The organism is Kribbella sp. NPDC004536 (assembly GCF_042873835.1).
In the GTDB taxonomy this organism is placed as follows: Bacteria; Actinomycetota; Actinomycetes; order Propionibacteriales; family Kribbellaceae; genus Kribbella.
In genome coordinates this window covers 283,918-340,086 of record NZ_JBIALY010000003.1, presented here as the reverse complement: position 1 = coordinate 340,086, position 56,169 = coordinate 283,918, and the positions used below count along the sequence as shown (strand labels likewise).

Annotated in this window: 56 protein-coding genes (2 of these 56 cut by a window edge); 25 read left to right on the top strand and 31 right to left on the bottom strand. The window is 68.7% G+C overall.

All coding sequences use genetic code 11. The features are described 5' to 3' along the window. The 3 genes from ACFYRU_RS26785 to ACFYRU_RS26775 all read right to left on the bottom strand — a co-directional run. A protein-coding gene (locus ACFYRU_RS26785; RefSeq protein WP_387663327.1) for a carbohydrate ABC transporter permease crosses the window boundary here: on the bottom strand, positions 1-195 show its beginning. The gene continues 651 nt to the left of window position 1, outside the view; 195 of the gene's 846 nt are visible here — the first part of the coding sequence; the start codon lies at positions 193-195; the stop codon falls past the left edge of the window. Beyond that, entirely contained in the window at positions 192-1,145 is a 954-nt protein-coding gene (locus ACFYRU_RS26780; protein ID WP_387663326.1) for a carbohydrate ABC transporter permease, read from the bottom strand. Before ACFYRU_RS26780 ends, ACFYRU_RS26785 begins: the two co-directional genes overlap by 4 nt. An 87-nt stretch (positions 1,146-1,232) precedes the next feature. Continuing rightward, complete coding sequence (locus tag ACFYRU_RS26775) at positions 1,233-2,597, bottom strand: ABC transporter substrate-binding protein (RefSeq protein WP_387663325.1); 1,365 nt, start codon at positions 2,595-2,597, stop codon at positions 1,233-1,235. Positions 2,598-2,737: 140 nt separating this feature from the next. Here ACFYRU_RS26775 and ACFYRU_RS26770 point away from each other — a divergent pair, with 140 nt between their 5' ends. Both ACFYRU_RS26770 and ACFYRU_RS26765 read left to right on the top strand, forming a co-directional pair. After that, positions 2,738-3,685: a sugar-binding transcriptional regulator gene (locus ACFYRU_RS26770; protein WP_387663324.1), complete on the top strand. Its 948-nt coding sequence runs from the start codon at positions 2,738-2,740 to the stop codon at positions 3,683-3,685. Between the two features lie 6 nt (positions 3,686-3,691). Continuing rightward, positions 3,692-4,477 (top strand): phosphotransferase, encoded by a 786-nt coding sequence (locus tag ACFYRU_RS26765; protein ID WP_387663323.1) that lies wholly within the window; start codon positions 3,692-3,694, stop codon positions 4,475-4,477. Here ACFYRU_RS26765 and ACFYRU_RS26760 read toward each other — a convergent pair. Then, the gene (locus ACFYRU_RS26760) at positions 4,437-4,889 is read right to left on the bottom strand and encodes a hypothetical protein (RefSeq protein WP_387663322.1); all 453 of its coding nucleotides are present in this window, start codon (positions 4,887-4,889) and stop codon (positions 4,437-4,439) included. The genes ACFYRU_RS26765 and ACFYRU_RS26760 overlap by 41 nt on opposite strands. Before the next feature lie 69 nt (positions 4,890-4,958). On the opposite strand from ACFYRU_RS26760, the gene ACFYRU_RS26755 reads away from it, so the two are divergent. Next, positions 4,959-5,543, top strand: a complete 585-nt coding sequence (locus ACFYRU_RS26755; RefSeq protein ID WP_387663321.1) for a uridine kinase — start codon at positions 4,959-4,961, stop codon at positions 5,541-5,543. Between the two features lie 30 nt (positions 5,544-5,573). Further along, the gene (locus ACFYRU_RS26750; RefSeq protein ID WP_387663320.1) at positions 5,574-6,236 is read left to right on the top strand and encodes a hypothetical protein; all 663 of its coding nucleotides are present in this window, start codon (positions 5,574-5,576) and stop codon (positions 6,234-6,236) included. Positions 6,237-6,240: 4 nt separating this feature from the next. Here ACFYRU_RS26750 and ACFYRU_RS26745 read toward each other — a convergent pair whose 3' ends face one another. From ACFYRU_RS26745 to ACFYRU_RS26720, 6 genes are all read right to left on the bottom strand, one after another. After that, on the bottom strand, positions 6,241-7,515 hold the full coding sequence (locus ACFYRU_RS26745) for a thymidine phosphorylase (protein WP_387663319.1): 1,275 nt from the start codon (positions 7,513-7,515) through the stop codon (positions 6,241-6,243). Continuing rightward, on the bottom strand, positions 7,515-7,922 hold the full coding sequence (locus ACFYRU_RS26740) for a cytidine deaminase (RefSeq protein ID WP_387663318.1): 408 nt from the start codon (positions 7,920-7,922) through the stop codon (positions 7,515-7,517). The genes ACFYRU_RS26745 and ACFYRU_RS26740 overlap by 1 nt, the downstream gene beginning before the upstream one ends. Next, positions 7,900-9,201, bottom strand: coding sequence for an ABC transporter permease (locus tag ACFYRU_RS26735; protein WP_387663317.1), 1,302 nt, complete (start codon positions 9,199-9,201; stop codon positions 7,900-7,902). The genes ACFYRU_RS26740 and ACFYRU_RS26735 overlap by 23 nt, the downstream gene beginning before the upstream one ends. Next, positions 9,198-10,394: an ABC transporter permease gene (locus ACFYRU_RS26730; protein ID WP_387663316.1), complete on the bottom strand. Its 1,197-nt coding sequence runs from the start codon at positions 10,392-10,394 to the stop codon at positions 9,198-9,200. Before ACFYRU_RS26730 ends, ACFYRU_RS26735 begins: the two co-directional genes overlap by 4 nt. 14 nt (positions 10,395-10,408) lie before the next feature. Next, positions 10,409-11,959, bottom strand: coding sequence for an ABC transporter ATP-binding protein (locus ACFYRU_RS26725; protein WP_387663315.1), 1,551 nt, complete (start codon positions 11,957-11,959; stop codon positions 10,409-10,411). A 94-nt stretch (positions 11,960-12,053) separates the two neighbouring features. Continuing rightward, positions 12,054-13,133, bottom strand: coding sequence for a BMP family protein (locus ACFYRU_RS26720; protein WP_387663314.1), 1,080 nt, complete (start codon positions 13,131-13,133; stop codon positions 12,054-12,056). A gap of 263 nt (positions 13,134-13,396) precedes the next feature. Here ACFYRU_RS26720 and ACFYRU_RS26715 point away from each other — a divergent pair, with 263 nt between their 5' ends. After that, entirely contained in the window at positions 13,397-14,578 is a 1,182-nt protein-coding gene (locus ACFYRU_RS26715) for an amidohydrolase (RefSeq protein WP_387663313.1), read from the top strand. Here the strand turns inward: ACFYRU_RS26715 and ACFYRU_RS26710 are convergent, their stop codons facing one another. Next, complete coding sequence (locus ACFYRU_RS26710; protein WP_387663312.1) at positions 14,579-16,153, bottom strand: methylmalonyl-CoA mutase; 1,575 nt, start codon at positions 16,151-16,153, stop codon at positions 14,579-14,581. It abuts the gene before it with no gap. Between the two features lie 234 nt (positions 16,154-16,387). On the opposite strand from ACFYRU_RS26710, the gene ACFYRU_RS26705 reads away from it, so the two are divergent. Further along, positions 16,388-17,512, top strand: coding sequence for a glycosyltransferase family 4 protein (locus ACFYRU_RS26705; RefSeq protein WP_387663311.1), 1,125 nt, complete (start codon positions 16,388-16,390; stop codon positions 17,510-17,512). Continuing rightward, complete coding sequence (locus ACFYRU_RS26700; RefSeq protein WP_387663310.1) at positions 17,509-18,717, top strand: glycosyltransferase; 1,209 nt, start codon at positions 17,509-17,511, stop codon at positions 18,715-18,717. The genes ACFYRU_RS26705 and ACFYRU_RS26700 overlap by 4 nt, the downstream gene beginning before the upstream one ends. A 109-nt stretch (positions 18,718-18,826) precedes the next feature. Here ACFYRU_RS26700 and ACFYRU_RS26695 read toward each other — a convergent pair whose 3' ends face one another. Beyond that, a complete protein-coding gene (locus tag ACFYRU_RS26695; RefSeq protein ID WP_387663309.1) occupies positions 18,827-19,660 on the bottom strand; it encodes an MBL fold metallo-hydrolase in 834 nt (277 codons plus the stop codon). A 189-nt stretch (positions 19,661-19,849) separates the two neighbouring features. Between ACFYRU_RS26695 and sdhC the strand changes: the two genes are divergently transcribed. From sdhC to ACFYRU_RS26670, 5 genes are all read left to right on the top strand, one after another. Further along, on the top strand, positions 19,850-20,227 hold the full coding sequence (gene sdhC, locus ACFYRU_RS26690) for a succinate dehydrogenase, cytochrome b556 subunit (RefSeq protein WP_387663308.1): 378 nt from the start codon (positions 19,850-19,852) through the stop codon (positions 20,225-20,227). A 1-nt stretch (position 20,228) separates the two neighbouring features. Next, on the top strand, positions 20,229-20,651 hold the full coding sequence (locus ACFYRU_RS26685; RefSeq protein ID WP_387663307.1) for a succinate dehydrogenase hydrophobic membrane anchor subunit: 423 nt from the start codon (positions 20,229-20,231) through the stop codon (positions 20,649-20,651). Between the two features lie 9 nt (positions 20,652-20,660). Then, positions 20,661-22,403: a succinate dehydrogenase flavoprotein subunit gene (gene sdhA / locus ACFYRU_RS26680; protein WP_387663306.1), complete on the top strand. Its 1,743-nt coding sequence runs from the start codon at positions 20,661-20,663 to the stop codon at positions 22,401-22,403. Then, entirely contained in the window at positions 22,403-23,107 is a 705-nt protein-coding gene (locus tag ACFYRU_RS26675; RefSeq protein ID WP_387663305.1) for a succinate dehydrogenase iron-sulfur subunit, read from the top strand. The genes sdhA and ACFYRU_RS26675 overlap by 1 nt, the downstream gene beginning before the upstream one ends. 131 nt (positions 23,108-23,238) lie before the next feature. After that, positions 23,239-24,351, top strand: a complete 1,113-nt coding sequence (locus tag ACFYRU_RS26670) for a hypothetical protein (protein WP_387663304.1) — start codon at positions 23,239-23,241, stop codon at positions 24,349-24,351. Here the strand turns inward: ACFYRU_RS26670 and ACFYRU_RS26665 are convergent. Continuing rightward, a complete protein-coding gene (locus ACFYRU_RS26665; RefSeq protein WP_387663303.1) occupies positions 24,348-25,481 on the bottom strand; it encodes a CdaR family transcriptional regulator in 1,134 nt (377 codons plus the stop codon). The genes ACFYRU_RS26670 and ACFYRU_RS26665 overlap by 4 nt on opposite strands. Positions 25,482-25,608: 127 nt before the next feature. Here ACFYRU_RS26665 and ACFYRU_RS26660 point away from each other — a divergent pair, with 127 nt between their 5' ends. From ACFYRU_RS26660 to ACFYRU_RS26645, 4 genes are read left to right on the top strand one after another with little or no spacing between them, the layout of a single operon-like run. Then, positions 25,609-26,523: a transporter substrate-binding domain-containing protein gene (locus ACFYRU_RS26660; protein ID WP_387663302.1), complete on the top strand. Its 915-nt coding sequence runs from the start codon at positions 25,609-25,611 to the stop codon at positions 26,521-26,523. 10 nt (positions 26,524-26,533) lie between these two features. After that, positions 26,534-27,250, top strand: coding sequence for an amino acid ABC transporter permease (locus ACFYRU_RS26655; protein ID WP_387663301.1), 717 nt, complete (start codon positions 26,534-26,536; stop codon positions 27,248-27,250). After that, positions 27,247-28,014 carry an amino acid ABC transporter ATP-binding protein gene (locus tag ACFYRU_RS26650; RefSeq protein WP_387663300.1) on the top strand — a complete coding sequence of 256 codons (768 nt, stop codon included), beginning with the start codon at positions 27,247-27,249 and terminating at the stop codon, positions 28,012-28,014. Before ACFYRU_RS26655 ends, ACFYRU_RS26650 begins: the two co-directional genes overlap by 4 nt. Positions 28,015-28,017: 3 nt before the next feature. Continuing rightward, positions 28,018-29,265 carry an NAD(P)/FAD-dependent oxidoreductase gene (locus ACFYRU_RS26645; protein WP_387663299.1) on the top strand — a complete coding sequence of 416 codons (1,248 nt, stop codon included), beginning with the start codon at positions 28,018-28,020 and terminating at the stop codon, positions 29,263-29,265. On the opposite strand, the gene ACFYRU_RS26640 is transcribed toward ACFYRU_RS26645, so the two are convergent. Continuing rightward, positions 29,240-29,653, bottom strand: a complete 414-nt coding sequence (locus ACFYRU_RS26640; protein ID WP_387663298.1) for a DUF2000 family protein — start codon at positions 29,651-29,653, stop codon at positions 29,240-29,242. The genes ACFYRU_RS26645 and ACFYRU_RS26640 overlap by 26 nt on opposite strands. A 45-nt stretch (positions 29,654-29,698) precedes the next feature. After that, a complete protein-coding gene (locus tag ACFYRU_RS26635) occupies positions 29,699-30,520 on the bottom strand; it encodes a M55 family metallopeptidase (protein WP_387663297.1) in 822 nt (273 codons plus the stop codon). A 23-nt stretch (positions 30,521-30,543) separates the two neighbouring features. On the opposite strand from ACFYRU_RS26635, the gene ACFYRU_RS26630 reads away from it, so the two are divergent. Further along, positions 30,544-31,335: an AraC family transcriptional regulator gene (locus ACFYRU_RS26630; protein WP_387663296.1), complete on the top strand. Its 792-nt coding sequence runs from the start codon at positions 30,544-30,546 to the stop codon at positions 31,333-31,335. On the opposite strand, the gene ACFYRU_RS26625 is transcribed toward ACFYRU_RS26630, so the two are convergent. From ACFYRU_RS26625 to ACFYRU_RS26590, 8 genes are all read right to left on the bottom strand, one after another. Further along, a complete protein-coding gene (locus ACFYRU_RS26625) occupies positions 31,307-31,537 on the bottom strand; it encodes an SCO4848 family membrane protein (protein WP_387663295.1) in 231 nt (76 codons plus the stop codon). The two genes, ACFYRU_RS26630 and ACFYRU_RS26625, sit on opposite strands and share 29 nt — an antisense overlap. Continuing rightward, complete coding sequence (locus ACFYRU_RS26620; protein ID WP_387663294.1) at positions 31,538-34,300, bottom strand: AAA family ATPase; 2,763 nt, start codon at positions 34,298-34,300, stop codon at positions 31,538-31,540. Positions 34,301-34,483: 183 nt separating this feature from the next. Then, on the bottom strand, positions 34,484-36,016 hold the full coding sequence (locus tag ACFYRU_RS26615; protein ID WP_387663293.1) for an amino acid permease: 1,533 nt from the start codon (positions 36,014-36,016) through the stop codon (positions 34,484-34,486). Between the two features lie 87 nt (positions 36,017-36,103). Beyond that, positions 36,104-36,823 carry a FadR/GntR family transcriptional regulator gene (locus ACFYRU_RS26610; RefSeq protein ID WP_387663292.1) on the bottom strand — a complete coding sequence of 240 codons (720 nt, stop codon included), beginning with the start codon at positions 36,821-36,823 and terminating at the stop codon, positions 36,104-36,106. Positions 36,824-36,832: 9 nt separating this feature from the next. Further along, positions 36,833-37,609 (bottom strand): 3-oxoacyl-ACP reductase, encoded by a 777-nt coding sequence (locus ACFYRU_RS26605; RefSeq protein ID WP_387663291.1) that lies wholly within the window; start codon positions 37,607-37,609, stop codon positions 36,833-36,835. Position 37,610: 1 nt separating this feature from the next. Further along, positions 37,611-38,957 carry an aldehyde dehydrogenase family protein gene (locus ACFYRU_RS26600; protein ID WP_387663290.1) on the bottom strand — a complete coding sequence of 449 codons (1,347 nt, stop codon included), beginning with the start codon at positions 38,955-38,957 and terminating at the stop codon, positions 37,611-37,613. Beyond that, positions 38,954-39,661, bottom strand: a complete 708-nt coding sequence (locus tag ACFYRU_RS26595; RefSeq protein WP_387663289.1) for a gamma-glutamyl-gamma-aminobutyrate hydrolase family protein — start codon at positions 39,659-39,661, stop codon at positions 38,954-38,956. Before ACFYRU_RS26595 ends, ACFYRU_RS26600 begins: the two co-directional genes overlap by 4 nt. Next, entirely contained in the window at positions 39,642-40,994 is a 1,353-nt protein-coding gene (locus ACFYRU_RS26590; RefSeq protein WP_387663288.1) for a glutamine synthetase family protein, read from the bottom strand. The genes ACFYRU_RS26595 and ACFYRU_RS26590 overlap by 20 nt, the downstream gene beginning before the upstream one ends. 198 nt (positions 40,995-41,192) lie before the next feature. Between ACFYRU_RS26590 and ACFYRU_RS26585 the strand changes: the two genes are divergently transcribed. The 3 genes from ACFYRU_RS26585 (at position 41,193) to ACFYRU_RS26575 (ending at position 44,547) form a co-directional block, all read left to right on the top strand. After that, positions 41,193-42,137: a zinc metalloprotease gene (locus tag ACFYRU_RS26585; protein WP_387663287.1), complete on the top strand. Its 945-nt coding sequence runs from the start codon at positions 41,193-41,195 to the stop codon at positions 42,135-42,137. Positions 42,138-42,221: 84 nt separating this feature from the next. After that, on the top strand, positions 42,222-43,355 hold the full coding sequence (locus tag ACFYRU_RS26580) for an FG-GAP repeat domain-containing protein (protein WP_387663286.1): 1,134 nt from the start codon (positions 42,222-42,224) through the stop codon (positions 43,353-43,355). A gap of 58 nt (positions 43,356-43,413) precedes the next feature. After that, positions 43,414-44,547, top strand: coding sequence for a D-alanyl-D-alanine carboxypeptidase family protein (locus ACFYRU_RS26575; protein WP_387663285.1), 1,134 nt, complete (start codon positions 43,414-43,416; stop codon positions 44,545-44,547). Between the two features lie 4 nt (positions 44,548-44,551). Here ACFYRU_RS26575 and ACFYRU_RS26570 read toward each other — a convergent pair whose 3' ends face one another. The 6 genes from ACFYRU_RS26570 to ACFYRU_RS26545 all read right to left on the bottom strand — a co-directional run bounded on the left by ACFYRU_RS26570 (position 44,552) and on the right by ACFYRU_RS26545 (position 49,998). Next, the gene (locus ACFYRU_RS26570; protein WP_387663284.1) at positions 44,552-45,598 is read right to left on the bottom strand and encodes a YihY/virulence factor BrkB family protein; all 1,047 of its coding nucleotides are present in this window, start codon (positions 45,596-45,598) and stop codon (positions 44,552-44,554) included. Positions 45,599-45,626: 28 nt separating this feature from the next. Next, on the bottom strand, positions 45,627-46,139 hold the full coding sequence (locus tag ACFYRU_RS26565; protein ID WP_387663283.1) for a 2'-5' RNA ligase family protein: 513 nt from the start codon (positions 46,137-46,139) through the stop codon (positions 45,627-45,629). A 115-nt stretch (positions 46,140-46,254) separates the two neighbouring features. Beyond that, complete coding sequence (gene trpS, locus ACFYRU_RS26560) at positions 46,255-47,307, bottom strand: tryptophan--tRNA ligase (RefSeq protein WP_387663282.1); 1,053 nt, start codon at positions 47,305-47,307, stop codon at positions 46,255-46,257. Between the two features lie 88 nt (positions 47,308-47,395). Next, positions 47,396-47,800, bottom strand: coding sequence for a hypothetical protein (locus ACFYRU_RS26555; protein ID WP_387663281.1), 405 nt, complete (start codon positions 47,798-47,800; stop codon positions 47,396-47,398). A 54-nt stretch (positions 47,801-47,854) separates the two neighbouring features. Continuing rightward, positions 47,855-49,198, bottom strand: coding sequence for an N-acetylglucosamine/diacetylchitobiose ABC transporter substrate-binding protein (ngcE, locus tag ACFYRU_RS26550; protein ID WP_387663280.1), 1,344 nt, complete (start codon positions 49,196-49,198; stop codon positions 47,855-47,857). Between the two features lie 20 nt (positions 49,199-49,218). Continuing rightward, on the bottom strand, positions 49,219-49,998 hold the full coding sequence (locus ACFYRU_RS26545; protein ID WP_387663279.1) for a sugar isomerase domain-containing protein: 780 nt from the start codon (positions 49,996-49,998) through the stop codon (positions 49,219-49,221). A gap of 169 nt (positions 49,999-50,167) precedes the next feature. On the opposite strand from ACFYRU_RS26545, the gene ACFYRU_RS26540 reads away from it, so the two are divergent. Beyond that, a complete protein-coding gene (locus ACFYRU_RS26540; protein WP_387663278.1) occupies positions 50,168-51,139 on the top strand; it encodes an N-acetylglucosamine kinase in 972 nt (323 codons plus the stop codon). A 2-nt stretch (positions 51,140-51,141) separates the two neighbouring features. On the opposite strand, the gene ACFYRU_RS26535 is transcribed toward ACFYRU_RS26540, so the two are convergent. Continuing rightward, a complete protein-coding gene (locus ACFYRU_RS26535; RefSeq protein ID WP_387663277.1) occupies positions 51,142-51,525 on the bottom strand; it encodes a YciI family protein in 384 nt (127 codons plus the stop codon). 96 nt (positions 51,526-51,621) lie between these two features. Here ACFYRU_RS26535 and ACFYRU_RS26530 point away from each other — a divergent pair, with 96 nt between their 5' ends. The 4 genes from ACFYRU_RS26530 to ACFYRU_RS26515 are packed head-to-tail and all read left to right on the top strand — an operon-like array spanning position 51,622 to position 55,490. Continuing rightward, positions 51,622-52,443: an alpha/beta fold hydrolase gene (locus ACFYRU_RS26530; protein WP_387663276.1), complete on the top strand. Its 822-nt coding sequence runs from the start codon at positions 51,622-51,624 to the stop codon at positions 52,441-52,443. Positions 52,444-52,475: 32 nt separating this feature from the next. After that, complete coding sequence (locus ACFYRU_RS26525; protein WP_387663275.1) at positions 52,476-53,591, top strand: serine/threonine-protein kinase; 1,116 nt, start codon at positions 52,476-52,478, stop codon at positions 53,589-53,591. A 51-nt stretch (positions 53,592-53,642) separates the two neighbouring features. Beyond that, positions 53,643-54,233, top strand: coding sequence for a helix-turn-helix domain-containing protein (locus tag ACFYRU_RS26520; protein ID WP_387663274.1), 591 nt, complete (start codon positions 53,643-53,645; stop codon positions 54,231-54,233). Positions 54,234-54,236: 3 nt separating this feature from the next. After that, positions 54,237-55,490, top strand: coding sequence for an MFS transporter (locus ACFYRU_RS26515; protein WP_387663273.1), 1,254 nt, complete (start codon positions 54,237-54,239; stop codon positions 55,488-55,490). Here the strand turns inward: ACFYRU_RS26515 and ACFYRU_RS26510 are convergent. Beyond that, positions 55,441-56,169: the 3' portion of a hemolysin family protein gene (locus ACFYRU_RS26510; protein ID WP_387663272.1), read on the bottom strand. Its footprint extends 591 nt past the window's final position; 729 of the gene's 1,320 nt are visible here — the last part of the coding sequence; its start codon lies off the right edge, out of view — the gene reads right to left on this strand; the stop codon is at positions 55,441-55,443. The two genes, ACFYRU_RS26515 and ACFYRU_RS26510, sit on opposite strands and share 50 nt — an antisense overlap.

Genomic DNA, 56,169 nt, shown 5'->3' with positions numbered 1-56,169 from the left:
GTACCCGTCGAGCGTCAGCGGCGCGGCGATGTCCGGCGGGTTCTTCGCCGCGTTCGGCTCGGAGTGGAACGAAGTCAACAGCATCCACAGCACCGGCAGGACGAACAGGATGCCGACGATCCACGCCAGCCCGCTCAGAGCCCACCCACCACTGCGGCGGTTGTGCCCCTTGACGATTGTCACCTGCCCGCTCATCGCCCGGTCTCCTCTCGGAACAGTGTCGACACCGAGCGCAGCGCGAAGGTCGCGATCGCGATCGTGCCGATCACCACGATCACGCCGGCTGCGGACGCCCGCCCGTAGTCGTGCGCGGTGTAGAACGTCTGGTAGATCGTGTACGGGAGGTTCGCCGTACCGAGGCCGCCGGAGGTGATCGTGAAGACCGCGTCGAAGTTCTGGACGACGTAGATCGACCCGAGCAGCGCGGACAGTTCCAGGTACTGCCGCAGGTGCGGGAGCGTCATGTAGCGGAAGATCTCCCACTGGTTCGCGCCGTCGATGCCGGCCGCCTCGATCACGTCCAGCGGACGGCTCTGCAGTCCGGCCAGCAGGATCAGCATCATGAACGGCGTCCACTGCCACACCAGGGCGAAGATGATCGACCACAACGGCTGGTTGCTGATCCAGTCCGGCTGCGGCGCGTTGGCACCGAAGATCCACTTCAGCACGCCGTTGAACAGGCCGTACGTCGGGTTGTACAGCGCGTGCTTCCACAGCAGCGCCGCCGCGACCGGTACCACCAGGAACGGCGTGATCATCATCGTCCGGACGGCACCGCGGCCGCGGAACTTCCGGTCCAGCAGCAGCGCGATCAGCAACCCGAGGACCAGGCTGATCAGCACCACACCCGCGGTCAGCAGGATCGTCACCCAGATCGCGTGCCGGGTGTTCGCGTCGGTCAGCACCCGGCGGAAGTTCGCGAACCCGGCGAACCCGCGCTCGTCGGGGTAGTACGCGTTCCAGTCCATGAACGACACGACGATCGTCACCACGAACGGCAGCTGGGTCACGATGATCATGAAGATCAGGGCCGGCAGCAACGGTCCGCGCCGGGCCCAGTCGCCCGCCCTGCGCATCATCGTTCCCTCGGAGTTCGAGCGCTCCGCCGCATGACGACCGGGTCGTGCCTCGGTTTCAGTACTCATCGACGTCCTCGCTTCGCTCCGGGCGCCGATGAGGCACGAGTACGCTGTGCTTGATGATGAACTCGCTTCGCTCGTTCATTACGCCCCTCACTTCGCCAGCCGCGAGCGGTACCGCTCGGCGACGTCGTCGGCGAGCTCCTGCCCGCGTTTCAGCGCCTTGTCGACGCTCGTCTTCCCGGCGATCGCCGAGCTCACGTCCTGACTGACCTGGGTGCCGAGGTCCGGGAACTCCGGGATGTCGACGAACTGGATCCCCGGCGCCGGCCGCGGCTGGGTGCCCGGGTTGTTCGGGTCCGCGTTCTCGATCGCGTTCTTGGTCGGTTCCGCGAATGCCTCGGCTTCCTTCAGGTACTGCGGGTTCTCGTACGTCGACGCCCGCTTGCCGGCCGGAACGTTGGACCAGCCAACCTTCTGGCCGACCAGGTTCTCGTAGTCCTTGCCGGAGGCCCAGGAGATGAACTTCCAGGCGTTGTCCTTCTTCTTCGAGGCTTCCTGGATACCCCAGGCCCAGGCGTACAGCCAGCCGGAGCTGTCGGTCTTCACGACCGGTGCCGGCGCGTAGCCCATCTTGCCCTTCACCGGCGAGTTCGGCGCCTCGAGCGAACCGGCCGCCGACGTCGCGTCGTACCACATCGCGACGTTGCCCTGGATGGTGTTGTTCAAGCACTCGGTGAAACCGGCCTGCGGCGCGCCCGCCTCACCGTGCGCGCGGACCAGGTCGACGTAGAACTTGGTCGCCTCGGTGAACTCCGGCGCGTTCACCTGCGGCTGCCAGTCCTTGGTGAACCAGGTGCCGCCGAACGTGTTCACGACCGTGGTGAGCGGCGCGAACAGCTGGCCCCAGCCAGGCTGGCCGCGCAGGCAGATGCCACGCATCCCCGGCTGCGCGTTGTCCACCTTCGCGGCGATGTCGGCGACCTGCTGCCAGGTCGGTTTGGCCGGCATCTCGATGCCCTTGGACGCCAGCACGTCCTTGCGGTACATCAGGAACGACGACTCACCGTAGAACGGTTCGCCGTAGATCTTGCCGTCGTCCGCGGTCATCGACTGGGTCATCGGCTTCAGGATGTCGTCCTGGTCGAACGAGGGATCCTTCGCGATGTAGTCCGACAGCGGCGCGATCCACTTGGACTTCGCGTAGATCGGGATCTCGAAGTTGCTCACCGACGCGACGTCGTACTGACCGGCCTGGCTGGAGAACTCCTGGCTGATCTTGTCCCGGACGTCGTTCTCCGGCAGCACGGTGAAGTTCACCTTGATACCGGTCTGCTTGGTGAAGTTGGCCGCGGTCAGCTTCTGCAGATCGACCATCTGTGGGTTGTTCACCATCAGCACGTTGATGCTGTCGGAACCGCCACCGCCGGCTCCGCCTCCCCAGCCTGCACAGCCGCTGACCGCACTCACCAGGACTGCGACCCCGACCGCTCCGATGCGTTTGCGCCTACCCAGCACAGCTGCCTCCGCTCATTTGAGCACACCTCCGCTCACACCATGAGTAGACCGGTAGGGGGCTTGACCTGTCAAGGGTCTGTGCAACACTTGGGTTCGGTGGTGCTCATATGAGCGGCCAGGGGATCGTGGAGGGTTTTGGGATGGAGTCCTTCGGGCCGGCGCAGCTGGTGCTGACGGCGTCGATCGCGCGCCGGTACTACGTCGACGGACGGTCGAAGGTGGAGATCGCCGACGAGTTCCAGCTCAGCCGGTTCAAGGTCGCGCGGCTGCTCGACCAGGCGCGGAGCAGCGGGTTGGTACGGATCGAGATCAGCCATCCGGGTGCGATCGACATCGACCTGTCCGCGCGTCTGCAGGAGGGGCTCGGTCTGCGCCGGGCGATCGTCGTCGACACGCCTGAGGAGGACGAGGCAGCGCTTCGTACGCAGCTCGGGAAGGCGGCCGCGGACCTGCTGACCGAGATCGTCACGCCCGAGGACGTACTCGGGCTGGCGTGGGCGCGAGCCGTCACCGCGATGACCGAGCAGCTCACGTCGCTCGCGCCCGTGCCCGTCGTACAGCTGACCGGTGCGCTGACCCGGCCCGACGTCGAGGCGAACTCGGTCGAGCTCGTACGGCACACCGCACGTCTGTCGGGCGGTCCGGCGTACCTGTTCTACGCGCCACTCGTCGTACCGGACGCCGCGACCGCGCGGGCGTTGCGGCAGCAGCCCGAGGTGGCCGAGGCGATCAGCCACTTCGACTCGGTGTCCAAGGCGGTCGTCGGGCTCGGGTCGTGGGCGAGCGGGCAGTCGACGCTGTACGACGCGATGGACGCGAACGCCTGCGAACAGTTGCTTCGGCAAGGCGTGGTGGCCGACATCTCGGGCGTGTTCGTGGACGCCGACGGCGCGCCGGTACAGAGCCGGGTGACCGACCGGGTGATCGCGATCAACGCCGAGCAGATGAACAAGATCGACGAGGTGATCGCGATCCCGTACGGCCTCGCCAAGGTCGACGCGGTCCGCGCCGCCGTTCGCAGCGGCCTGGTGAACGCGATCGTTACCCACGCACCCCTGGCGAAAGCGCTGCTGGACGAGACAAACTGACCCGCGATGCCTGCTGCTGAGGTCGAGTTGGTCGGAGGTACGGCGAACCGCGGGTTGGTGGTGCGGGTCGGGGATACCGTCCGGCGGCCGCTGCGCGCCAGTGGTACGGCTACGCATGCGCTGCTGCAACACCTGGAAAGCGTGGGATTCAAGGGGGCGCCGGCGTTCCTCGGTGTCGACTCGCGGGGGCGGGAAGTGCTCTCGTACCTCCCTGGGGAGACCGTCACGCCGCCGTACCCTTCCTGGTCGATGACGGACGAGGCGCTCGACAGTGTGGCGGTGCTGTTGCGCGAGTACCACCAGGCGGTGGCGGACTTCCGGCCCGTCGGGCTGGAGTGGGCCGAGCCGGTGCCTTCGTCGTACGTGACCGGGCTGATCAGCCACAACGACCCGAACCTCGACAACGTGGTGTTCCGGGACGGGGTCGCGGTCGCGCTGATCGACTTCGACCTTGCGGGTCCTGGTTCGGCGTTGTGGGACGTGGCGACGGCGGTGCGGTTGTGGGCGCCGTTACGGCCGGAGGCGGACGTGCACGACGTACGACGTGGCCGGTCGCTGGGGCGGTTGCGCCGGTTCGCGGACACGTACGGGCTGACCGAGGCGGACCGCGCGCGCCTGGTGGACGCGGCTGCGGACAACCACGTCTGGTGCATGGACTACGTACGCCGGGGTGCCGAGACGGGCCATCCCTGGTTCCACCAACGCTGGACCACCGGCGAAGCCGAACTCACCGACCGAACCAACACCTGGTTCAGGACCCACCACGAGGCCCTTCACCAGGCTCTCCTTTGACCCCCGCCGCATTCCGCCGCCGAACCGCCTCGACCTCGGCCTCGACCCGCCCTTCCTGATACTTCTCCCGCAAACGCCGGATCCAATGCGGGATGAACACCGCCGAAGCCGTGGAAAACGGCGCTCCCCAGTCCGAGTCACCCAGGAACCACACCACGAGCCCAGCACCTACCAGGGCAATCACCAGGATCCACCCCTGGCGGCAGATTCGCGGCCCGTCGTCGGACGCCAGCCCGCGCCGGGTGACCGCGCCGATGCCGAACAGCACTCCGGTGAGCAACAGCAATGCGGAGATCGCAAGCTGGTACCACCGGTCGGCAGCGGCGTAGGAACCGTAGCCCAGGTAGACAGCCCCGGCAGAGACGATCCAACCAATCGCGGCCAGCCCGTAGACCACGGCCCCCAGCTTCATCTTCGGCACACCTGGTTATCGGCCGGGCCGGATTGGCTGTTACTGCAGGAAGTGGAAGAGAATGTGCCGGTGCGTTCACGGGTGGTGCTGCTGGCGGGACCTTCGGGAGCGGGGAAGTCGCGGCTGGCGGAGCAGGTCGGGTTGCCCGTCGTACGGCTGGACGACTTCTACCGCGCCGGCGACGACGAGGCGATGCCGCGGTCGCCGCTCGGCATCGTCGATTGGGACGACCCGCGATCCTGGGACGGCGAACGCGCGGTCGCGGCGCTGGAGCAGTTGTGTACGACCGGGTCCGCGGACCTGCCGATCTACGACATCGCCGCCGACGGCACCGTCGGGCACCGGCCGGTCAGTACCGGCGGGTCTCCGCTGATCGTTGCCGAGGGCATCTTCGCGGACCAGATCGCCGGCGCGCTGCGGGACAGCGACCTGCTGGCGGTCGCGATCTGCGTGTACCACCATCGGGTCGTCACGTTCGCGCGGCGCTTCCAGCGGGACCTCCGTGAGCACCGCAAACCCCCGCTGACACTGCTCCGGCGCGGCCTGCTGCTGCTCCGTGACGATCCGCAGGTCGTCCAACGATGTGTCGCCGCCGGCTGCGAACCCCTGCATCCAAAGGCCGCCCGTGCCCGGATCGAGAGATTGTTAGCCTGAAGTTAACCAACTTCTGTTGGTATCTGTCCCGTGAAGCGGAATGCTGCAGGCGTTGCCGTTCTGGTAACCGGGCTGCTGCTGGCTGTTACCGCCTGCGGGAACGAGGACGGTAGCTCGGCGAGTGCTGCCCAGAACCCGGCCGCGAAGCACTCAGAACTCAACGGTACGGCGGACAAGTCGCCGAAGAGCACCCTCGCCGCGCTGGTCGCGCTCCCCCGCGGGTACGTCGCCGACACCCGCAACGGCACCGGACCTTTCACCGCGACGTCGTACCTGAATACCTGGTCCGCCGACCCTGCTTTGGACCGCGCCCTCCTGCTGAACGCGAGCTTCGTCGAGGGCTACCGGGCCACCCGCCTGAGCCCCGACAAGAAGAAGCGCTTCACCATTCAACTCTTCAAGGTCGGTTCGGCCGCGAAGGCTCAAACCCTCCAGAACGGCCTGTGGACCCAGGACGACCACAGCAACCCGTTCAACCTCCCGGGCGCCCTCGCCGACGCCCGGGTCGAATACGACGGCAGCACCGACCAATCTGTGGCCACAGCCGAAGCCAGCCTCGCGATCGGCCCGGTAGTCGTAGAACTCTCCGTCCGCGAGGCCGCATCGGTGGGCACGACGCTCACCCCCGACGCAACCCTCATCACCGCCCTGGCCAAGGAACAGCGCACCCGGCTGACCGCGACCGCCAACTAGCCGACTAGCCGATCCGGTCGATGACCAGCGGACCGGGCTGGTAGGAATCCGCGACCGCCACGGCGTCGGTGAGGGACTCGAGAGCGCGCTCGATCCGTGCTGGGTCATCCGTGTGCAGGGTGAGGAGCGGTTGGCCTTCGTGGATCTGGTCGCCTGGCTTGGCGTGCAGCTGTACGCCTGCCACCGCCGACACCGGGTCCTCCTTGCGGGCGCGGCCGGCGCCGAGGCGCCAAGCGGCTACGCCTACTGCCAGGGCGTCGAGCTTTGCGAGCACGCCGGAGGCAGGGGCCGGTACCACGTGTTGCTCGGGGGCTGTCGGTAGTTCGGCGGTGGGGTCGCCGCCCTGGGCGGAGATCATCGCGCGCCACGCGTCCATCGCCGTACCGTCGCGGAGCTTCTCGGCCGGGTCGACGCCGGTGACGCCGGCCGCGGTGAGCATCTCGTTGGCCAGAGCAACGGTCAGTTCGACGACGTCGGCGGGGCCGCCACCGGCCAGCACCTCCACGGATTCGCGTACCTCGAGGGCGTTTCCGGCGGTCAGGCCCAGCGGCACCGACATGTCGGTGAGCAGGGCAACGGTTTTCACACCGGCATCTGTGCCCAGGGCAACCATTGTCTCGGCGAGTTCGCGGGCGTCGGCGAGGTCCTTCATGAACGCGCCGGAGCCGACCTTCACGTCCAGTACCAGCGCACCGGTGCCCTCGGCGATCTTCTTGCTCATGATCGAGCTGGCGATCAGCGGGATCGCCTCGACGGTACCGGTCACGTCACGCAGCGCGTACAGCTTCTTGTCCGCGGGTGCCAGGCCGTCGCCGGCCGCGCAGATCACCGCGCCGACGTCCTCCAGCTGCTGCATCATTTCGTCGTTCGACAGGGCGGCGCGCCAGCCGGGGATCGACTCGAGCTTGTCCAGGGTGCCGCCGGTGTGGCCGAGGCCGCGGCCGGACAGCTGCGGTACGGCGACGCCGCAGGCCGCGACCAACGGTGCCAACGGCAACGTGATCTTGTCTCCGACGCCGCCGGTCGAGTGCTTGTCGGCGGTCGGGCGGGACAGCTTGCCGAAGTCCATCCGTTCGCCGGACGCGATCATCGCCGCGGTCCAGCGGGCGATCTCGCGCCGGTTCATCCCGTTCAGCAGGATCGCCATCGCCAGCGCGGACATCTGCTCGTCGGCGACGTCGCCCTTGGTGTACGCGTCGATCACCCAGTCGATCGCGCCGTCGCTCAGCTCGCCCCGGTCCCGCTTGGTCCGGATCACATCCACCGCGTCGAAACTCATTACTCCTCCAGAAACTCAGGTCCGAACGCGTCCGGCAGCAGTTCGCGCAGCGGCCGGATCCCGGTCGCCGTCTCCACCAGCAGCCCCGGCCCACCGTTCTCGTGCAACAACTGCCGGCATCGCCCACACGGCGTCAACAGATGCCCGTGCCGATCCACACACGTGAACGCCACCAGCCGCCCACCACCGGTCCGGTGCAACTCCGACACCAGCCCACACTCCGCACACAACGTCAACCCGTACGAAGCATTCTCCACGTTGCACCCAGCAACAACCCGCCCATCGTCAACATACGCCGCCGCCCCCACAGCAAACCCGGAGTACGGCGCGTACGCCCGATGCATCACGTCCACCGCGACCGCTCGGAGCGCGGCCCAGTCGACCTCATTCGGTGACGTAGGGTTCACCGTCGGCCTTGGGGGCTCTTACTCGGCCTACCAGGCCGGCTACCGCGATGATCGTGGCGAGGTAGGGGGCCATCAGCAGGAGTTGGCCCGGGATCGGGGTCTGGATGATCTGGAGCTGCGACTGCAACTGGGTCGCGAAGCCGAAGAACAGCGCGGCGACGGTTGCCCCGATCGGGTGCCAGCGGCCCATGATCAGCGCGGCCAGGGCGATGAAGCCGTTGCCGGCGGTCATCTCCTTGCTGAACGAACCCGCGTACCCGACCGTGAAGAACGCACCACCGAGACCGGCGAGGATGCCGGCCGTGAGCACCGCGGAGTACCGGATCCGCTTGACCCTGATACCGACCGTGTCGGCCGCCTTCGGGTGTTCGCCGACCGCGCGGATCCGCAGGCCCCACCGGGTCTGGAACAGCACGAACGTGACCACCGCGACCGCGAGGTACATCAGATAGACGAGGATCGTCTGCCGGAACAGGATCGGCCCGATGAACGGGATGTCGCCGAGACCGGGGATCTTGATCGCCGACAGCACCGCCGGATTGTTCAGCTTGTCCGCCTTCGGCTGCATGAACTGGTCGAAGAGGAAGCCGGTGATCCCGGTCGCGAACACCACGAGTACGACACCGAGGACGACCTGGTTGACCAGGTACTTGATCGAGAACACCGCCAGCAGCGCGGCCATCACGACACCGCTCGCGGCCGCCGCGATCAGCGCCGCGGCCCCGCTGTGCGTCGTACTCGACACGATCGCCGCGGTGAACGCACCGACCAGGAACTGGCCCTCGATCGCGATGTTGATGACGCCGGCCCGCTCGCACATCACACCGGCCAGCGCGCCGAGGATCAGCGGGGTCGCGAAGCTCAGCGTGCCCTGGAACTGGTTGGCCAGCGGGAACGTCTTGCCCGCCGACGCCCAGCACAGGAACGCGCCGATGAAGCAGATCCCGAGCCCGGCGGCCAGCCAGCCCGCGTACCGCCGCGGGACCAGCCGGCGCACCGACGGGACGACGTACGCGACCGCTGCCGCCAGACCGACGATCCCGAGGAACAGCCCGACCGGCTGCGCGGGCAGCCCGAGCAGGTTGTGCTGCAGGTCGCCGCTGACCAGCTGGAACGTCGCCTTGCCGGACTTGGTGAAGATCGCCAGCCCGAGCCCGATCAGCGCGAACACGACCATCACGCCACCGACGCGCAACCGCCGCGTCCGCTCCGCCGGCCCCTCGATGACCTGCGGCTTCGGCGCCGCGGCCGGAACCGCGTCCGGAGTTGTCTCGCTCATCCGTTCCACCCTTTCGCGAGGACCGCGCCGGCGCCGCGTTCCTTCGGCAGGAACCGGAAGACCGAGCGCACCAGTGCCGGGGCCGCGACGAACAGCACGATCACGGCCTGCAGGACAGTGGTCAGGGTCAACGGCGTCTGGGTGATCAGCTGCATCTGCAGACCGCCCGCATTCAGCGCGCCGAAGAGCAGGCCGGCCAGTACGGTGCCGAGCGGCGTACCGCGACCGAGCAGCGCGACCGTGATCGCGTCGAACCCGACCGAGGCCGCGACCCCGTCGGTCAGCGGTAGGTCGGTACCGAGCACCTGCTGCGTACCGGCCAGACCGGCGAGCGCACCCGCGACGACCATCGCGATCACGTATGCCTTGCCCACCGACATGCCGGCCGTCCGGGACGCGTCCGCGTTCGCGCCGACGGCACGCAGCTCGAACCCGATCGTCGACCGGTTCAGCAGCCACCAGACGAACACCGCGGCCACCAGCGCGAACAGGAACCCGAGGTGCAGGCGGGTGTCGCCGAACTTCGGGAACTGCGCGTTCTTGTCGACGATCGGCGAGATCGGGTCGGTACGCCCGGGCCGCCGGAACGCCGACGTGGTCAGCAGCCAGGACAGCAAGTAGAGCGCGACGTAGTTCAGCATGATCGTCACGATCACCTCGTGCGCCCCGGTCCGCGCCTTCAGCAGACCGACCACGCCGCCCCAGATCGCGCCGCCGAGCAGGCCGGCGGCCAGTGCCACGATCAGATGCAGGACCGGCGGCAGGTGCCAGGCGAACCCGACGTACCCGGCCAGGATCGCGCCGGCGATCAGCTGGCCCTGGGCGCCGATGTTGAACAACCCGGTCCGGAACGCCAGCGACACCGCGAGCCCGCCGCAGATCAGTGGCGTTGCCTGGGTCAACGACTCCGAGATCGGCGTGATGCCGCCGAACGCGCCGACCGCGAGCGCCTTGTACGCCTCGCCGACCGCGTTCACGGCGGCGGAGAAGGTGTCACCCGGCGCGGCGCCGAAGTACCCGACCGCCTTCTGCACCTGGTCGTCGCCGACGATGATCAGGATCGCCCCGACCACCAGCGCCAGCAGGATCGCGCTCAGCGAGACCAGGCCCTGGACGGCCCAGGACGGGAGCCCGGAGCGCTGTGGTTGTTTCGCGGGCGCGGGAGCCGGCGCCACTTCGGTCTCAGTGCTCATGTTTTCGGGGCTCATCAGATGGTTCCCAACGTGGTCGGGTGTTCGATCGCCTCGTCGTGCGCCTCGGACTTCGAGGCGCCGGCCATCATCAGGCCCAGTTCGTCCCGCGGCGTGCCGGCCGGTACGACGCCGACCACCTTGCCCCGGTACATCACCGCGATCCGGTCCGCCAGCGCGGCGATCTCGTCGAGTTCGGTGGACACGATCAGTACCGCCGTACCCTGGTCGCGCTCCTGCACGATCCGGCCGTGCAGGAACTCGATCGAGCCGACGTCCACGCCACGGGTCGGCTGGGACGCGACCAGCAGCTTCAGCGGCCGGGACAACTCGCGGGCCAGGACGACCTTCTGCTGGTTGCCGCCGGACAGCGACGACACGGTCAGGTCGATGCTCTGGGTACGGATGTCGAACTCCTCCACCCGGGCGGTCGCGTTCTTCTCGATCTCGTCGGTCCGCAGCGCCAGGCCGTTGCCGAACGGCGCCTTCCGGAACAGGTCGAGGACCAGGTTCTCCGCGACCGTGAACGAGCCGACGAAGCCGTCGTGGGCGCGGTCCTCCGGTACGTACCCGATGCCGGCCTCGAGCCGGTGCCGGGTCGACCTCGCGGTCAGGTCCTGCCCGTCGAGGCTGATCGACCCGGCCGCGATCGGGGTCAGCCCGAGCAGCGCCTCGGCGAGTTCGGTCTGGCCGTTGCCCTGGACACCGGCGACCGCGAGGATCTCGCCGGCCCGGACCTCCAGGTCGACGTCGTCGACGGCGGTGAAGCCGCGCTCGTCGATCACCGTCAGCCCTTGGACCCGCAGCACCGCGTCCTTCGGCTGGGCCGGCTCCTTGTCCACCACCAGGTCGACCGCGCGGCCGACCATCATCTCGGCCAGCCCCTCCTCGGTCTCCGACGGCTCGGCCTGGCCGACCACCTTGCCGCGGCGGATCACGGTGATCTTGTCCGCGATCGCCTTGACCTCTTTGAGCTTGTGGGTGATGAAGACGATCGACGTACCGTTCTCCTTGAGCTGGCGCATCACGCCGATCAGCTCGTCGATCTCGGCCGGGGTGAGCACCGCGGTCGGCTCGTCCAGGATCAGCACGCTGGCGTCGTTGGCCAGCGCCTTGATGATCTCCACCCGCTGCTGGACGCCGACCGGGATGTCCTCGACCAGCGCCTCCGGGTCGACCTCGAACCCGTACCGGTCGGACAGCTCGGTGACCAGGCTGTGCGCCTTCTTCCGGTCCAGGACGCCGCCGGCGCGGGTGTTCTCCCGGCCGAGCATGATGTTCTCGGCGACGGTGAACACCGGGACCAGCATGAAGTGCTGGTGCACCATGCCGATGCCGTGCCGGATCGCGTCGCTCGGCGAGGTGATCCGGACCTTCTCGCCGTCGATCACGATCTCGCCCGAGTCGGGCTGCAGCAGCCCGTAGAGCATGTTCATCAAGGTGCTCTTGCCGGCCCCGTTCTCACCGAGCAGGCAATGGATCTCGCCCGGTTCGATCACCAGGTCGATGTGGTCGTTGGCGACCAGCGAGCCGAAACTCTTGGTCAGCCCGGAGAGCTCGAGATGCATGCGCAGCCTTCCCTTCAGACGGCGAGCCAGGCAGGCACCGACCTTGTGGGTCTGCCTACCTGGCTCGCACCGTACTACGCAACAGCGTGGCGGATCAGGACGCCTTGGGCTGAACCTTCGACTCGATGGTGATCTTGCCGCTGATGATGTCGGCCTTGATCGTGTCCAGCTCGGACTTCACGTCCGCCGGGATCTTGCTGTCGAAGTCGTGGAACGGCGCGATCGCCGTACCGCCGTTCTGCAGCGTGCCGGTGAACTGGGTGTTGTCGAACTTGTTGTCGACGACCGACTCGACCGCGTCCTTCACGGCCACGTCCATGCCCTTCTCGACGCTGCTCAGCAGGCTCGAGCAGTACTCCTCGGCGCTCACGCAGCCGTCGGTGTCGACCCAGATCGCGTTGACCTTGCCATTGCTGGCCTTGGCCGCCTGCAGACCGCCCAGACCCGACGGGCCGGCCACCGGGAACAGGATGTCCGCGCCCTGGGTGATCAGGTTCTGCGCGTTGTTCTGGCCCTTGGCCTTGTCCTCGAAGTCGCCCGTGAACAGGCCCTTCTGCTTCTGGTCGTCCCAGCCGAGCACCTGGACGTTCTTGCTCTTCTGCGTGTTGTAGTACCGCACGCCCTGGGCGAAGCCGTCCATGAAGATCGTCACGGTCGGGATCTGCAGACCACCGAACGTACCGACCTTGCCGGACTGGGTCATCGCGGCGGCCAGGTAGCCGGCCTGGAAGCTGGACTGCGCGGTGTTGAACAGCAGCGGCTTCAGGTTGGCGATCGGGGCCTTCGGCGCCGAGTCGACGATCGCGAACTTGATGTCCGGGTTCGCCTTGGCGGCGGCCTCGGTGGCGTCCTCGAGCTTGAAGCCGACGGCGACGATGACGTTGCACTTGGCACTGACCATCGCGGTCATGTTGGTCGTGTAGTCGTTGTCGGACTTCGACTCGGCCTTGACCTCGGTGAGGCCCTTCTCCTTGACGGCGTCCTGCAGACCCTTGTACGAGGTCTGGTTGAACGACTTGTCGTCGAAGCCCCCAGAGTCGGAGACCATGCAGGCCTTGAAGTTCTTGTTGGCGCTGCCGCCGCTCGAGCTGTTGTCGGTCGGCTTGCTGCCACAAGCGGCGACGGCGAGCGTCAGTACGCCCACGATCGCCGTTCCCCGCACGTACTTCTTCACCGGACGTCTCCTTCGTCGACCAGAATCCTTAAATCGGCACGCCTTCCCCCACGTGCCATCCGCAGACTATAGGGCGCGGCCCGTCTTTCTTTGAACGTCGAGCAGGCCTCGATACCGGAAAGTGACCGGCGTTTCCGTCACATTTCGACAACTTCTCCGGCACGGTCACCGGCTGCGCTGTCCGGGTCACGGTGTGCACGCTCCGTGGTTGCCTTCACCGTGCGTGGTCGGTGCCTCAGATCAAGGGATGACACAATCGCCGGATGAGTCATCAGTTGCTGGTCGCCGACGTTCTCGCGCGGGTCGAGGCCGTGCGCGAGGACATGGTCGCCGTACGCCGTGACCTGCACGCGCACCCCGAGCTCGGGTGGCACGAGGTACGGACGACCGAGCTGCTCGAGAAGCAACTGGTGCAGGCGGGACTGTCTCCGCGGGTACTGCCGACCGGGACCGGGCTGATCTGCGACATCGGCTCGGGCGACACCTGCGTCGCGCTGCGAGCCGACATCGACGCGCTGCCGGTGCCGGACGGCGTCGACGCCGTGTGGCGGTCGACGATCGACGGCGTGGCGCACGCATGCGGTCACGACGTACACACGTCTGCCCTGCTCGGCGCCGCCCTGGTGCTCGCCGGGATGGCGCGCGACGGCCAGCTCGATCGCCGGGTCCGGGTGATCTTCCAGCCGGCCGAGGAGGTCATGCCCGGCGGCGCGCTCGGCGTCATCGCGGCGGGCGGCCTGGACGGCGTACGGCGCATCTACGGGCTGCACTGCGACCCGCGGCTCCAGGTAGGCCAGGTCGGACTGCGGGTCGGCGCCCTGACCGCAGCCGCCGACCGGCTGCTCGTACGCCTCACCGGACCGGGCGGCCACACGTCCCGCCCGCACCTCACCGCCGACCTGGTCTACGCGCTCGCGACGCTCGTCTCCCAGCTGCCCGCCGCCCTGTCCCGCCGCGTCGACCCGCGCGCCGGCATGTCGCTGGTCTGGGGCCGGATCACCTCCGGCTCGGCCGCCAACGCGATCCCGTCCCGCGGCGAGGCCGAAGGTACCTTGCGCTGCCTCGACGTGAACGCCTGGCGCCTCGCCGCCGAACTCATCCCCGACCTCGCCGCGCAGATCGTCCGCCCGTACGGCGTCGAGGTCGACACCGAGGTGACACACGGCGTACCTCCGGTGATGAACGACGCGACCGCGATCAGCGTCCTGCAGAACGCAGTACACCAGACCCTCGGCTCCAGCGCCGTCGCCCCGACCGACCAGAGCCTCGGCGGCGAGGACTTCGCCTGGTACCTCGAGCACGTCCCCGGCGCCATGGCCCGCCTCGGCGTCCGCCCACCCACCCAGGAGTCGGCCGCCGACCTCCACACCCCCGGCTTCGCTCCCTCCGAAGAAGCCATCACCCTAGGCACTACGATCCTCGCCTCGACCGCCCTGCTGGACTGATCAGAAGGTGTCGGCGGGGACGTAGGTGCCCCAGACTTCTCTCAGGGTGTTGCAGACCTCGCCTACGGTGGCTTGGGCTTTCAGGGCTGCTTTCATGGGGTACAGGCAGTTTTCGTTGCCTTGGGCGGCTTTTTTGAGGGCGGTCAGGGTTTCGTCCACCAGGGCCTGGTCGCGGGTGGCGCGGAGGGCGGTGAGGCGGGCCACCTGCTGGGCTTCGATGGCGGGGTCCACGCGGAGGGGTTCGTACGGTTCCTCTTCGGCGATCTTGAACTTGTTCATGCCGACGACGACCCGTTCGGCGGAGTCGATCTGCTGGGCGATCTGGTAGGCCGAGCGTTCGATCTCCTGTTTCTGGAAGCCCTGCTCGATCGCGGCGACCGCGCCGCCGTACTCCTCGACCTGGTCCATCAACTCGACCGCGGCGGCCTCGACCTCGTCGGTGAGGGACTCGACGACGTACGAGCCGGCGAACGGGTCGACCGTCGCGGTGACGTCGGTCTCGTACGCCAGCACCTGCTGCGTACGGAGTGCGAGGCGGGCGGCCTTCTCGGTGGGGAGGGCGATCGCTTCGTCGTACGAGTTCGTGTGCAGGGACTGGGTGCCGCCGAGGACAGCGGCGAGGCCCTGGACGGCGACCCGGACGAGGTTGACCTCGGGCTGCTGGGCGGTGAGCTGGACGCCGGCTGTCTGGGTGTGGAAGCGCAGCATCAGCGACTTGGGGTTGCGTGCGCCGAAGACGTCCCGCATCACCCGCGCCCAGATCCGCCGCGCCGCCCGGAACTTCGCGACCTCTTCGAGCAGCGTCGTCCGCGCGACGAAGAAGAACGACAACCGCGGCGCGAACTCGTCCACGTCGAGGCCGGAGTCGATCGCCGCCCGGACGTACGCGATCCCGTTCGCCAGCGTGAAGGCGATCTCCTGCGCGGGCGTCGCGCCGGCCTCGGCCATGTGGTAGCCAGAGATCGAGATCGTGTTCCAGCGCGGCAGTTCGGCCTTGCAGTACCCGAAGATGTCGCTGATCAGCCGCAGCGACTCCTTCGGCGGGTAGATGTAGGTGCCGCGGGCGATGTACTCCTTCAGTACGTCGTTCTGGATCGTCCCGGTGAGCTTGTCGCCGGACACGCCCTGCTCCTCGGCGACCAGTTGGTACAGCAGGAGCAGCACCGAACCCGGCGCGTTGATCGTCATCGAGGTGGACACCTGGTCCAGCGGGATCTTGTCGAACAGCACCCGCATGTCGTCGATCGAGTCGATCGCCACCCCGACCTTCCCGACCTCGCCGTGTGCGATCGGCGCGTCGGAGTCGTACCCCATCTGGGTCGGCAGGTCGAACGCCACCGACAGGCCCATCGTGCCGTGGTCGATCAGCTGGTGGTACCGCTGGTTCGACTCGGCCGCGGTGCCGAACCCGGCGTACTGCCGCATCGTCCACGGGCGCTGGGTGTACATGGTCGGGTACACGCCCCGGGTGTACGGGTACTGCCCCGGCTCCCCGAGCTTCGCCGCCGGGTCGAACCCGTCCAGCGGCCCGTACACCGGCGAGAACTCGAACCCCGACTCGCTGCGATGACTCATCCCCCCACGGTATTCCGAACCACCACCCCACTGGTATGCACCAGCGCACGTCCCCGATGTGTGCTCGGGCACACGCCGCCCGGTCGATGACGCACTTGTTCACTACCCCGTAACTGGGGAAGTCCTGTCGACACCTGAAGGACACTTCAAATCCCTGTAGGTGTCGACAGGGCATCGACGCCCTGTCACGAGAGTGTCGCCCAGGGTTCATGAGCGGTGAGGAACCTTCGAAGTGTGCGAATCGTGATGGTGGCCGAGACCTTCCTGCCGCAGATCAATGGCGTGGCGAACACGGCTCGGCACGTCGCCGACCGGCTGCGCGCCCGCGGGCACGACCTGCTGATCATCGCCCCCGGACCGGGCCCGGACACGTACGGCGACGTACCGGTCCTGCGCGCCCGCAGCTTCCGGACGCCCGGCTACAAGGAGTACCCGGTCGGCCTGCCGGATCCGTCGATCGAGCGCGCGATGGCCGACTTCCGGCCGGATCTCGTACACCTCGCGTCGCCGTTCATCATCGGCGCGTACGGACTGCGCGCGGCCCGCAAGCTCGGCGTGCCGACGGTCGCGATCTTCCAGACCGACATCGCCGGCTTCGCCCGCCAGTACCCGTGGTACGCGGCCGCGGACCGCGGCATCTGGCGCTGGGTGAGCCGAACGCACTCCCGCGCCGACCGGACCCTGGCGCCGTCGACCTCGGCCGTCGACGCGCTGGTGCAGCGCGGCGTACCGCGGGTGTACCGGTGGGGCCGCGGCGTGAACCTCGACCTGTTCGACCCGTCGAACCGGGACGAGCAGTGGCGCCGGGAGATCTCGCCGGACGGCAAACCGATCGTCGGGTACGTCGGCCGGCTGGCGGCGGAGAAGAAGGTCCGGCGGCTCGCCGAGCTGACCGACCTGGACTGCCGGATCGTGATCGTCGGCGACGGGCCGGACCGCGCGTCGCTGGAGAACGCGTTGCCGACGGCAACCTTCCTGGGGATGCGCCGGGGCACCGACCTGGCGCAGATCTTCGCCGGGCTGGACGTCTTCGTGCACACCGGCGAACACGAGACGTTCTGCCAGACCATCCAGGAGGCGCAGGCGTCCGGCGTCGCCACCGTCGGCCCGGCCGCGGGCGGTCCGCTCGACCTGATCCACCCGGGCGAGAACGGCCTGCTGTTCGAACCCGGCAAACCTGGTTCGCTGCGGGATGCGGTAAAGGTCATGCTGGACCACCCCCAGGCCCGCGCGAGGATGGCCGCCAGCGGCCTGGAACGCGTCCAGTCCCGCACCTGGCCCGCCGTCGTGGACGACCTGGTCGACCGCCACTACGCCGAGGTACTCCGGGACGCCGCGGCCGTCCGGCGCGTCGCATGACTGGCTTGCGGATCGCGCAGCTGGCGAACTTCGTCGGGCCGACGTCCGGCGGGATGCGGACCGCGATCGAGCACGTCGGCCAGGGGTACGTCGAGGCCGGCGCCGAGCGGATCGTGATCACGCCCGGCGAGAAGGACGTGGTGATCGACACCGAACTCGGCACGGTGGTCCGGGTGAAGGCGCCGAAGGTCAGCGGTGGGTACCGGCTCATCACCAACCCGTGGACCGTGATCGACATCCTGAAGAAGTTCCAGCCGACCACGGTCGAGATCTCCGACAAGTCGACGCTGCTCCCGGTCGCGCGGTGGGCCCGCCGCAACGACATCGGCACGGTCCTGTTCAGCCACGAACGTCTGGACGCGATGCTCGCCCTCGGGGCGGCGCGACCCGGTCAGCTCGGCGGCAACGACGTACTGCGGCCCGGCCGGATGCTCGGCGGCGCCAACCTGCGCCAGGCCTGGTGGGGCGCGGACGGCGTGAAGTACAGCCAGCTCCACATGGTCGCCACAGTCGCGGCGCTGTACAAGATCCTCGGCCGGACGTACGACGCCGTCGTGGTGACGTCGCGGTACGCCGCCGCCGAGTTCGACGAGGTGACCACCCCGCTGGTACGGATCCCGCTCGGGGTCGACCTCGACACGTTCCATCCGTCGCTGGGCGAGCCTTCTGACGACGGCGTGCTGAAGCTCGTCCACGCCGGCCGCCTGTCCCGGGAGAAGAGCCCGCACCTCGCGGTCGCCACGGCAGCCGAACTGCACCGCCGCGGCGTCAACCTCCGGATGGACGTCTACGGAACCGGGCCGCACCTCGACGAACTGCTGGAGATCGCCGGCGATGCACCGGTGCACTTCCACGGCTACGTCGACGGCCGCCGCACCCTCGCCAAGCACCTCGCCGAAGCAGACCTCGCCCTGTCCGTCTGCCCGGGCGAAACCTTCGGCCTGGCCGTCCTGGAAGCCCTCGCCGCCGGCACTCCGGTAGTCACCGCGAACACCGGCGGCGCCCGAGAACTGGTCGACGAAACCTGCGGCCGCTGGGCCCCCGCCAACCCATCGGACCTGGCCGACGCCGTCCTCGCCCTCTCGCAACTCCCCGGCCGCCGAGCCGCCGCCCGCCACCGCGCCGAGCTCTACAACTGGCAAACCTGCGTCAACCGAATGCTCAACCTGCACAGCCGCCTGGCCCAGTCCCGCCTGGCCGCCTGAGCTGTACCGAAGAACGGGTAGTGGTCGCGTCCAGGCGCCGATCGGCGCCGAACGCTGAGCGTGGACCCATGCCGGTGGCGGCACCACTACCCGTTCTTCGGTACGGCAATCAGGTCAGGTGGTCGTAGTCGCCGCGGACCCAGGCTGCGTGGCGGTCGGCGGAGCGGCGCACTACGGCCTTGGCGTCGACGGGGATGGAGGCGCCGAAGTTGTTGTAGAGGCGGTCGTAGGCGAAGGGGTCGAGGGAGCGGGCCACCCGGTCGACGACCGCGCCGGAGAGCGGGATGCGGTTCGGGTAGCTGCGCATGAAGCTGACCGAGGTGCGGTCGGGGTTGGCGAAGATCGTGTCGCCGGACAGGATCACACCCTTGCCGTCGGCACCGTTCGCCCAGTGCACCACCGCGCTGCCGGGGAAGTGACCGCCGGGTTGTAGGACGGTCACGCCGGGTAGCGGCTTGAGTTCGCCGGACCAGGTGCGGATCACCGGGTCCTGGCGGGCCACCCACTCCTTGTCGGCCTCCGCGACGTACACCGGCACGTCGCCGAGGCGGTGGCTCCACTCGACCTGGACGCCGTACATGTGCGGGTGGCTGGCGATGATCGCGACCACCTCGCCGAGTTCGCGGACCCGGCCGACGGCATCGTCGTCCAGGTAGCCGATCGGGTCCCAGAGCAGGTTGCCGTCGGTCGTTGTCAACAGCATCGACTGCTGCCCGATCCCCACCGGCGGCTTGGAACGCATCCCGTACAGGCCCGGCTCCACCTCGTCGATCGTCACCTCCGTACCGGCCAGTTCGTCGAGCGTCGTCCACTGCTGCCCGTCGGCCGGCACCCACTGCCGCTCGTCGGCGCAGATCGCGCACACCTCGACCTGCTCGGAGTGTTCCACCGCACAGGTCGCACAGATCCAGAAACTCACCGTGTTGTTCCCCTCATCAGCCATGCCAGGAAGTCAATGAACTCAAGTGAAGTTGAAGTCAAGCCTGCCGTCGAGGGCCACTCGCCGGGCATCGCGGTGGGCCACCGACGCGACGGATCTCACACCGGGCAGGACATTTCGGCCGTTGCACCGGGACTAGCATCGAACCGACCTGGATTTCGCCAGGTTCTCGGGTCCGATCGGAGGACGGGTTTGCCCAGCAAACCAGCCGGCACGCTCTACCGCGGCCGGGAGGGCATGTGGTCATGGGTCGCGCACCGGATCACCGGTGTCGGGATCTTCTTCTTCCTGCTGGTGCACGTGCTGGACACCGCGCTGGTCCGGGTCTCGCCGCAGGCCTACAACGAGGTCATCGGCACCTACAAGAACCCGTTCGTCGGCCTGCTCGAGGTCGGCCTGGTGGCCGCGATCCTGTTCCACGCGTTCAACGGCATCCGGCTGATCCTGGTGGACTTCTGGGCCAAGGGCCCGCGTTACCAGCGGCAGCTGATGATCGGCGTGCTGGTGCTCTGGGTGGTGCTGTTCGTGCCGTTCGTCATCCGGCACCTGAGCCACGTGTTCGGAGGCTGAGATGACCGACATCGCGGCACCCCGCAGCTCCGGCCGCCTCGGGCGGACCAACTTCGAGCTCTACAGCTGGCTGTTCATGCGGCTGTCCGGGCTCGCCCTGGTGATCCTGGTGCTCGGGCACCTGTTCGTGAACCTGATGCTCGGCGGCGGGATCACCGCGCTGGACTTCGGGTTCGTGGCCGGCAAGTGGGCCAACCCGCTCTGGCAGGTCTGGGACCTGCTGATGTTGTGGCTGGCGATGCTGCACGGCACGAACGGCCTGCGCACGATCATCAACGACTACGCCGAGAAGGACCAGACCCGGTTCTGGCTCAAGGCCCTGCTGATCACGGCCGCGATCGTGGTCGTGGTCCTCGGCACCCTGGTGATCTTCACCTTCGACCCCTGCCTCGACCCCAACTCCACGTTGTCGGTCTGCAAATAAAGGATCTTGATGCAGCAGCACCAGTACGACGTCATCATCGTCGGCGCGGGTGGCGCCGGGATGCGCGCGGCCCTCGAGTCGAGCAAGCGGACCCGGACCGCCGTACTCACCAAGCTCTACCCGACCCGGTCCCACACCGGCGCGGCCCAGGGCGGCATGTGTGCCGCGCTGGCGAACGTCGAGGAGGACAACTGGGAGTGGCACACCTTCGACACGGTCAAGGGTGGTGACTTCCTGGTCGACCAGGACGCGGCCGAGGTGATGTGCAAGGAGGCCGTCGACGCGGTACTCGACCTGGAGAAGATGGGCCTGCCGTTCAACCGGACGGCCGAGGGCAAGATCGACCAGCGGTTCTTCGGCGGGCACACCCGCAACCACGGCGAGGCTGTCGTACGGCGCTCCTGCTTCGCGGCCGACCGTACCGGTCACATGATCCTGCAGACGCTGTACCAGCAGTGCATCAAGCAGAACGTCGAGTTCTTCAACGAGTACTACGTCCTCGACCTGCTGATGACCGACGGCAAGGCGAGCGGGGTCGTCGCGTACGAGCTGGCCACCGGCGAGCTGCATGTGTTCTCCGCCAAGTCCGTGATCTTCGCGTCCGGCGGTTTCGGCAAGGTGTTCCGGACCACGTCCAACGCGCACACCCTGACCGGTGACGGCATGGGCATCGTCTGGCGCAAAGGCCTGCCGCTCGAGGACATGGAGTTCTTCCAGTTCCACCCGACCGGCCTGGCGGGTCTCGGTGTCCTGCTGTCGGAGGCGGCCCGCGGTGAGGGCGGCATCCTGCGGAACAAGGACAACGAGCGCTTCATGGAGCGGTACGCGCCGACCGTGAAGGACCTGGCACCGCGGGACATGGTCGCCCGGGCGATGGCGAACGAGGTCCGCGAGGGCCGCGGCTGCGGTCCGGACGGCGCGTACGTGATGCTCGACCTGACCCACCTGGAGCCCGCTCACATCGACGCGAAGCTGCCGGACATCACCGAGTTCGCGCGCACCTACCTGGGCGTGGAGCCGTACACCGAGCAGATCCCGGTGTTCCCGACCGCGCACTACGCGATGGGCGGCATCCCGACCAACATTCGCGGTGAGGCACTGGCCAACAACGACGACGTGATCCCGGGCCTGTACGCCGCGGGTGAGGTCGCCTGCGTCTCCGTGCACGGTGCGAACCGGCTGGGGACGAACTCGCTGCTGGACATCAACGTGTTCGGCCGGCGGGCCGGGATCGCGGCGGCGGAGTACGCCGAGACCGCGTCGTTCGAGGAACTGCCCGACAACCCGTCTGCATACGTCGTCGACCTCGTCGAGGGGCTGCGGAACTCGACCGGCCAGGAACGGATCGCCGCGATCCGGTCCGACCTGCAGGCCACGATGGACCTGAACGCCCAGGTGTACCGGACCGAGGGCTCGCTGAAGCAGGCCCAGATCGACCTCGCCGCGCTGAAGAAGCGCTACGCGGACGTCGCGGTGCAGGACAAAGGCAAGCGGTTCAACACCGACCTGCTCGAGGCGGTCGAGCTCGGGTTCCTGCTCGACCTCGCCGAGGTGCTGGTCGAGGGCGCGCTGGCCCGCAAGGAGTCGCGCGGCGGCCACTTCCGCGAGGACTACGACAAGCGCGACGACGTGAACTTCATGCGGCACACGATGGCGTACCGCGAGGTCGATGCCGACGGCAACGAGTCGATCAGGCTCGACTACAAACCGGTCGTCCAGACCCGTTACAAGCCGATGGAGCGCAAGTACTGATGGACGTCAAGGTCAAGATCCTGCGGTACAACCCCGAGGTCGTCGACGAAGCCGAGTGGAAGACGTACTCGGTCACGCTCGAGCCGACCGACCGGGTGCTGGACGCGCTGCACAAGATCAAGTGGGAGCAGGACGGCACGCTGACGTTCCGGCGGTCCTGCGCGCACGGTGTCTGCGGTTCGGACGCGATGCGGATCAACGGCCGCAACCGGCTCGCCTGCAAGACGCTGATCAAGGACCTGAACCCGGACAAGGAGATCACCGTCGAGCCGATCAAGGGGCTCGCGGTGCTCAAGGACCTGGTCGTCGACATGGACCCGTTCTTCGAGGCGTACCGCTCGGTGATGCCGTTCCTGGTCACCAGCGGTCACGAGCCGACCCGGGAGCGGATCCAGTCGCAGGCCGACCGGGACCGCTTCGACGACACCACCAAGTGCATCCTGTGCGCGGCGTGTACGACGTCCTGCCCGGTGTTCTGGTCCGACGGGCAGTACTTCGGCCCGCAGGCGATCGTCGGCGCGCACCGGTTCATCTTCGACAGCCGTGACGAGGGCACCGAGCAGCGGCTGGAGATCCTGAACGACAAGGAAGGTGTCTGGCGCTGCCGGACCACCTTCAACTGCACCGACGCCTGCCCGCGCGGCATCGAGGTCACCAAAGCGATCCAGGAAGTCAAACGAGCGCTCATTTTCCGCCGGGTGTGAGCGTGCTCCCCGCGCCACTGTAAGATTCTCCCGCCGACCTGACCCTGCCTTGCGGGGGAGATCTCTGCCCTTGGGGGGTGACAGTGGAGCCACGCCTGCGCGAATTGTCCGACCGCTTCTACCGTCGCCTGGTGGCGGTGCTGGAGCGCTGCGGCCTCCCGCGGAGCATGCCGCCGCTCCTGGTCGTCGGTGTTCTCGCGGCGCTGACGTCGATCGTGCTCGCCGTCCTGCACCTGTCCACGCCCGAGGCGGCCGCCGACAAACCGCTGGTGATCGAACCGGCCGCGGCCGGCGCTCCCGGGACCACCGTGGTGACCTCGAAGCGCGCCCAGGTGCTGTCGATCACGATGGTCACCCGGAACCGCTGGGCGGCCGGCTGGTCGGACTGCACCAGCGGCCCGATCTGCAAGTACGCCGCCGTGATCGACCGGGACGGCGCCCGCGCGACGTCCCCGGAGTGGCCGGTGCCGTACGCGACGATCCGGTCCGGTACGGAGGCGATCGCGGTCGCCCCGCCGCCGGAGGGCACGCTCGAGGGCGGCGCGACGATGATGTACCGGCTGACGTACGACGGGCCGCTGCTGACCAAGCTCCGGTACCGGCTGCCGACCACGACGTTCGGCAAGGACGAGGTGCTCACCGACCAGATCGTGCCGGGGCGGATCGTGGTGGTGGACCCGGAGGAGTCGACGGTCCGGATGCTCCAGGGCCGCGGCACCCGGTCGCCGGTGTGCGACGGGACCGGGCGGTGCTGGATGCTCAGCGGGATCGGCCGGACCGACATCGTCTGGACCGACGACGGCGGGAAGACGTGGGGCGCGCGCTCGCTCGACACCCACAACCAGCTCGGCCGGCTCGCGGTCAGCCCCGACGGCAAGACGCTCGTCACCACGCAGGTCACGGTCACCGACACCGGGCAGACCGTGGCGAAGATGGAGATGTCGACCGACCGCGGCGCGAACTGGAAGACCGTACAGAACCCGCCGCCTAGCCTCAACGCGGCACCGCTGGCGCTCGACGACGGTACGGCGCTGATGCTCGGTGGTCCGGCCGGCGCCCGGCCGCGGCTGTACCGGCTCCAGGACGGGACGGCACAGCTGCACGGCGGCTACCCCGGTGACCTGGCCGAACTCGAGGGCGACTCGCACCTGATGTACGGCTTCGAGATCCCCCGGCGGCGGACGACGGAGGTCGTACTGAGCACCGACCAGGGCAACACCTGGTCGAAGTTCGCGCCGCGCTAGGTCAGCCGGGACGCGAGGCAGGCGAGGTAGAGGGTGAGGGTGGCGCGGTGGTCGCGCCACGGCCGGCCGGTCAGGCGCTCGACCTTCTCCAGGCGGTAGATGAGCGTGTTCCGGTGGATGTGCATGGCATCCGCCGTACGTACGAGGTTGAAGCCTGACTCGCACCAGGCGATCAGCGTCTCCCTGAGCTCGTCCCAGTCCGAGTGCTGCGCCAGCTCCCCCGCCACCAGGTTCACCAACCGCCCCCGAGCCCGCGGCCCGACCGCCGCCAGCACCTGATAACTCCGCAACTCGTCGATCAGGTACGTCGCTCCGCCCCGCACGCACTCCTTCCCCAACCGCAACGCGTCCAGCGCATCCCCGTACGCCTCCCCCAACCCCACAATCCCCCGAGCAACCCCACCAACCCCCACCCGCGCAGCGAACCCATGCTGCTCAGCCACAGCAGCCACCCCCATCTCCCCCAGCCCCCGCCGACCCGCGCGCTTCAGCGTGGGGAGGACTGCGAATCGGCCGCCGGTCACCGCCGCTACGAGGTCTGCTGGACCGAACCTCTGGCGGAGGGTGCGGAGGAGTTCTGGGCGTACGGCTACTACGTCCGCCTGCTCGAGGGGCTCGTCGACCTCGACGATCAGGACCGTCCGCGGAACCGTCAGGTCGAAGCCGAGTTCCTTGGCACGCGCCACCAGGAACGCCGGATCGACGACGTCGGCGTCGAACGACCCGATGTCGCGCACCAGCTCCTCCAGCGCCCGCTCCCGCAGCAGCCGCGACCGCAGCTCGACCGACTCCTGCAGCAGGATCTCCGTCTGCCGCCGGACGACGAGCCCGAACCGCCGCACCTGCCGCGGCGACCCGGTGATCCCGACCGTACCGACCGCCTCGCCGTCGATCACGATCGGCAGCGTCATCCCCGGCTTCACCCCGCGCAGCCGCGCCGCCTCCGCGGCCGTGTGCCACGCCGCCTCCTGCGACGCCAGCACCTCGACGGAAGCCTCGTGGAACGACCCGACCCGGGCCGGATCCCCACTCCCGATCACGATCCCCCGGTCGTCGGTGATCAGCACGTTGTACCCGATCACCTCGGAGGTGTCCCGGGCGATCTGCTGCGCCAACGGACCGGAAAGCATCTTGGACGAAGCGTACGACGAGACGCCGTAAACCTGAATGAATCATGGACAACTCGTCCAATGACGCCGCCGTACCGCCTCCCTAGCCTGGAAAGAAGATCGGGGTGAGGCCACAGAGAGGCACGTCATGTCGAGAAGATTCATCGCCGCGTTGTTCACCGCCGTCGCGCTCGCGAGTGGCTCGCTGACCGCCTGCGGCGGCACCAAATCACAGGTCTCGGATGCGGCCGCCGCGCTCGGCACGATCGAGCCGGGTGTCCTCAAGGTCGCGATCGAGCCGTACGCGCCGTACACCTCGATGGTCGGCGACAAGCTGACCGGCCTGGACGCCGACATCCTGAACGAGATCGCCGGGAAGCTCGGGCTGAAGGTGAAGCCGGAGGTGACCGACTTCGCCGGCATGCTCGCGAGCGTCCAGTCGCGCCGCGTCGACATCACCATCGGCGGCGTGGCCTGGACCGCGGAGCGGCAGAAGGCCGGCCTGTTCACGGATCCGCCGTACTACTCCCCACCTGCGATGGCGGTCCGCCAGGGCGAGCACTACCAGACCGTGCAGGACCTGCAGGGCAAGGATCTCGGTACCGTCGAGGGGTACGTCTGGGTGAAGTCGATCCAGGCGGTCCCGGGCGCGAAGCTGCACGCGTACCCGGACGGCAACGGCGTATTCGACGACCTCGGCGCGGGCCGGATCAACGTCGGCTTCCTGGATCCGCTGCTGGTGCTCGCCGCGCAGAAGCAGCGCCCGGAGCTCAAGGTCGAGACGCAGTACCTGACGCCGCCGTCGGCCGCCGACCTGAAGGCGCACCCGGCGTACCAGTACTTCCAGCCGTACATGACCGCGTTCTACCTGCCGAAGCAGGCGACGGCGCTGGAGAAGGCGATCTCGGAGCAGATCCGCGAGATGTACCAGAACGGCGAGCTGACCAAGCTGATCCAGAAGTACGGCGGCGACCCGAACCAGTTCCTCAAGCCCGCGCCGGAGATCGCGAAGACCCGGCAGGGCGTCGACCGGCCGGCCGACTGGCAACCGCCGAGCATCTGAGGAGGACGCGATGTTCAAGGTCCCCTGGGGTGACTACGCCCCCGCACTGCTGGACGGTCTGGAACGCACCGTCCTGTACACGATCGCCAGCTTCGCCGGCGCGGCAGTACTCGGCCTCGCGCTCGCACTGCTCCGGGTCAGCAGGCACCGCGCGCTGCGGATCCCGGCAGCGATCTACACCGAGGTGTTCAAGAACATCCCGCTGCTCGCGATCATCTTCGTCACGTACTTCGGACTCGCCTCGGCCGGCGTACGGCTGGACGTGTTCAGCGCCGGCTGCGTGAGCCTGATCGTGTTCTACGCGGCGTACCTGTCGGAAATCTTCCGGGCAGCGATCTCCGGCGTGCACGGCGGGCAGCAGGAAGCGTCGGAGGCACTCGGCCTCGGCAGGGTCAGTACCTTCGCGTACGTCGTGTTCCCGCAGGCGTTGCGGTCCGCGCTGCCGGGGACGAACACGATGCTCGTCGACCTGCTCAAGTCGACGTCGCTGCTGGTGACGATCTCGGCGGCCGAGCTGATGTCCGAGGGCCGGCTGATCACGTCGGCGACGTTCCGCGCGCTGGAGGTGTACCTGGTGATCGCGGCGATCTACTTCGTGCTCTGCTACCCGCTGTCCCAGGGGTTGCTCTGGCTGGAACGGAAGATCCGCGCGGGTGTCCCGCTGACCCCGAAGCGCCGCCGCCGGCTGAAGGCCGCGCGCTCCCTGCTGGAAGGGATCCAGGCATGAATGTCCGGGCACTGACCGACGTGGTGGTCAGGATCGAGAACCTGAACAAGTCGTTCGACGGCCGGCTGGTGCTGGACGGCGTGAGCCTGACCGTACGGCACCGGAAGATCGTCGCGATCATCGGCCAGAGCGGCGGCGGCAAGACCACGCTGTTGCGCTGCCTCAACCTGCTCGAGCAACCGGACCAGGGGCTGCTGGAGGTGGCCGGCGAGGCGATCTTCAGCGGGTCTTCCGTACAGTGCCGGGATCTCGCGCGGTTGCGGCAGTCGGTAGGCATGGTGTTCCAGAAGTTCAACCTGTTCCCGCATCTGACCGCGGTCGAAAACGTGATGCTCGCGCAGTTGCGTGCCGGTGTGCCGGAGAAGGATGCGCTGGAGAAGTCTGTCGCGTTGTTGCGTCGGGTCGGGCTCGGGCATCGCGCGCTCGCGTACCCGGAACAGATGTCGGGCGGCGAGCAGCAGCGGGTCGCGATCGCGCGGGCGCTGGCGTTGAAGCCTTCCGTACTGCTCTTCGACGAGCCGACGTCGTCGCTCGACCCCGAGTCGACGGCCGAGGTCCTGCGGGTGATGCGCGAGCTGGCCGAGGACGGGATGACGATGGTGCTGGTGACGCACGAGCTGCCGTTCGCGCGCGACGTGGCGGACTGGGTGGTGTTCGTCGACGGCGGGCGGATCGTCGAGCAGGGCGTACCGGCCGACGTACTGGGCAAGCCGCAGGAGCTGCGGACCCGGACGTTCCTGGCCTCCTACGCGGCGGGGCAGTAGCGGATGCGCGTCATCGTGATCGGCGGCGGGGTGATCGGCCTGTGGTCGGCGGTCGGGCTCGCGGAGGCGGGGGCCGACGTCACCGTGCTGGACGCCGGCCCCCAGGCCGGGTTCGCCTCGCCCGCGGCTGCGGGTTGGGTGGTGCCGGCGTTGTCGGCGCCGTTGTCCGGGCCGGGTGTACTGCTGCACTCGGCCCGGCAGGCGCTGCACCGGGAGGCGCCGTTCAGTGTCGCGCCGCGGCTGACGTCGACGTTGTTGCGGTGGATCGTCGGGTTCGTCCGCAGCGGTTCGGCCCAGCGGTACGCCGCCGGGCTGCGGGCCGTACTCGATCTGGGCGCCGGGTGCATCGACGACTTCGCGCGGCTGCAGGACCGGGCCGATCTGGAGCTGCGACAGACCGGGCTGTTGATGACTGCCGTCACGCAGGCCGGGTTGGACGAGGTCGCTTTGTTGGCCGAGGCAACGACGGCCGCGGGGTACAAGGGCGGGTACGACATTCTCGACGGTGCGGAGGCCCGCTCGCGCGAACCGGCGTTGGGTCCGGCGGTGTCCGGCGCGGTGCATGCGGTCGACGAGGTGCAGGTACGGCCCGAGCAGGTATTGCGTGCTTTGCAGGAACAGTTCGTTGTCGCGGGCGGGCGGCTGGTCACCGCGACGGTCAGCCGGCTGCGGCCGGGATGGGACGTGGAGACGAGCGTCGGACAGTTCAGCGCGGACCGGTTGCTGGTGGCGGCCGGGGCGTGGACGACCGAGTTGCTGGCGGTGCTCGGCGTACGAATTCCGTTGCTGGCGGCAACCGGGTACAGCATCACCACTCCGGGCACGGGGCTGGCGCCGCGGGTGGCGGTGAAGCTGGTCGAGCCGAGTATCGCGGTGACGCCGTTCGCGGACGGCGTCCGGGTCGCGGCCCGGCTCGACCTCGGCCGCTCCGGCGGCCCGATCGCCGAACGCCGGCTCGCCGCCGTCCTCGACCGCACGACGCCGTACTTCGCCGACTGGCGGCCGGGCCCGTCCACGGCGACGTTCGCCGGGATGCGGCCGGCGACACCCGATAGCCTGCCGCTGATCGGCGCTATCCCTGACAGGCCGGGGCTGTACGTCGCCACTGGCCACGGCATGCTCGGTCTGACGCTGGCACCGGGCACCGCGCGGCACGTCGTACCGCTCGTACTGGACGACGTCCGATCGCCCGAACTGCGGCCGTTCGCTCCTGAGCGCTACCTGCTCAGTGGTGCTTGGCGGCGCCCTTGAGCGTCTTGTCGACGGCGTTCTTCGGCCCGTAGAAGGCGATCCCCACCAGATCGAGCTCCGCCGTCGGAACCGCCTTCACCGCGGCCCGGTTGTCGCGGTCGTTGCCAGTAGCAAACAAATCCTGAGTGAACACCGAATGCTCGATCCCCCGCGACAGCGCCCGCTCGTGCGCCACCACCATGAACTCCTTCGCCCCCTCGAACACCATCACCGGCTGCCGAAACATCGGCAAGTACTGCACCCCGTCCGCATCCTCGTACGGCTCGCCGACCACCTCAGGATGCGTACCGGCAATCCCACTCACGAGAAACGCGGTCACATTCAACCGCTGCCAAACAGCCAGATCATCCCGCAACAACACAGCAATCTTCGTATCGAACTTATCCACAAGTTGAAGACTGCCGGTTCGGAGGCGCGTCGGGCTTGTACGTTTTTAACAGTAAGGCGGGTTCGAGGTGACTGCTGTGCAGACTCGGAGGAAGAGGTTGAACAGGCGGTAGAGGTGGAGCATGTCGCCGGTGACGGTGCGGTCGTCGCGGCGGGTTACTCCCGGGATTGCTGTGAGGTGGGAAGGGACGGAGGCGGATTGCCAGCGGACGGAGAGGGTTTGTGAGGTTCGAGGTTGGGTTGGTGGTGTGAGGTTGGCCAGGGCTGCGGTGGTGGTGGATTCGATGGCGGCTCGGGCCTGGTCGACCGGGACCAGTTCGGCGGCGAAGCGGTCTTTGGCGAACTTGACCGGGACGGTGGAGACGGTTGGGTCCCAGGACTTCAGTTCGTCGCAGGCTGTGTCGTCGCCGGTGAGGACGGCGACGGGTACGCCGTACGCGGCGGCGGTGGCGTGGAAGAGGCCGATTTCGCCGGTGAGTTGGTCGTCGAGCCAGATGTCCTCGATCTCGTGGCCCATGAAGCTGTGGCTCAGTACGCCGAGGACGCCGGCGCGCGAGTGGTAGCCGATGCACAGCGCGGCGTCGTACTCGGGCGTCAGGCCCTCGATCATGCCCATCGGCTTCGGGCGGCCCTTGATCAGGCGGGCGCGTGGGTCGAGGAGGTCGGGCAGCAGGTTCCGCATCGGGCCGTGGGCGTCGTTGACGAGTACGCCGGTGGCGCCGGCCGCGTACGCGCCGCGGACGGCGGCGTTGACGTCCTCGGTCATCAGTACCCGGCTGCGCTCGTAGTCGCGCCCCGGCGGCTGCACGTCCTCCGCGTCGACGACCCCGGTGACGCCTTCCATGTCCGCACTCACATAGACCTTCACACCCAGAGCGTATGTTCTGAGTTATGAGCGGCGGCGCCGAGGTACGGGCGTGGCGGCCCGGCGTGACCGGGGTCGTCGAGGTGTTGCACGCCCATTTCCCTTCGCATGCGTACCCGAGTCACACGCATGATGCGTGGACTGTGCTGATCGTGGACGAGGGGGCGGTTCGGTACGACCTGGATCGGCACGAGCACGGGCTGGCGCAGGCGCAGGTGTCGTTGTTGCCGCCACATGTGCCGCACGACGGGCGGTCTGTGCTTCCTGGCGGGTTTCGGAAGCGGGTGTTGTATCTCGCGCCGGATCGGCTGGACGTCGGGTTGATCGGGGCGGCTGTGGATCAGCCCGAGTACGTCGACCCGCTCCTGCGGCACCGGATCCACCAGTTGCATCGAGTGCTCCGGGACGGACGGGAGGATCTGGAGGCCCAGAGCCGTTTGCTGTTCATCGAGGAGAGGCTCCGGCAGCACCTCACCCGGCAGGTCGGCGAAGCAGGCCGGCGGCGGGATGCTGGGGTGGCTGGGCAGTTGCGGGAGTTGCTGGATGCGAACGTGGCTGAGGGGATCACGTTGGAGGAGGCCGCGCAGGTCGTGCATGCGCATCCGGTGCATCTCGTACGGGCGTTCAGCCGGGAGTTCGGGATGCCGCCGCATCGGTATCTGACCGGGCGGCGGGTCGACCTCGCTCGGCGGTACCTACTGGACGGCCGGCCAACAGCCGAGGTGGCCACGTTGGCCGGTTTCTACGACCAGTCCCACCTCAACCGGCACTTCAAGAAGGTGCTCGGGGTCACACCGAAGAGTTTTGTGGCTCCTTAGCGGCCTTGTACGCGCGCACACCCCAGGTGCCGAGCAGCGCCGCGATCAGGAAGTTCACGATGATCAGGATCGTGTGCGCCACGTAGTACCCGGTCGGGCGCCCCTCGGTGTCCATCAGCGCCTTGATGAACCGTGCGTACGTGATCACGTTCCAGGCGGCGATACCGAGCAGGACAAGAGCGTGCTTGCGTTCGAGCTTCACTCAGCCATTGTGACCAGGCCGGTCCACCATCCGGAGCAGCTGGGTCCGGTTCGCGACGCCGAAGCGCCGGTACAGGCGGGTCAGCTGCGACTCGACCGCTTTCACCGACAGGTACAGCGCGGCGGCAATCTCGCGGTTGGTGGAGCCGTCGCGGACCATCGAGACGATCTGCTGTTCGTTGTCGGTCAGTTCCGACGGCTGCCGGCTCCGGCTCGGTACGTCGAGGCGGGCGAGCTCGGTCTCCGCGACCTCCCGCCAGGCGGGTGCGCCGTACGACTCGAACTGCTCGATAGCGTCCAGGAACGCGGTCCGGGCGACCGAACGCCGCCGCGCCTGCCGGGCGATCCGGCCGCGGGTCAGCTCGCCACGCGCCAGGTCGAGCGGGTAGACCCGGTCCCCCGCCGTACCGATCGACTTCTCCAGCAGCTCCAGCGCGGCCGCCGGGTCGCCCTGCTTCGCGATCAGCAGCGCCTCGGCGCGGTCCAGCCCGAGCTTCACCACCACGCGGTCCAGATTCTCCGCGCGGGCCCGGATCTCGGCGATCAGCGCGGCCGCGTCGTCCAGCCGGCCCGCGGCGACCAGGGCCTCGGCGTAGTCCGCGTGCCACGGGATCACCGCCGGGTCGAACGGCATCGCCGCCTCGCCCGACTCCGCGATCGCGTCGAACGCCTCGACCGCCCGCTGCGGGTCGCCGGTCAGTACGCCGATCATCCCGATCGCGGCCAGCGCCGGACCGGTCCACTCGTCGTTCCCGACCAGCCGAACGCCTTCCAGTGCGGCCTCCGCGAGCTGTCGCGCCATCGACGCGGACCCGCCGACCCACTCGGCCCGGCTCGCAATCACCAGGCCGACCTCGGACTCGTCGCCGATGTCCTGCATCAGCTGGTAGCACTCGTGCCCGGCGGCCAGCGCCTCGGCGCCACGGCCGCTGCGTTCGTGGATCGCGGTCGCGGAGATCAGTACGGACGCCAGCCAGCGCATCGCACCGTGTTCGCGGACCTCGTCGGCAAGCGCGGTGATCGCGGTGATCGCCTCGGCGGTCCGGCCGCGGAACAGCTCCTGCATCGCCGCCATCTGGCGCGCGTTCACCGTGGTCCGGGTGAGCGGCAGGCCCTGGGCGAGCTCGGCGGCCTGTTGGAGTACGGCGTCGGCGGACTCGCCCGCGTCCCGCGAGATCAGTACCGAACTGGCCGCGCTCAACGCGTCGACGACCGCTTCGGTGTCGCCGACCTCGCGGGCCAGCTGCTCCGCGATCCGGGCGTCCTCCTGCGCCTCGTCGAGGCTGCGGTCGAAGTAGTGGCTGTTGCTGAGCTCGATCCGTACCCGCGCCTCGAGCGACTTGTCGCCGTCGGCCGCCTCGAACGCCTCGGTCAGCAGCTCCACGCGGCGGTCCCGCTCCGGCCAGACGGCGTCCGCGCACAGCAGCAACGCGGGAACCTTCGTCTCCGGCTTGGTCGCGACCTGCGCCGCGAGCTGGGCCATATCGGCCGACTCGGCCAGATGACCGGCCGCAGCCGCGTCGTCGGCAGCCCGGGTCAGGCGGCGCGCCCGCTCGTCGGCCTCGGTGACCGGGGTCCGCTCGGCGCTCAGCCGCCACAGCGTCGCGGCGGCACCGGGCGCACCACGCCCGGCGGCGACCGCGGCGGCCTCCTCGATCGCGGACGCCAGCTGTACGTCGGCCGCCTGGGTGGCCAGTGCGCGGTGGGTCGCGTTCTCGACCGGCTCGTCGACGACCGCGGCGAGCTTCGCGTGGGCGTGCCGACGGTCCGCCGACGTCGCCTCGGCGTACACGAACTCCCGCAGCAGCGGGTGCGTGAAGCGCAGCCGCTCGGCGGAGATGTCGATCAGCCCGAGCTCCTCGGCCTCGGCCAGGTCCGCGTCGATCGGGCGGTCCAACGACCGGGCCAGCTGGGTCGTGGTCGGACGCGGCGACGAGGCCGCGTGCAGGAGCAGTTCGTGCGTACTCGTGGAGGTGTCGGCCAGCCGCTCACCGAGCAGGGTCTTCAGGCGGCTGGAGACCGGGAGCGGATCGTTGGGCGAGACGGCCTTCGGATGCCGCAGTACGGCCCGGCCGAGCTCCAGCGCCATGAACGGGTTGCCGGCGCTGGCCGCGAAGATGCGCCGCGCCGTACGGACCGGCAGCGGGCTGGACAGACGCTGCCGGAGCAGGCCGAGTACGTCGGGCTCGGTCAGCGGCGGCACCTCGAGCTGCAGGACCGGCTCGGGGCACGCGTCGGCCATCATCGGGAGGTCGCCGTCGGCCACCTGTTCGGTGGCGAGCAGGTGCACGCCGTCGGACAGGCGGCGAGCACAGAACGTGAGCACTTCGAGGCTGGACGGGTCAACCCACTGGATGTCGTCGACCACGATCAGCACCGGCCCCGTGGTGGCGAGGCGGCGGAGCACGTGCAGGACGGCGAGGCGTACGGCCAGCTCGTCACGGACCGTGTCCGGGGCGCTTGCCTTCAGCAGTGCGACCTCGAGCGGCTGGCGGAGGTGGTCGGGCAGCACCTGCCAGGCGAACTCGAGCTGGCTGGAGAGCAGGTCGAGCAGCGTGACGTACGGCAGCCCGGCCTCGGAGTTGGACGGGGCGGCGCTGAGGACCCGGCAGCCTTTGCGGCAACGGTCCGCGACCAGGGCCCGGGCGAGCGCAGACTTCCCGATACCGGTCGGACCGTAGAGCAGCACACTGCCGCTGGTCTCGAGCTGCTTAGTTGCGCGCTCGACCAGTCCGCTTCGCCCGATCAGCTCGTCGTCTGTCATCCAACTCCTCGAAGGATTACCCTCGCCGATTGTCACACTTCAGGGGAGGTCGACACGGCGAGTGTCACATGAGGAAATGTGCTGGCCACCATCCTGACACCCATTACTGCCGGGTTCCGAGCGGTCGGGACGGCACAGCCGTGCCGGGGCACGACTGCGCCCCGGCACGGTGAGTGAGATCTGCTAGATGGATTCGAGGTCGCGTTCGATCGCCGCGAGCTCGGCCTCGCTGCCCTGGACCTTCGGCCCGGTGAACCAGCGGCGGGCGGACAGGAACCAGTACGCCGCGGCGAAGCCGAGGACGACGAGGACGGCGATCGGCGTGTAGTTGAAAGTGCTACCGGTGACCGGGTGGACCTGCGGCAGCATGAACAGGATCGTGATGAACACGACCCAGACGATCGCGATGATCCCGATCGGCCGGCTCCAGCGACCGAGGTTCCACGGGCCCGGCTTGAAGTTGTCGCCCTGCAGCAACCGCAGCAGGGTCGGCAGCACGTACGCGATGTACAGCCCGATCACCGCGATCGACGTCACCGCCGCGTAGGCGGTCGCGTTCCACAGGTACGGCAGACCGAGGAGGAACGCGCCGCCGGCAGCCAGCCAGATCGCGTTGGTGGGCGTCCGCGTGCGGTGGTTGATCTTGTGCCAGAGTTTCGACCCGGGCAGCGCGCCGTCCCGCGAGAACGCGTAGATCATCCGCGAGTTCGCGGTCACCGACGACATCCCGCAGAACAGCTGGGCGCCGATCACGACCAGCAGCAGGATCTTCCCGGTCACCGCGCCGGCCGCGTCGATGAAGATCTGCGCGGGCGGTACGCCGGTCGAACTCTTCAGCGAACCGTCGTAGTTCTGGATCGCGAACGTCAGCCCGATCAGCAGCACCCAGCCGGCCGCCAGCGACACCACGATCGACATCACGATCCCGCGCGGCCCGGAGCGCGCGGCGTCGTGCGTCTCCTCGGTCATGTGCGCCGACGCGTCGTACCCGGTGAACGTGTACTGCGCCAGCAGCAGGCCGAGCAGTGCGACGTAGAAGGTCGAACCCCAGCCGGTGTTGTTCACGAAGTGACCGAACACGAACGACGCGGACTGGTGCTTGTCAGGTACGACGATCAGCACGACGACGATCCCGAGGACGCCGACGATGTGCCACCAGACGCTGATGTCGTTGAGCTTCGCGACCAGCTTCACGCCGAACGAGTTCAGCAGGCCGTGCACCACCAGGATGATTCCGAACAGCAGGATCGTGTGGCCCGGTGACGCGGTGAATCCCCACTGCAGGTCGAGGAACGCGTTCAGGAAGAACGCGGCACCGAAGTCGATGCCGGCCGTCACGGCGACCTGGCCGAGGAAGTTGAACCAGCCGGTGAACCAGGACCACGCGGCGCCGTTCGACGGCGCGAGTTTCGCGGCCCAGTAGTACAGGCCGCCCGCGGTCGGGTAGCTCGAACAGACCTCGGCCATCGCGAGGCCGACGAACAACGTCATCAGTCCGACGATCGGCCAGCCCCACACGATCAGCACCGGGCCGCCGGTGTTCATCCCGAAGCCGTACAGGGTCAGGCAGCCGGACAGGATCGAGATGATCGTGAACGACACCGCGAAGTTGGAGAACCCGGACATCGTCCGGGACAGTTCCTGGGCGTACCCCAGCTGGTGCAGGCGTTTCTCGTCGTCGGTCATCGGGGCGGAGCCGGTACGTTCGTCACTCACTGCGGGCCTCCTAGACACAGCGCCTCAATGGTCTCCCCCCAGACCTTTAGCTCATTGAGGCAGCCGGGCGGCCCACGTGTCAAGGAGTCAGTCGAGAAAGCCGTGCAGCAGGACGGCCGTGCCTTGCAGGTGCTCCTGCATGGCGTGCCGGGCGGCTTCCGGATCTCCGGCCAGCACGGCGTCGACGATCGCGCGGTGCTGTTGGTTGGAGTGCTCGATGTTCCGCTCGAGCAGCGGAATCGCATCCAGGAGCTCGTTGAGGCGCATTCGTACGTCCGCGGTGGCCGACGTCAGCGACGGTGAGCCGGTGACCTCCGCGATCGCCAGGTGCAGACGGGAATCCAGGCGGCGGTAGTCGGTGAGGCTCGCGGCCTCGGTCTCGTCCAGGCAGCGTTGCAGGTGCTCGCGTTCGGCCGGGCCGAGGGCGCGGCTCGCGGCGGCTTCCGCGGCGCCGGTCTCCAGTACGGACCGGAGGGTGAGCGCGTCCTCGAGTCCGGCGCCGAGGTCGCGGGCGAGGCGCTTGGCCGGCGTCCGGCGGGGTTTCGGCAACTGCTCGTTGACGAACGTACCGCCGTACCGGCCGCGCCGGGACTCGACGTAGCCGGCCTCCGTGAGCGCGTGGATCGCCTCCCGGAGCGTGACCCGGCTGACGTTCAGCCGGGCCGCGAGCTCACGCTCGGGTGGCAGCCGGTCGCCGGGCACGACGACGCCGAGCTTGATTGCCTGCAGCAACCGCTCGACCGTCTCCTCGAACGGGTTCCCGGCCCGCACGGGCCGGAACACCGCGTCATCTGCCTGTACGACCATGTGCTCAGACTAGAGCGGGGTCACGTAAGCGCCCGAGATTCCCCCGTCCACCAGGAACGTGTTGGCGGTGATGAAGGAGGAGTCGTCGCTGGCCAGGAAGGCGACCGCGGCGGCGATCTCCTCCGGTTCGCCGAAGCGGCCCATCGGGACGTGCACCAGCCGGCGCTGCGCCCGCTCCGGGTCCTTCGCGAACAGCTCGGTCAGCAGCGGCGTGTTCACCGGCCCCGGGCAGAGCGCGTTCACCCGGATCCCCTGCCGCGCGAACTCCACGCCGAGCTCGCGGCTCATCGCCAGTACGCCGCCCTTCGACGCGGAGTACGAGATCTGCGAGGTCGCGGCGCCCATGATCGCGACGAACGACGCGGTGTTGATGATCGAGCCCTTGCCCTGGCGCTGCATGTACGGGATCGCGGCCTTGCAGCACAGGTACACCGAAGTCAGGTTGACCTCCTGCACCTTCCGCCACGCCTCCAGGCCGGTGTCCAGGATCGACGCGTCGTCCGGCGGCGAGATGCCGGCGTTGTTGAACGCGATGTCGACCGATCCGTACGTGTCGAAGGCCTGCTTGAACAGGTTGTCCACCGCGGCCGGGTCGGTCACGTCGGTCGGCACGAACAGCCCGCCGACCTCGTCCGCCGCGTCCTTGCCGGCGGCCGGGTCGAGGTCGCCGATCACCACGCGGGCGCCTTCCGCGGCCAGTCGCCGGACCGTGGCGAGGCCGATGCCGCTCGCGCCGCCGGTCACCACCGCGACACGTCCTTCGAGCCGCTGCGCCTTGACGTCCATATCAGTCCTCCGTGGAGATGAAGATGTTCTTGGTCTCGGTGAACGCGGCCAGCGCGTCCGGGCCGAGCTCCCGGCCGAGGCCGGACTGCTTGTAACCACCGAACGGCGTCGAGTACCGCACCGACGAGTTCGAGTTGATCGACAGGTTGCCGGCCTCGATCCCGCGCCCGACCCGGATCGCCCGGCCGACGTCCCGCGTCCAGATCGACCCGGACAGCCCGTACTCGCTGTCGTTCGCGATCCGTACCGCGTCCGCCTCGTCCGCGAACGGAATCACCGCGACGACCGGCCCGAAGATCTCCTCCCGCGCCGCCCGCTCGTCCGCCGGCGCCAGCACGGTCGGCGGGAACCAGAACCCGGCGCCGCTCGGCGCACTGCCTTGAAATGCAGGGTTCTGGGCATACGAAGCGACCCGCTCGAGTTGGGCCTTCGAGATCAACGGCCCCATCTCGGTCGCCGGATCGTGGGGATCACCAACCTTGAAGCTCTTCACGGCCGGCTCGAGCAGTTCCATGAACCGGTCGTACGCCGACCGCTCCACGAGGATCCGGCTGCGTGCGCAGCAGTCCTGTCCCGCGTTGTCGAACACGCCGTACGGTGCCTGCGCCGCCGCCTGCTCCAGGTCCGCATCCGCGAAGACAACGTTCGCTGACTTGCCGCCCAGTTCCAGCGTTACGCGTTTCACCTGGTCCGCGCAGCCCGCCATGATCTGCTTGCCGACGGTGGTGGAGCCGGTGAAGACGACCTTGCGGACGGCCGGATGGGTGACGAAACGTTGGCCGACCGTCTTCCCAGGACCGGGGACGACTTCGAGGACGCCCTCGGGTAGTCCGGCTTGGAGGGCCAGTTCGCCTAGGCGGATCGCTGTCAGGGGGGTCAGCTCGGCGGGCTTGAGGACGACGGTGTTGCCGGCCGCCAGGGCTGGCGCGAAACCCCAGCCGGCGATCGGCATCGGGAAGTTCCACGGGACGATCACGCCGACCACGCCGAGCGGCTCCTGGAACGTCACGTCGATCCCGCCGGACACCGGAATCTGCTTCCCGAAAAGGCGTTCCGGCGCGGCCGAGTAGTACGTCAGCACGTCGCGAACGTTCCCGGCTTCCCAGCGGGCGTTCCCGATCGTGTGGCCGGCGTTCTCGACCTCGAGCGCGGCCAGGTTCTCCAGGTCCGCGTCGACCGCGTCGGCGAACCGCCGGAGCAGCCGGCCACGATCCGCCGGCGCGACGTTCCGCCAAGTATCAAAGGCTTTCCTGGCCCGGTCGATGGCCGCGTCCGCGGCTGTCTCGTCGGCCAGCTCGATCGTCCGCACCACCTTCTCGGTGGCCGGATTGATCACGTCGTACCTCATTGCTTGCTCCTGATCAAAGCGGTGAACAGCCGCAGGTCCTCGGGGGTCTCCTCCGGATGCCACTGCACGCCTAGTGCGAACTCCTTGCCCTCCACCTCGGCGGCCTCGACCGTTCCGTCGTCCGAGCGGGCGGTGACCTTCAAACTCGGCGCGATCACGTCGAGGGCCTGGTGGTGGTAGCAACTACCGGTCGTACTCTCGCCGAGGATCCGCGCGGTCAGCGTTCCCGGCTCGATCTTCACGTCAACTCTCCCGAACTCCGCCGGCGCGGGCCGATGCGCATCATGCGCGACCACGTCCGGCAGGTGCTGGTGCAGCGTCCCGCCCAGCGCCACGTTCAGCATCTGCAACCCCCGGCAAACGGCCAGCAAGGGAACCTCACGGTCCAGGGCTGCTCGGATCAGGACCGTTTCGTGGTGGTCTCGCTCCGGCCGGGTGTCGACGGTCTCGGGATGCGGCGTCGCGTCGTACGCTCCCGGGTCGACGTCGCATCCACCCGCGATCACGAGACCGTCCAGCAGACCCAGTACTGATGGATCGGTGCCGATCGGGGGCAGCAGGAGGGGTGTGCCGCCGGCGGCTGCGACCGCGTCCAGGTAGACGCGAGGGACCAGCGCGGCCTCGCGGTGCCAGATGCCCCAGGTGGCGGGTTCGAGGTACGTCGTGATGCCGATCCGCGGGCGTTCAGAGGCGTTCGAAGCCACGGACACGCTCCCAGTCGGTGACGGCCGCGTCGTAGGCGTCGAGCTCGACGCGGGCGGCGTTGCTGTAGTGGTCGACCATCTCGTCGCCGAACGCGGTCCGGGCAAGCTTGGAGCCGGTGAACAGCGCCGCGGCCTCGCGCAGCGTCGCCGGTACGTGCTCCTTGTCGGACTCGTACGCGTTGCCCTCCAGCAGCGGTTCGAGTTCCAGCTCCTGCTCGATGCCGTGCAGGCCCGCGGCGATGATCGCGGCGACCGCGAGGTACGGGTTCACGTCGCCGCCCGGGAGCCGGTTCTCGACCCGGAGCGAGTCGCCGTGACCGACCACGCGCAGCGAACACGTGCGGTTGTCCAGGCCCCACGCGACGGCCGTCGGCGCGAAGCTTCCGCGGACGAATCGCTTGTAGGAGTTGATGTTCGGCGCCAGCAGATAGGTGAACTCGGACAGGCAGGCGAGCTGTCCGGCGATGAACCGCTCCATCAGCTGGGAGAACCCGTGGTCACGCTCACCGGCGAGCACCGGGGTGCCGTCGTCGGCGCGGAAGCTCAGGTGGATGTGGCACGAGTTGCCTTCGCGTTCGTCGTACTTCGCCATGAACGTGAGACTCTTGCCGTGTTTGGCCGCGATCTCCTTCGCGCCGGTCTTGTAGATCGAGTGGTTGTCGCAGGTCGCCAGCGCCTCGTCGTACCGGAACGCGATCTCGTGCTGGCCGAGGTTGCACTCGCCCTTCGCGGATTCCACGTACATGCCGGCGCCCTCCATCCCGTTGCGGATGTCGCGCAGCAGCGGCTCGATCCGGGAGGTGCCGACGAGCGAGTAGTCGACGTTGTACTGGTTCGCCGGGACCAGGTCGCGGTACCGCTTGTTCCACGCGGTCTCGAAGGTGTCGTCGAAGACGATGAACTCGAGCTCGGTGCCGACGTACGCCTTCAGCCCCTTCTCGGCGAGCCGATCCAGCTGCCGCCGCAACACCTGCCGCGGCGAGGCGACCACCGGCGTACCGTCCAGCCACTCGACGTCGCAGAGCACCATCGCGGTCCCTTCGAGCCACGGCACCAGCCGCAACGTCTCCAGATCCGGCGCCATCACCATGTCGCCGTACCCGCGCTCCCAGGACGACATCTCGTACCCGTCGACCGTGTTCATGTCGACGTCCACCGCGAGCAGGTAGTTACACCCCTCGGTCCCGTGCTTCAGCACCTCCTCCATGAAGTACCGAGCCCCACACCGCTTCCCCTGCAACCGCCCCTGCATGTCGGTGATCGCCACCAGCACCGTGTCGACCACCCCCGTCTCGACCAGCCCGCGCAACTCCTCCACACTCAACGCGCCCACGACCACTCCCGGAGTCTATTGGTCTGTTTCCAGTCCATTGACTCAAGACTAGCCACAACTGTCAATGCCGGCGACGGACGGCGTGGTGGTGCCGTGGCACTGGGGGGACAGGGAACTGGTTGGCAGGGTGGGGGGTTGTCCGGAGAATCCTGGGTTCCGGCCGCACCGCCCACGCGGCCCGATCTCTGGAGGACCGCTATGCGATCTTTCATTACCCGTCCCCGCGCTTTCGCCGTGTTGCTGGCCGGGACCGCACTCGCGTTCAGCCCGCTCGGCGGGCAGGCGACGGCGAAGTTGCCGCTCGACCAGACCGGCAACCCCGCGTGCTTCACGCCGAAGGAAGGTGCCGCCGCCCGTGGTGGCTTCGGTCCCGACACGAGGGACCTGTCGGCGGCCGAGCAGCAGGCGATCGACGCGAAGACCGCGCAGATCCTGAAGGCGAAGGCCGCGCGTGGCCTGGCGCCGAAGGCCGGCACGCTGGCGTCGGCGAGCGTGCCCGTGTACGTGCACGTGATGCGCAGCAGTACCGGTGCCGGCGACGTCACCGACACGCAGATCTCGCAGCAGATCGCCGAACTCAACCAGGACTACGCGGGCCAGGAGTCGTCGCAGGCGGCGAACACCGGCTTCACGTTCTACCTGGCCGGAACCGACCGGTTCAACAACGACCAGTGGCACAAGGACAAGCAGAGCAGCACGTACCGTTCACAAACCCGCAAGGGCGGTAAGAACGCCCTCAACATCTGGCTCGTCGACTTCTCCTACCTCGGGATCGCCACCTTCCCGTGGGACTACGCGAGCCAGCCGAAGATCGACGGGATCCGGGTCCAGTACAGCTCACTGCCCGGCGGTTCGGCGACCAACTACAACGAAGGCAAGACCGCGTCCCACGAGGCCGGCCACTGGTTCGGGCTGTACCACACGTTCCAGGGCGGTTGCACGAGTACGAACGACTCGGTGGCCGACACGCCCGCGCAGAGCAGCGCCTCCAGCGGCTGCCCGACCGGCCGGGACTCCTGCTCGCTGCCCGGCCTGGACCCGATCCACAACTACATGGACTACTCCTACGACTCCTGCTACAACCAGTTCACCCCCGGCCAGTCAACCCGGATGAGCGACATGTGGACTGCGTACCGCGCCTAGCTCCTTCGCTGCGACACTGCCGCTGATCGTCTCAATGCCCCATCTCGGACATCAGGAGAATCAGTGTCACGAAGGTTCGTCAGCATGCTCACCTCGCTGGCGTTGGCCGGCACCTCGCTGGCAGGCATCGCCCTGACCAGCACCGTGCCGGCCTCCGCCGCTGAGCTGCTCAACCCCGGCCCCGCGGTTCCCGCGGTCGCCGACCTCAACGGGGACCACCTCCCCGACGTCGTGTTCAGTGACTTCGTTCTCGGACTCGGCATCTCGGTCTTCCTGGGCAAGCCCGGCGGGGGCTTCCAGCCCGCCGTGCGGTACACCACCGGCGCCCAGGCGGACTACGTCGCGATTGCGGACCTCGACCACGACGGCAAGCTCGACCTGGCCGTCAGCAACTTCACCACCAGCAACGTCTCCGTCCTCAAAGGCCACGGCGACGGTACCTTCGCCAACGCCGTGAACTACGGCACCGACCTCGCCCCCGGCGCGGTCGTCGCCGGCGACTTCAACCACGACGGCGACATCGACCTGGCCACCTCCAACCAGGCGCCGTCGATCTCGGTGCTCCTGGGTCGTGGCGACGGCACCTTCGTCAACGCAGTCACCTACCAGAGCGGCCTGGGCGTCGGCTCCGGGTCGCTCGATGCGGCGGACTTCGACGGCGACGGCAACCTCGACCTGATCCGCGGCAGCTACGGCGACAGCACCATCCAGATCTTCAACGGCCGCGGCGACGGCACCTTCAGGACCCCGACCACGATCAGGGCGGGCGCGTTGACCGCCTGGTACGGCCGGGCGCTCGACATCAACTCCGACCACAAGCCGGACATCCTGTTCTCCAACCTCGCCACCGCCACCGTGTCCACACTCTTCAACCAAGGGAACGGAACGTTCGGCTCGGCCACCTCGTACCCCACCGGCGGACTGGCGCCGATGTGCTTCGATCTCGGCGACCTGAACGGCGACGGCAAGCTGGACCTGCTGGTCGCCAACGGCACGTCCAGCATCGGCGTCCTGCTCGGGACCGGGCCTGGCACCTTCGGCGCGCCGCACACGTACTACTCGGGCGGCCTCGTCCCGTTGTCGACCCCGATCCTCGCCGACTTCAACCAGGACGGGAAGCTCGACGTCGTCATCGGCAACAGCGGGTCCGGGAACATCACCCTCCGCTACGGCAACGGCGACGGCACCTTCGGTCCGACCACGAACTACGCGGCCTGATCGCGGGTACGAGACCCGACTGTGACATCTGCCCCGTTCGCCAACTAGAGTGCGGCCGATGCGTTTGCTTCTGACGGCCTGCGCTACCACCGCACTGGTGGTGAGCGGACCTCTGACAGCGACCGCCGCCGGTACGGGTCCACAAGACTCGGTCGGCGGCGCGTTGCTGACGGCGAAGCCGACGGTGGTCGCGGACGGGGCGACGCCGCCGGCAGTGCAGGCGTCGGCGTACGTCGTGGCCGACCTGGACACCGGCCAGGTGCTGGCGGCGAAGGCCCCGCACGCGCAGCTCCGCCCGGCCAGCACACTCAAGACGCTGACCGCGCTGGTCCTGCTGCCGCGGCTGAAGAAGACCGATCCGGTGACCGGGTCGAGCGCCGACGCCGGCATCATCGGCAGCAAGGTCGGCGTGTACCCGGGCCTGCACTACACCGTCGACCAGCTCTTCCAGGGCATGTTCCTGGCGTCCGGGAACGACGCCGTGCACGCTCTCTGCGCGCACGACCAGGGCGGCATCCCGGCCACCATCCAGCGGATGAACGCGAAGGCCAAGGACCTCGGCGCGCTCGACACGCACGTGACGGACCCGACCGGCCTGGACGCCGACGGGCAGTACTCCAGCGCGTACGACCTGGCCCTGTTCGCGCAGGCCGGACTCGCCCGGCAGGACTTCGCGACGTACGCGTCCACGAAGTACACGAACTTCCCGAACGTCGGCAACAAGGGCACCTACCAGGTCGCGAACCAGAACAAGCTGCTCTTCAACTACCAAGGCGCGCTCGGCGTGAAGACCGGCTACACGACGCTGGCCCGGAACACGTTCATCGGCGCCGCCCGCCGCGACGGGCACACGCTGGTCGTGACGATGATGAACGCCCCGCACGGCATCACCGAGGACGCGAGCAACCTGCTGACCTGGACGTTCGCGAACTACGACAAGCTCAAGCCGGTCGGCACCCTGGTCAAGCCGGCCGGCGCCCAGCCGCCGAAGACGCAGACCCAGGGCGGCGGCGAGGACAAGCCGACCACCCGCAAGGCCGGTGAGCCTCCGGCCCGTACGGCGCTCGGCCCCGGCCAGGCCGTCACGTCCCTCGCGCTCCGGGTACCCGTCTGGGCGTACGCCGGTCCGCCGGTCCTGCTGCTCGGCCTGTTCCTCCGCCGTCCACGGGCGCTACGCCGCCGCCGTCACTGATCCGTCACTGACGCCGTACGGCCCTCAGCGCACGGATGCCGTGCAGCGCGAGCGTGGTCAGCGTGACACCCAGTACGGTGCCCGCCGCGACGGCGACCGTGTCCGCCTTGCGCTCCGGGATCGGTACGACCTTGTACCGCTTTCCGGGCGGCCCAAGGAGCAGCGGCTCGGCTTCGACCTCGGGCTCCGGTTCGGCTGCCTCGCGCGCGACCTCACGGTCGAGCGTCGCCTCCTTCGTCCACGCAGCGATCAGCATGATCACGCGAGTCAGCAGGTAGATCCACACCAGCAGCGCCAGCGGCAGGGCGAGTGCGCCGTACGCCGCGTTCGAGCCGATCACGTGGCTCACGTAGAGGTTGCCGAGCTTCTGGGCGAGGTAGAACACGATGCCGCCGGCCAGCGCCGCGATCAGCGCGACCTTCCGCGGCAGGACGATCCGCGGCAGCGCGGTCTGCATGTACAGGAACAGCACCGCGCCGGCCGCGACACCGATCACGAAGCTGATCGCGTCGATCCCCCAGCCGGCCAGCCAGGTGCCGTCCAGGTCGGTGGCGTTGATGATCCGCTGGGACAGCCCAGTCAGGATCGAGGAGGCGCCGGTCGCGATCAGGCCGATCAGGCCGAGGCCGATCAGCGCACCGAGGTCGACGACCTTCAGCTTGACCGCGTTGCCCGGTTCGTCGTCCAGTTCGTGCATCGACCGGATCGACGCCCGCAGCGAGTCGATCCAGCCCAGTCCGGTGAACAGCAGCGACACGCCCGAGATCAGCCCGATCGTGCCTGCGTGGGCGATCAGGCCGTCGATGTCGATCCGGTTGCCGATCCCGGGCAGGTTCTGCTGCAGCGCGTCCTTGAGCGCCTTGATCGCCTTGTCGCCGAGCAGCGGACCGGTGATCGCGGCAGCCAGCACGATCAGCGGGAACAACGACAGGAACCCGAAGAAACTGGTCGCCCCGGCGAGCCGGTTCCCGCGCCGGTCGCCGTACCGCTGCCAGGCACGCCACAACTGCGTCCGGCTGAACCACCGCCAGGCCGCCTTGAGCTTGTTCATCTGTCTCCTGTACCCCGGGTGCGGAGACTCAGCCTGCCAGTGGGAACGAGCGCTGCGGTCGCCACACGCCGTCGGCGCCGTGTTCGTAGCGGCTGAAGTACTCGACGTCGAAGTCGCAGTCGTACTCGGACAAGGCGTCGTACGCCCGGTCCAGCGCGTCCTTGTCCAGGTCGTGCGCGACCGTGACGTGCGGGTGGTACGGGAACTTCAGGTCGACCTGCAGCGGGCCGGACCGGACCTGGGACTGCAGCACCTCGCAGGACGAGATGCCCTCCGCAAGCGGTACGAACACCACCGGCGAGATCGGCCGGAAGGTCGCCGTACCACGCAGCCGGATCCGGAACTTCGGGAACCGCGCGGCGACCGCGAGCAGGTGCTCGTCGATCAGCTCCAGGTCCCCGGCCTCGATCTCGGTCGGCGGCAGCAGCGTGACGTGGGTCGGGATCGACGCGGCCATCGGGTCGCCGAAGTCGGCCCGGTACTTCTGCAGCTCCGTGCCGTACGGCTCCGCGATCGGGATCGCGACCCCGATGGTGGTCATGGGGCCTCCCGGTCTGGACTGAGGAGCGGAGGGAGCGAAGCGACCGGAGCGACGAGGGAAGACCGGGAGTAACAGCCCCATGACCCGTCGCGACGGAGTCGCGACATCAGCACAGTCATGCTTGGGCCGGCCCCGGGACGAAACCGAGCCGGTCGTAGACCTTGGCCAGCGTCGGCGCCGTCACCGCCCGCGCGCGCTCGGCGCCGGCCGCCAGGATCGCGTCCAGCTGCGCCTTGTCATCCAGGTAGGTCAGCGTCTTCTCCCGGAACGGGGTGACGAACTCGACCACCACGTCGGCCAGGTCCTTCTTGAAGTCGCCGTACCCGCGACCGGCGTACTCGTCCTCGAGCTCGGAGATCTTGCGACCGGTCAGCGCCGAGTAGATGGTCAGCAGGTTCGCGACCCCGGGCTTGTTCTCCTCGTCGAAGAGCACGTCCCGGCCGGAGTCGGTGACCGCGGAGCGGATCTTCTTCGCGCTCGCCTTCGGCTCGTCGAGCAGGTCGATGATGCCGGCCGGCGACGAGCTGGACTTGCTCATCTTCGACGACGGGTCCTGCAGGTCGAAGATCTTCGCGGTCTCCTTGACGATGTACGCCTCGGGCACCCGGAAGGTCTTGCCGAACCGGTGGTTGAAGCGCTGCGCCAGGTCGCGGGTCAGCTCGACGTGCTGCCGCTGGTCCTCGCCGACCGGGACCCGGTCGGCCTGGTACACCAGGATGTCCGCGGCCTGCAGGATCGGGTACGTGAACAGGCCGACGGTGGCGCGGTCGGCGCCGCCCTTGGCGGTCTTGTCCTTGAACTGCGTCATCCGGCTCGCCTCGCCCATGCCGGTGATGCACGACATCACCCAGGCGAGCTGGGCGTGCTCCGGCACCTGCGACTGGACGAACAGGGTGGACCGCTCCGGGTCGATGCCGGCCGCGAGCAGCTGCGCCGCCGACCGGCGGGTGCGCTCGCGGAGCGCCTTCGGGTCGTACTCCACGGTGATCGCGTGCAGGTCGACGACGCAGTAGAACGCCTCGTGGTCCTCCTGCAGGGCCACCCACTGCCGTACCGCGCCGAGGTAGTTGCCGAAGTGGAAGGAGTCCGCCGTCGGCTGGATCCCGGAGAGCACGCGGGGGCGTCGCTGGGAACCGGCTGCGGAGGGGTCAGACGCAGCATGGGACATAGGGGTGATTCTGCCAGCGGCCCCCGCGCAGCACGTACCCGGGCGGCGTATCAGTCATATCTCAAGGACTATGTGTCACTGCGCCGTGTCACCAGGTCCAGCCGCGAGCAGCGAGTTCCTGCTCCTCCTGCCAGCGCTTCGCCTCGGACCGTTCGCCGTCCGGTTCGCCGGGACAGCCGGCCAGCCGGCACGCCTCGTCCAGGAGATCGTCGTACGCCGCCTCCAGCGCCATCAGCCGGTGCGCGCGGGCGTACACGTGCGGGGTCGACTCGACGCTGCGGATCTTCGTGGACAGGTACCCGAGCCGCGTCTGCAGCCGCAGCGTGTCGAACGGATCCGGCTCCACGACCACCCGCCGATGCAGCCGCGACGTCACCCGCGCCGTACCGCGCCGCAAACCCCTCCGCCAGCGCGCCGGCCGCGGACTCGGGAGGAGCAGCCCGAGCAGGCCGCAGAGCAACAGGAACACGCCCACGGACATCAGCCAAGCCATCGCTCTCACTCTCCACTTAGAGCGTACGGCGGCTGTGAGGCCTCCAGCTACCCGTTAGTCGCGGCGATACTTGGTGACCGCGTCGTCTTGTTTGAGCTTGTCTGCGGCGGCCTGGATTCGCGCGGTCCATTCGGGCTGTTGGAAGGCGCCGGACATGAATTGGCCGGTTGTTTCGGCGGCCTCGGTGGCGAAGGCGGGGTACCAGGTGTCGAAGTACCACTTGATGATCTGGTCGCCGGCCGCCGATACCAGGTCGCGGGCCGAGCTGAGGGCTGTGGTCAGTTCCAGCCCGTCGGCCGAACCGCGGACGATCGTCAGCTGCCGGAACTCCGAGCTGACCTGAGCGGCGACGTCCGCGGACAGCAACGCCCGCAGGTACTCCAGCCCGCCGGCCTTGTTCTTCGCCTTCTCCGGAACGAAGAACGGCGCGGTCGCCGCGACGTGCAGCCCGCTCGGCATCGCCGGCGACGCGTCCAGCGGCGGCACCGCGAACACGCTGAGCGCGAAGTCGTCCTTGACCAGGCCCTTCATCTCGTTCTCGAGCCAGTTCCCGCACGGCAGCAGCCCGGCCTTCGAGCTCAGGAACCGCTTCTGCGAACCGATGTGGTCGTACTGCGCGGTGCCGGCCGCGAGCAGTCCGCGCTTGGTCAGCTCCCCGACCGCCGTGATCGCCTTGGTGACGTTCTCGTCCTTCCAGGCGCCGTCCTCGAGGTTGTCGATCCGCTTCGTCACGTCCGGGCCGCCGGTCTTCGCGGCGAGCGTCAGTACCAGTTCGAGCAGGTAGTACGGATGCGTACCGGCGTAAATGAACGGTCCGAGACCGGCCGCCTTCATATCGGTGCCCAGGGCAAGCAACTCCGGCCAGGTGTGCGGGACGTCCCAGCCGTTGCGCTGGAACAGGCCGGCCGAGTACCAGATCCCGTACACGGTCGAGATGTAGTTGAGGGTGCGCTGCGTCCCGTCGAACCGGCCGGCCTCGAGCATGTCGGGCAGCAGCTGGTCCTGCACCTTCGCCGCCGGGTCGTCCCAGGAAGGTGCGTCGAGCAACTGTTGTAAGTCGGTCAGCTGGTCGTCCTTGACCAGCTTGCCGAGTTCGAGCCGCTCGTCACCGGTGGACAGCACGACGTCGGGCGGCGTACCGGTCGCGAACCGCGGCAGCAGGTCGTCCGAGAGTTCCGCGGTCACCTTCGGGCTGATCGTGGCCGCGGCGTACTTCTTCCGGTACGCCGCCGCCGCGAACCCGCCGTACTCCTCGGTGACGACCACGTCGACCGGGGCAGTCCCGTCCACAGTGAACGGGTCGTCCGGCGACACCACGGGCGCGACCGGGTCCTTGGAGCACCCGCTCAACACCGCCCCAACCAGCGCCCCCTGCAACAACGTCCGGCGTCTCAGCACCAAGGCAGGCTAGTACCGTTTCAGGCCGTACGGCGGATTCGGCCCGCGTACAGGGCTTCGAGGGCGTGGTTGTGTTCGTCGCCGCCGGGGATGTTCGCGGACAGGTACACCGGTGGGGTCTCGCCGTCGGCGGTCATCCGGCGCAGTACTTCGGCGACCAGCATCTGCGCGATCAGCGCGGCGGTGATCGACGACACCGCGCAGACCTTGCCGGCGTCGCCGGGCAGGTCCAGGACCGAGTCGCCGAACGGCGCGTGGTTGTCCAGCACCACGTCGGCGAAGTCGATCAGCTTCTTGCCGGACGGGTGCCGGGACTCCATCCCGCCGGTGTGCTGCATCGAGGTGATCGCGATCAGCGGGTGGCCCTTCTCCTTCACCACGCTCGCCAGCTCGACGATCGAGCCGTTCACGCCGGAGTTGGAGGCGATCACGAACAGGTCGCCCGCGCGGGCCGCGGACAGGTCGTACAGCTTCCGCGAGTACTGCGGGTCGCGCTCGAGTTCGGCGCTGCGCAGCACCTCCGGCGGCTCGCCGCCGAGCAGCACCAGGTCCCGCAGCGCGATCCGGTTGGTGGCGATCAGCCCGCCGGCCCGGCCGGCGATCTCCATCGCGAGCGCCTCGGAGTGCCCGGAGCCGAACGCCTGGATCACCCCGTTCGCGCGCAGCGAGGCGGTCATCAGGTCGGCGGCGTCCTGGATCGGACCGTCGATCTGCGCGGTCACCGCGGCCATGATCGGCATCAAAGTCTGGACGTACGCCTGCGCACTCACGCCTGCGTCCCCCGTGTTACTGCTGCCCATCGGCCAACCCCTCGACTGATCCGCGCGCGACGACACCTGGAGTGCCGACAAATGCGCAAGTTTGCGGTTTACTGGACAGAACTTTTCTCAACTCACAGCTAAAGTCAAGGCTCATCCGGGTAATCTCCCCGTTCGGGACCGTTGCGTAAGCAGTTTGGAGCCATTGCGTATGTCGGACGTACTGGTCCTGGGTGGGGATCTGGGCGGCACCTCCACCCGGATCGTGATCGCGGACTCCGAGGGCAACGTAATCGGTCGCGGTGCTGCCGCAGGCGGAAATCCGACCAGTCATCCGGCAAGTGCGGCGGCCAATTTCGGCCAGGCGCTTCACCTGGCCCTCACCGGGCTGGACCCGGCCGCGGTCAGGTCCGCGGTCGTCGGCATGGCCGGCGGCGTCGCGCTCCAGCGGCCCGAGGTCGCGGCCCAGTTCGACGCCGCGTGGACCGGGGCCGGGCTCACCGTTCCGCCCGGCTACATCGGGGATCTCGAGGTGGCGTTCGCGTCCGGTACGCCGGAACCCGACGGGACCGTGCTGATCGCCGGTACGGGGAGCAACGTCGGGCTGGTCCGCAACCACCAGCTGCAGCGGACGGCGGGCGGGCACGGGTGGCTGCTGGGCGACGACGGCTCCGGTTTCTGGCTGGGCCGCGAGGCGGTCCGCAGCGTGCTCGAGTCGCTCGACCTGCGCGAGCCGCTGGGGTTGCTCGGGCAGGCCGTCGTCCAGGCGATCCTGTCCGGCCGGGACGAGGAGCTGGTTGCACAGCGTGAAGGATACGACGCACTGCGCGATCTACTGGTGATGACAGTCAACAGCCGGCCGCCGGTCCTGCTCGCCGAACTGGCGCCCGCGGTGATCGCGGCGTACCACCAGCACGACGAAACTGCGCAGTCCCTGGTGAAACGCGCAGCCGAACTGCTCACCGAAACCGCCGCCCGGCTGAAGGTCACGTCCGACAGCGGGCCGATGGTGCTGGCCGGCAGCGTCGCCGGCGAGTCCTCCCCGGTCGGCCAACTGATCCGGGAGCACTTCGCCGGCGACGTCCGCACCGCCAAGGACGGCGTCGGCGGCGCCACCTGGCTAGCCCTGGCCGCCCTGAACCTGGCCACGACCGACAACCACACCCGCCTGGTGGAGCACTGATTTCAGTCGAAGACTGACACCTGGCGGACCTCTACGGCGTAGAACCCGGCTTCGGGGATGGTGGCGGCGATTTCTTCGGCGCGTTCCTGGGAGGCCACGTCGATGAGGAAGACGCCGGCCAACTGTTCCTTGGCCTCGGAGTAGGGGCCGTCGGTGGTGGCGCGGATGCCTTCGCGGACCCGGACCACCCTGGTCTTGGCGGGCGGGTCCAGCGGTACGGCGTTGATCAGTTCGCCGCTGGCGTGCAACTCCTCGAGCAGGTTGTTGAGTTGGTCGACCAGCGCGTCGCGGGCCTTCTTCGGGAGTGCCTTGCCTTCTTCGGTGTGCAGGAAGGACGGGTGGGCCCAGGTGATCGGGTTGCTGTGGATCATCAGCAGGTACTTCATGGTCGGTTGTCCTTTCGGGCAGTTGAGTGGATCTTCGCAGCAGAGGTCGGAAGCACCCGCGAGTACTCGACATTTCGGCGTTTTAGGCTGTCCCGCATGGACGAGCTCGACTTGCGGATGGCTGACGGCCGGGTGCTGCACGCGTACGACAGCGCGCCCGGCGACGACGACCGGCTGGCGGTGGTCTGGCACCACGGCACCCCGGGTCTCGGCAACCCGCCCGCCCCGCTCGACGCGGCGGCCGACGAGCTCGGGATCAGGTGGATCTCGTTCGACCGGCCCGGGTACGGCGGGTCGACGGCCGCACCGGGCCGCACGGTCGGTTCGGTCGCGGCTGACCTCGCCACTGTCCTCGACACGCTCGGCATCCGGCGGTGCGCGCAGTTCGGGTACTCCGGCGGTGGTACGTACGCGCTCGGCGCCGCCGCCCTGCTCGGCGAACGGGTCGGCGCGGTCGCCACGCTCGCCGCGATCGCACCGTACGACGCAAAAGGTCTCGACTGGTACGACGGCATGATCGCCTCCGGTCTCGCGTCGCTGCACGCCGCGGCGGACGGGCGGGATGCGCGGCTGGCGAACGAGGCCGTCGAGTACAACCCGGAGTTCACCGCGGCCGACTTCGCGATGTTCGACGGGCCGTGGGGCTGGCTCGGCTCGGTGGCGGGCGGACCGCACGGACCCGACGGCCCGGTCGACGACGACTGTTCGTACGTGCGTCCGTGGGACTGGGCAACGATCACCGCGCCGACGCTGCTCGTGCACGGCACGGCCGACCGGATCATTCCCTGCACCCACGCCCACTGGCTTGCCGAGAACCTCCCGAAAGCGACCCTCGACGTCCATCAGGACCTCAGCCACATCACGATCCTCAACCAGGCAGAGCGGGCGCTGCGCTGGATCCGGGAGCAGATCGCCTGAATCGGTAGCCGCTGTCGGGGTACCGGTTGGAGGTGCTGCTCGCGGAGCGCTACCGCATTACCGAGATCCTTGGCCATGGCGGGATGGGCGAGGTGTATCGCGGTTGCGACGAGTTGCTCAGCCGTCCGGTCGCGGTGAAACTGCTGCGCCCCGACGTCCGCGATCCGTCGGCGGCCGCACGGCTGCAGCACGAGGCACGGGCAGCAGCCGGCGTGAAGGATCCTCATGTTGTTGCCGTCTACGACTTCGGCCAGTCGGACGGCGAGTACTTCCTGGTGATGGAGCTGATGGCCGGGCGCAGCGTTACCCGCGAGCTGGCGCTGCGCGGGCCGCTCGCTCCACAACGGGCCGTCGACATCGTCCAGCAGGTGGCCGCGGGGCTGGCCGCCGCGCACAGGCACGGGATCGTGCACCGCGACATCAAGCCGGACAACCTGCTCATCGATGTCGACGGTTCGGTCAAGATCGCGGACTTCGGGATTGCCCGCTCGGCGATGGAACCGGAGCCGCGGACACCCGGGCGGATCCTGGGCACCAGCCAGTACGTCGCACCTGAGCGCGCCCTCGGACACGCCGCCACCGCGGCATCGGACGTGTACGCGCTCGGCTGTGTGTTGTACCAGCTGCTCACCGGGAACCCGCCGTTCAGCGGCGACGACCCGGCCACGATCCTTTCCCAGCACGTCCGGACCGCTCCGGTCGTCCCCGACGAGTTCTCCGCAGCCCTCGCGCAACTCGTCTACCGCATGCTGTCCAAGTCTCCGGCCGACCGCCCGACGGCCGCCGAGGTCGCCGGCTGGACATTCGGCGAGACAGCGGAAATGCCGACCATGGACCTCGATGCACTGCCTCGGAGCAAGTGGAAAGCGCTCGCGGTGGCGGCCGCCGTGCTGATCGCCGGATGTGCGCTGACGGCCGGCGTACTGACCGACCAGGACGCCGATCAGCCGCTGGCTCCAGCGCACATCGTTCCGCCTCAGTCGCCGCGGCGGATGCCGCCGCCGCAGCAGACGCTCACGCCGCCGCGACCGGTGACGACCCCGACCGTCACGGTCACGAAGTCGGCGACCACCGTGCGGCCGCCGTCGCCCCAGCACAAAGCGGTCGGCAAGGGCAAGCCGAGGCACAAGAAGTCCGGGAAGCACTGACATTCCAAGCAATGCCTTGACATTGCATCCAGGTCGGCGCATATTCCAAGCATGTCTTTGGAGAAGGATCCGCGGCGGTCGCGGTTGCTCGACGACCCGTTGGCCATCCGGGCGATGGCGCATCCGGTCCGGCTGGACCTGCAGTCACTGCTCGGGCGCGAAGGGCCGATGACCGCGGCGGACGCGGCCCGCCGGCTCGGGATCAGTCAGGCGCTGGCGTCGCACCACCTGCGGCAGCTCGCGAAGTACGACTTCGTCGAGCCGGCGCCCGGGAAGGACAACCGGGAGCGGCCGTGGCGGCTGGTGTCGACGTCGCAGTCCTGGCGGGACGCGATCAAGACGCCGGACGGCGCCGCGGCGGCCGAGGTACTCGAGCAGTTGATGGCCGAGCGCGCCCTCGACTCGCTGGCGAACTGGCAGCAGCGGCGCCCCGACGCCGATCCGGTCTGGCGGGACAACTCCGGCATCGGACAGACCGGGATCTACCTGACCGGCGACGAGCTCGCCGAGCTCGTCGGGCAGATCGACGAGCTACTGCAGCGCTGGGTCGACGAGCGCCCGGTCGACGACAAGTCCACCCGCCCGCCGGGCAGCCGGTACGTCTCGTTCACCCAGATCGTCACGATCGCTCCGGAGGAGTAACCGATGAAGGACTTGTGGGGCGTCCTCGCACGGCAGCGTGACTACCGGCTGATGCTCAGCGCCGGACTGATCTCGCTGGTCGGTGACTGGTTGCTGCGGACCGGGCTCGCGTTCCAGATCTACGTACTGACCGGCTCGACGCTGGCCTCCGGCGGGTTGCTGCTGGCGTCGTTCCTGCCTGCCGTACTGCTCGGCTCGCTCGCGGGCGTCTTCGTCGACCGCTGGAACCAGCGGACCACGATGATCGTCACGAACGTGCTGAACGCGGTCGTCCTGCTGCCGCTGATCGCCGTCCACGACGCGAGCATGATCTGGATCGTGTACGCCGTGGTGCTCGCGCAGAGCTGCCTGCAACAGTTCTTCACGCCCGCGGAGCAGTCCCTCGTACCGCTCCTGGTCAACGCCGATCAGCTGGTGACCGCGAATGCGTTGAACAGTCAGATCCGCGACCTCGCGAGGCTGATCGGCGCGGCGCTGGGCGGCGTCCTCGCGGCCGCCGGCGGGCTCACCCTGCTCGCGCTCGGCGACGCGGCGACGTTCCTGGTCGCGGTCGTACTGGTCGCCGCGATGCGGCACCGGCAGGAGCGCCCGGACCGGGTCAAGGAGTCGGCCGGCCGCGCGATCAGGAAGTTGAAGGAGGAGTGGACCGAGGGGCTGCGGCTGTGCGTGGCCGGGCCGGCGATGCGGCTGTTCTTCGTGTTCTGCCTGGTCACCGGGGTCGGCGAGGGCATCATGAGCACGCTGTTCGCGCCGTTCGTCAGCGCCGACCTCGGCGGCGACGGGAAGGTGTACGGCCTGATCGTCTCCTCGCAGGCGATCGGCGGGATCATCGGCGGCCTGGTCGCCGCCGCGATCGGGAACCGCCGGCCGGCCGCGACCCTGTGGGGCGTCGGCGCGTTCGCGTTCGGGCTGGTCGACACCGTGCTGTTCCTCTACCCGCTCGCGTCCGGCAGCGTAGTCCCGGCGTTCGTCTGCATGATCGTCGTCGGGCTGCCCGGCGCGCTCACGATCGCCGGGATGATGACGGTGTTCCAGAACCTCACCGCCGACGGCACCCGCGGCCGGATCTACGGCGCGGTCGGCGCCGCCGAGAGCGTCGCGGTGCTGGTCGGCATCGCCGCGGCCGGCTTCCTCGGCGACGCCGTCGGCATCATCCCGGTCCTGGTCTTCCAGGGCCTCGGGTACCTCGTCGGCGGGCTGGTGATCCTCAGTCGGCGGCGGGTCCTTGCAGCTGCGACTGTTCCTCAGCCGGTGTGACCCGGTGCAGGCGGACCCGGGCGACGCGGCGGCCGTCCATCTCGGTGACGGTCAGCGTGTGCGCGTCGATCGGTACCTCGTCGCCGGCCGACGGGACCCTCCCGAGCGCGGCGGCGAGGAACCCGCCGACCGTCTCGTACGGGCCGTCCGGCAGCTCGATCGTGGTCGCGTCGGCGAAGTCGTCCAGGTTCAGCAGGCCGTCCACCTCGATGTCCCCGCTGCCCAGCCGGGTGGTCTCGGCCGTCTCCTCGTCGTACTCGTCGGTGATGTCGCCGATCAGTTCCTCGACCAGGTCCTCCAGCGTGACGATACCGGCCGTACCGCCGTACTCGTCGAGCACGATCGCGAGATGCGTACTGCGCCGGCGCATCTCGGTCAGCGTCGGCAGCAGCTTCGCGGTGTCCGGCAGCATCAGCACCTCGCGGGCCAGGTCGCCGACCCGGACCGAGCGGGTCGCGACCGCCGGGTCGAACAGGTCCCGGACATGCACGAACCCGACGATGTCGTCGGCCGAGCCGTTCATCACCGGGTAGCGCGAGTGCGGCCGCTCGGCGGCGAACTTGACCGCCTTGTACGCCGGCATCTCGGCGTCGACGAAGTCCACCTCGGTGCGCGGCAGCATCAGCTCGCGGAGCTGCCGGCTGCCGGCCTCGAAGACGTCGTCGACGATCTTGCGCTC

Coding starts and splice junctions, on each gene's coding strand:
- ACFYRU_RS26780 (WP_387663326.1), bottom strand. CDS start 1,145: ATGAGTACTGAAACCGAGGCACGACCCGGTCGTCATGCGGCGGAGCGC.
- ACFYRU_RS26770 (WP_387663324.1), top strand. CDS start 2,738: ATGGAGTCCTTCGGGCCGGCGCAGCTGGTGCTGACGGCGTCGATCGCG.
- ACFYRU_RS26765 (WP_387663323.1), top strand. CDS start 3,692: ATGCCTGCTGCTGAGGTCGAGTTGGTCGGAGGTACGGCGAACCGCGGG.
- ACFYRU_RS26760 (WP_387663322.1), bottom strand. CDS start 4,889: ATGAAGCTGGGGGCCGTGGTCTACGGGCTGGCCGCGATTGGTTGGATC.
- ACFYRU_RS26745 (WP_387663319.1), bottom strand. CDS start 7,515: ATGAGTTTCGACGCGGTGGATGTGATCCGGACCAAGCGGGACCGGGGC.
- ACFYRU_RS26735 (WP_387663317.1), bottom strand. CDS start 9,201: ATGAGCGAGACAACTCCGGACGCGGTTCCGGCCGCGGCGCCGAAGCCG.
- ACFYRU_RS26730 (WP_387663316.1), bottom strand. CDS start 10,394: ATGAGCACTGAGACCGAAGTGGCGCCGGCTCCCGCGCCCGCGAAACAA.
- ACFYRU_RS26725 (WP_387663315.1), bottom strand. CDS start 11,959: ATGCATCTCGAGCTCTCCGGGCTGACCAAGAGTTTCGGCTCGCTGGTC.
- ACFYRU_RS26715 (WP_387663313.1), top strand. CDS start 13,397: ATGAGTCATCAGTTGCTGGTCGCCGACGTTCTCGCGCGGGTCGAGGCC.
- ACFYRU_RS26710 (WP_387663312.1), bottom strand. CDS start 16,153: ATGAGTCATCGCAGCGAGTCGGGGTTCGAGTTCTCGCCGGTGTACGGG.
- ACFYRU_RS26700 (WP_387663310.1), top strand. CDS start 17,509: ATGACTGGCTTGCGGATCGCGCAGCTGGCGAACTTCGTCGGGCCGACG.
- ACFYRU_RS26695 (WP_387663309.1), bottom strand. CDS start 19,660: ATGGCTGATGAGGGGAACAACACGGTGAGTTTCTGGATCTGTGCGACC.
- ACFYRU_RS26685 (WP_387663307.1), top strand. CDS start 20,229: ATGACCGACATCGCGGCACCCCGCAGCTCCGGCCGCCTCGGGCGGACC.
- sdhA (WP_387663306.1), top strand. CDS start 20,661: ATGCAGCAGCACCAGTACGACGTCATCATCGTCGGCGCGGGTGGCGCC.
- ACFYRU_RS26675 (WP_387663305.1), top strand. CDS start 22,403: ATGGACGTCAAGGTCAAGATCCTGCGGTACAACCCCGAGGTCGTCGAC.
- ACFYRU_RS26665 (WP_387663303.1), bottom strand. CDS start 25,481: ATGCTTTCCGGTCCGTTGGCGCAGCAGATCGCCCGGGACACCTCCGAG.
- ACFYRU_RS26660 (WP_387663302.1), top strand. CDS start 25,609: ATGTCGAGAAGATTCATCGCCGCGTTGTTCACCGCCGTCGCGCTCGCG.
- ACFYRU_RS26655 (WP_387663301.1), top strand. CDS start 26,534: ATGTTCAAGGTCCCCTGGGGTGACTACGCCCCCGCACTGCTGGACGGT.
- ACFYRU_RS26650 (WP_387663300.1), top strand. CDS start 27,247: ATGAATGTCCGGGCACTGACCGACGTGGTGGTCAGGATCGAGAACCTG.
- ACFYRU_RS26645 (WP_387663299.1), top strand. CDS start 28,018: ATGCGCGTCATCGTGATCGGCGGCGGGGTGATCGGCCTGTGGTCGGCG.
- ACFYRU_RS26630 (WP_387663296.1), top strand. CDS start 30,544: ATGAGCGGCGGCGCCGAGGTACGGGCGTGGCGGCCCGGCGTGACCGGG.
- ACFYRU_RS26620 (WP_387663294.1), bottom strand. CDS start 34,300: ATGACAGACGACGAGCTGATCGGGCGAAGCGGACTGGTCGAGCGCGCA.
- ACFYRU_RS26610 (WP_387663292.1), bottom strand. CDS start 36,823: ATGGTCGTACAGGCAGATGACGCGGTGTTCCGGCCCGTGCGGGCCGGG.
- ACFYRU_RS26605 (WP_387663291.1), bottom strand. CDS start 37,609: ATGGACGTCAAGGCGCAGCGGCTCGAAGGACGTGTCGCGGTGGTGACC.
- ACFYRU_RS26600 (WP_387663290.1), bottom strand. CDS start 38,957: ATGAGGTACGACGTGATCAATCCGGCCACCGAGAAGGTGGTGCGGACG.
- ACFYRU_RS26585 (WP_387663287.1), top strand. CDS start 41,193: ATGCGATCTTTCATTACCCGTCCCCGCGCTTTCGCCGTGTTGCTGGCC.
- ACFYRU_RS26580 (WP_387663286.1), top strand. CDS start 42,222: ATGCTCACCTCGCTGGCGTTGGCCGGCACCTCGCTGGCAGGCATCGCC.
- ACFYRU_RS26575 (WP_387663285.1), top strand. CDS start 43,414: ATGCGTTTGCTTCTGACGGCCTGCGCTACCACCGCACTGGTGGTGAGC.
- ACFYRU_RS26570 (WP_387663284.1), bottom strand. CDS start 45,598: ATGAACAAGCTCAAGGCGGCCTGGCGGTGGTTCAGCCGGACGCAGTTG.
- ACFYRU_RS26565 (WP_387663283.1), bottom strand. CDS start 46,139: ATGACCACCATCGGGGTCGCGATCCCGATCGCGGAGCCGTACGGCACG.
- trpS (WP_387663282.1), bottom strand. CDS start 47,307: ATGTCCCATGCTGCGTCTGACCCCTCCGCAGCCGGTTCCCAGCGACGC.
- ACFYRU_RS26555 (WP_387663281.1), bottom strand. CDS start 47,800: ATGGCTTGGCTGATGTCCGTGGGCGTGTTCCTGTTGCTCTGCGGCCTG.
- ACFYRU_RS26545 (WP_387663279.1), bottom strand. CDS start 49,998: ATGGGCAGCAGTAACACGGGGGACGCAGGCGTGAGTGCGCAGGCGTAC.
- ACFYRU_RS26540 (WP_387663278.1), top strand. CDS start 50,168: ATGTCGGACGTACTGGTCCTGGGTGGGGATCTGGGCGGCACCTCCACC.
- ACFYRU_RS26535 (WP_387663277.1), bottom strand. CDS start 51,525: ATGAAGTACCTGCTGATGATCCACAGCAACCCGATCACCTGGGCCCAC.
- ACFYRU_RS26530 (WP_387663276.1), top strand. CDS start 51,622: ATGGACGAGCTCGACTTGCGGATGGCTGACGGCCGGGTGCTGCACGCG.
- ACFYRU_RS26520 (WP_387663274.1), top strand. CDS start 53,643: ATGTCTTTGGAGAAGGATCCGCGGCGGTCGCGGTTGCTCGACGACCCG.
- ACFYRU_RS26515 (WP_387663273.1), top strand. CDS start 54,237: ATGAAGGACTTGTGGGGCGTCCTCGCACGGCAGCGTGACTACCGGCTG.